We start from the raw sequence: 51406 nt of genomic DNA on the forward strand, positions 1-51406 counted from the left end.
GGACGACCAAGCCGGGAATAACCCCGCGGCCGCCTGCGGTGCGAACGGGTGGCTCGTCGACGAGATCTATCAGCAGAACCTCCAGGACCCGAATTCGGTAGACCGCGCCTGGTGGGACTGCTGCGCCGATGACAAGCCCGGCGCGGTCTACCGAATTCGGGTCCTGGAGGTACTGCTGATAGATCTCGTCGACGAGCCACTCGTTCGCACCGAAGGCGGCCGCGGGGTTCTTCCCGGCTTGGTCGTCGGTGGTGGTGGAGCTCGGGTTACTGGGGGACTGTGGCGACACGGCGGCAACCGCCCTCTTCCGCTTCACAAGGTGATGGACAGCGGGAATAAAGGCTACGCCTTGGAGACGGGGAAGGTCAGGTCGGGCAGGTTCATCGTCGTGTAAGTCACATCGAAAATCTTGTTTCAGGGCTTGAAATGGCGGGAAACAAGCGTGGTTCCGGGTATGCCGGGGTGCGCGGGGCCGGCCCTGCGCCCCGGGGTTTCCACGGCCGGCGCGGGCTGGTGCCGATCACACGTGTCCAGCTGCGCGAAGACGGCGCGGACGGTCGTGGATCTTGTGCCTTCGCTGGAACTTTACGTCAACTTGAAGGGGAGTTCAGTCCCGGAAGGGTGACGATGATCCGGCAGCCTCGCTCGGATTCGGCCACACCGATCCGGCCGCCGTGCAGATCCACGGCCCAGCGGGCGATCGCCAGGCCGAGCCCCGTGCCGCCGTCGCTGCCGGGGCCGTGCGGCCGGGTGACGGCGCCCCGGTTGAACCGCTCGAAGACGCGGTGCCACTCCGAGCGGGGGATGCCCGGACCCTCGTCCAGCACCTCCAGCTCCAGCGAGTCCGGCTGGGGCCCGCGGCGGGCCTTCACGGTGACCCTGCCGTGCGGTGGGCTGTGCTTGACCGCGTTGTCGATCAGGTTGGCGACGACCTGGTGGATGCGCTCGGGGTCGGCGTGCGCGGTCAGTTCCGGCGGGGAGACGTCCAGGTGCAGATGGACGTCGGTGCGGGTGTGGCTGCCGGAGCCGGAGGCGATGCCAGCGCGCGCCGAGGCGACCATGTTGGCCTCCTTCAGCACGCCCGACAGATACGGCCACACCTCGAAGCGCCGCAGCTTGAGCGGTACGACGCCGTTGTCGAGCCGGGACAGGTCCAGCAGCGTCTCCACCAGCCGGCCGAGGCGCTCGGTCTGTTTCAGGGCCGTCCGCATGGTCTCCGGATCGGCCTCGGTGACCCCGTCGACGATGTTCTCCAGGACGGCCCGCAGCCCGGCGATGGGGGTGCGCAGCTCATGGGAGACGTTGGCGACCAGTTCCTTGCGCTGGAGGTCCTGGGCCTCCAGCTCGTCGGCCATGACGTTGATCGTCTGGGCCAGGTCGCCCAGCTCGTCCCGGCGGGACTCGCGCACCCGGCGGGTGTAGTCGCCCTGGGAGATGGAGCGGGCCACCGCGTTCATCTCGTCCAGCGGCATGGTGAGCGAGTGCGCCACGAACTGGGTGATCAGCAGGGTGGCGATCATCGAGAACACCATGATGAAGCGGAGCTCCGTCTTGGTGTGCACCGCGACGATCGACAGACCGGTGGTGATCAGGACCGCGATGACGACCAGCGCGCCCAGCTTGGTCTTGATCGAGAACGGGCGCACGCCGCCCCAGGGATCCTCGGCGCGGGGCCGGGGGTTCCCGCCTGTGGCCTGGCGCCCGTTTCCGCTCACGGGGTGGGCGTCTCCAGGGCGTAGCCGACACCGTGCACGGTGCGGATCCGCTCGGCGCCGATCTTCCGGCGCAGCGCCTTGATGTGGCTGTCGACGGTGCGGGTGCCGGAGGCGTCCGCCCAGTCCCACACCTCGGCCAGCAGCTGCTCGCGGGAGAGCACCGCGCGCGGGGTGTTGGCCAGGCACACCAGCAGGTCGAACTCGGTGGGGGTGAGGTGGACGTCCTCGGACTTCACCCGCACCCGGCGCTGCGCGTGGTCGATCTCCAGCTCGCCGAGGCGCAGGATGCCGGAGCGGGGCGTGGAGGCGGCGATGGCGGCCCGCTCCACCCGGCGCAGCAGCACGTGCACCCGCGCGGCCAGCTCGCGCATGGAGAACGGCTTGGTCATGTAGTCGTCGGCGCCGACGCCGAGCCCGACCAGCATGTCCGTCTCGTCGTCCCGCGCGGTGAGCATCAGCACCGGCACCGGGCGCTGGGCCTGCACGCGCCGGCAGACCTCCAGGCCGTCGAAGCCGGGCAGCATGATGTCGAGGATCAGCAGATCGGGCTGCCAGGCCTCGGCCGTGTCGACGGCGGCCGGTCCGTCGGCCGCGGTCTGCACCAGGAAGCCCTCGGCGCGGAGCCGGGCCGCGATGGCGTCGACGATCGTGGGGTCGTCCTCGACGACCAGCACCCGGCGCTGGGCGCCGGGAGTGGTAGTCGCCGCCGCGCCGCTCTGGGAGGTGTGTGTCTGCTCCATCGCCCGCCCCTGTTTGTTGCTTTCCGGAATCCGTGGGGTGATCCCATGACTGCGATCGACGCGCGAAAGATCGGCGTCAGGGCAGCACATTACGGGGATCGGCCGTGCCGTCGCTATCCAGGGCGGACGGCGAGGTGCACGGCGTCCGGAACTCCCCGGGCAACGGGCACCTCTTCGGTACGCACCTGTCGGAACCCGGCATTCCGCAAGGTTCCTTCAAATTCCGGAGACGGCTTCGCCGACCATACGGCGAGCACCCCGCCGGGCCTCAACACCCTTGCGCAGGAAGCCAGTCCGGCGGGCGAGTACAGGCTTTCGTTGTCCTCGGTGACGGTCCAGCCGGGGCCGTTGTCGATGTCGAGGCACAGCGCGTCGAACGTGTCCGATGTCTCATTGACGTAACGGACGAGGTCGGCTTCCACGATCTCGGTGCGCGGGTCGGCGAGCGCGGCCGAGGTCAGTGCGGACAGGGGGCCCGCGCGGTGCCAGTCGACGACCGCGCGCTCCCGCTCCACGACCACGATCCGTCCCCAGCGGGGATCTTCGGACGCGTGTGCGAGTGAGAACCCGACGCCCAGGCCGCCGACCAGCACCGACGGCGCCGGCCGCCCGTCGAGGGCGTCGTACGCGCGGTCGACCAGCAGCCGCTCCGAGCGGCCGTCGGAAGTGTCCATCAGGAAGCAGCCGTTGGCGATGATCTGGAGCAGCGCGCCGTGTCTGCGCAGCACCACTTCGCCGTACGGGCCGTCACGCCGGTCCAGGACCACGGGGGAGTCGTCGGTGGCAGCCATGGGGACCATCCTGCTCGAACGGCACGTTTCTTTCACGGTAATTGCGGATGCCGGGCCGGGAGCGCGGCGCGGCCGGAACGTAGGAGGTTGCCGTGAATCCGCCCTCCCGTGGCGTCGGTCATAGACAGCGGCTTGCCGCGGCGCCGAAGGTGGGCCGCGACGGAAGGAGCGCCCCACCGTGGAACGGACCGCGCCGGACCCCGTGGGCACGGACCTGCTGGACGGCGTGCCGCATCAGCGGGCCGCCGCGCCCTGGGTGCCGCCGGCCCGCCGTCGGCCGCTGCCGCCGCGCGCACGGCCCTGGCGGCTGCTGCCGACGCCCGCCGGGACGCCGTTCACCTTTGGGTTCGCGGCGGTCCTCGCCGCCACCTCGCTGTTCGCGGCCCTGGCGCCGCCCTCCCTGGTGTACGCGCTCCACCAGGGCTCCAGCACCGACGTGGCCCATCTGGTGCGCTCGCCCGCGGTGGCGCTGCTGGCCAGCGCGCTGTGGATCGCGGGCGGGATCGTCTCGCCGTTCTCGGCCGCGTTCGTCCTGGTGCTGACCGCGCTGGAACGGCGCGTCGGCGGGGCGCGGACGGCCTGCGTCTTCCTCGCCGGGCACGTGCTGGCCACGCTGGCGACGGAGGTCCCGGTGGGCCTCGCGGTGCTGGCCGGTCACCTGCCGGCGACCTCCCTGCACCGTCTCGACTACGGCATCAGCTTCGGCGTCGCCGCGTGCACCGGCGCCCTGGCGGGCCTGCTGCGCCCCTGGCTCGGCCGCCCACTCCTCGGCTGCACGGCGGCCGTCCTGCTGGCCGACCTGTTCGCCTACACGGACCCCCTGACCGACTGGGGCCATCTGGCCGCCCTGGCGATCGGCGCGGCGGCCTGGCCGTTCGTGCGCCGCTGGGCGAAGTCCGCCGACAGGGGCGGGTCGTCGCGCGACCAGCCGTGAACGCGCCTCCCACCTGCGGCGATCCGTGATCGCTCACAGCGAACACCCCGTTGGGAACATTCTCTGCGCGGCAAACATTGAGTCGGCATAGCTCAAGTTGACTGCCTAAGGGGAGATCATGGCTGCTGAGTCACCGGCGTTCACGCTCGTCCTGCCCGTGCTGCCGCTCGACGACGAGGTCGTGCTGCCCGGCATGGTGGTTCCGCTGGACCTGAGCGACGCCGAGGTACGGGCCGCGGTGGAGGCCGCGCAGGCCGCCGCCCGCTCGGAACCCGGCAAGCCCAGGGTGCTGCTGGTGCCGCGGATCGACGGCACCTACGCGCGGACCGGCGTGCTGGGCACGGTCGAGCAGGTCGGCCGGCTGGCCGACGGCGACCCCGGTGCTCTGGTCCGCGGCCGCAGCCGCGTGCGCATCGGCGCCGGCACCACCGGTCCCGGCGCCGCGCTGTGGGTCGAGGGCGCCCAGGTGGCGGAGACCGTGCCGGACCCGCTGCCCGGCCAGGTCGCCGAACTCGTGAAGGAGTACAAGGCGCTGGCCACCAGCTGGCTGCGCAAGCGCGGCGCCTGGCAGGTCGTGGACCGCGTCCAGGCCATCGACGGCGTCTCCGCGCTCGCCGACAACTCCGGGTACTCGCCCTTCCTGACCACCGAGCAGAAGGTCGAACTCCTGGAGACCGCCGACCCGGTGGCCCGGCTGCGGCTCGCCACCCAGCAGCTGCGCGACCACCTCGCCGAGCAGGACGTGGCCGAGACCATCGCCAAGGACGTCCAGGAGGGCGTGGACAAGCAGCAGCGCGAGTTCCTGCTGCGCCGTCAGCTGGAGGCCGTCCGCAAGGAACTGCGCGAGCTGAACGGCGAGAAGGAGGGCGAGGAGTCCGACGACTACCGCGCCCGCGTGGAGGCCGCCGATCTGCCGGAGAACGTGCGCGAGGCCGCGCTGAAGGAGGTCGACAAGCTGGAGCGGTCCTCCGACCAGTCGCCCGAGGGCTCCTGGATCCGCACCTGGCTGGACACCGTCCTGGAGATGCCCTGGAACGAGCGGACCGAGGACGCCTACGACATCCGCGGCGCGAAGGAGATCCTCGACGCGGAACACGCGGGCCTGGAGGACGTCAAGGAACGCATCACCGAGTACCTGGCCGTGCGCAAGCGGCGCGGCGACCGCGGCCTCGGCGTGATCGGCGGGCGGCGCGGGGGCGCCGTGCTCGCGCTCGTCGGACCGCCCGGCGTCGGCAAGACCAGCCTCGGCGAGTCCGTCGCGCACGCCATGGGCCGCAAGTTCGTCCGCGTCGCGCTCGGCGGCGTCCGCGACGAGGCCGAGATCCGCGGTCACCGCCGTACGTACGTCGGCGCGCTGCCCGGCCGGATCGTGCGGGCCGTCAAGGAGGCCGGGTCCATGAACCCGGTGGTGCTCCTGGACGAGATCGACAAGGTGGGCTCGGACTTCCGGGGCGACCCGGCCGCCGCCCTCCTGGAGGTGCTCGACCCGGCGCAGAACCACACCTTCCGGGACCACTACCTGGAGGTGGAACTGGACCTGTCCGACGTCGTCTTCCTCGCCACGGCCAACGTCCTGGAGGCGATCCCGGAGGCGCTGGCCGACCGCATGGAGATCGTGCGCCTGGACGGCTACACCGAGGACGAGAAGGTCGTCATCGCCCGGGACCACCTGCTCCCGCGCCAGCTGGAGCGGGCGGGCCTGGACCGGAGCGAGGTCATCCTGGAGGAGAGCGCGCTGCGCAGGCTCGCCGGGGAGTACACGCGGGAGGCGGGTGTGCGCACGCTGGAGCGGTCGATCGCCCGGCTGCTGCGCAAGATCGCGGCCCAGCACGAGCTGGGTGAGCGGGAGCTGCCGTGCACCGTCGCGGACGGCGATCTGCGCGCCCTGCTCGGCCGGCCGCGGCACGTGCCCGAGTCGGCGCAGGACCCGGCCGAGCGCCGTACGGCCGTGCCCGGGGTGGCGACCGGGCTCGCGGTCACCGGCGCGGGCGGCGACGTGCTCTTCGTGGAGGCGTCCCTCGCCGACCCGGAGACGGGCGCGGCGGGCCTGACCCTCACCGGTCAGCTGGGCGACGTGATGAAGGAGTCGGCGCAGATCGCGCTGAGCTTCCTGCGCAGCCACGGTGCCGAACTGGGGCTGCCGGTGACCGACCTGAAGGACCGGGGCGTGCACATCCACTTCCCGGCGGGCGCCGTCCCCAAGGACGGCCCGAGCGCGGGCATCACGCTGACCACCGCGCTGGCCTCGCTGCTCTCCGGCCGTCTGGTCCGCACGGACGTGGCGATGACCGGCGAGGTCTCGCTGACCGGCCGGGTGCTGCCGATCGGCGGTGTGAAGCAGAAGCTGCTCGCCGCCCAGCGCGCCGGGGTGACCACCGTGATCATCCCCAAGCGCAACGAGGCCGACCTGGACGACGTCCCGGCCGAGGTGCTGGACAAGCTGGAGGTGCACACCGTCGCCGACGTCCGCCAGGTCCTGGAGCTGGCGCTGGCGCCCGCCGTCGAGGGCGTGGCGCCGGAGGTTCCCGTGGCGGCGTGACGGACGCCGTGGGAAGGCGAGGCCCGGGTCCCGTGAGGGAGGCCCGGGCCTCTGCCGTGCCGGGGGCCGTCAGCCGTTGGCGAGGGCCTGGACGCGGTCGAGCGCGCCGTTGAACTTGTCGTGGTCGCCGACGGTCGGGCCGGAGGAGGTGTACTGCCACATCGTGTAGTACGACCAGCCGGCCGGCAGCGTCCCCGGGTCCGTGGCGTAGCGGGCGATCCACAGCGGGTTGTTGGCCGCGAAGCCGGCGTAGTTGCCGGTGCACTCGGTCCACCAGCTGGTGGCGGTGTAGATCACGGCGTCCCGGCCGGTGAGGGACTTGTACGTGTTCAGGAAGTCCGCGATCCAGCTGACCATCTGGCTCGCGGTCTTGCCGTAGCAGTCGGCGCCGTACGGGTTCCACTCGATGTCGAGCGCGCCGGGCAGTGTCTTGCCGTCCTTGGACCAGCCGCCGCCGTGTGCCACGAAGTAGCTCGCCTGGGTGGCGCCGCTGGTGGTGTCCGGGGTCGCGAAGTGGTACGAGCCGCGGATCATGCCCACGTTGTACGAGCCGTTGTACTGCTGGGTGAACGACGGGTTCGTGTAGTACGTGCCCTCCGTCGCCTTCGTGTACGCCCAGCGCACACCGCTGCCGTAGAGGGTGGACCAGGCCACGTTGCCCTGGTAGTTGGAGACGTCCACGCCCTCGGTCTGGGTGGCGTCGCCACTGGTGGGGGTGCCGTGCGTGCCGTCGTGGGCCGCGACGCCCATGCCCATGTGGGCGGTGCCGCGGGTGGGCGTGGACGCGGCCTGGGCGGAGCCGGCGGGGAGGGCGCAGGCCGCCGCCGCGAGCAGGGCCGTGACCAGGACGGCCAGCGGGCGCGGGCGGCCACCGCGGGGTCCGCCGCGGCCGTGAAGAACCCGCCCTCCTTGTTGCGCAGGGTGGCGTCCACCACCGCGTCGCTCGCGAGCGCGGAGCGGGGCAGCCGGGCGAGCCGGTCGTCCAGCACCGCGGTGACCTCGCCCCGGGGCGAGCGCAGCAGCAGCACCGAGTCGCAGAGCACCAGGTACTCGACCTCCTCCGCACCCCAGCGGGCCAGGACGACCGTCGCCTGAGGGGTGCGCGGGTGAGAAAGCTCACAGGTTCGCGCGTGTGCGTGCGCGGTGCGTTCGATCGCGCGGGAAAGGATCTCCGTCAGCGTCAGATCTCGTCCCCAAACGGTCAGTTCGGTCAACGCACCGCCGAGCCGCGCCGTGAACCAGGGGACGGAATGCAGACAACCCGTCTCGGCGGCGGGCGGTGTCACTCCATCCAGCAAGATCACGCAACCGCCCTGTCCGGAGGCGGGTAGTCCGACACCGGCGAAGTCCTCGTTGGGTCGGGTGGTGTCACCGGGTTCCGAAACGAGATCAGTTCGCATCCGGCCAGTCTGCACGAGCCCTTCACGAGTTCCGCCAAAGGCTGGCAATCACCCACGGTTTGACATGACCGCGGGGGCAAGCCGCCTGGTTTGGGAGGGAATGGCCCACTCCGGAAAAGCGCGGTGGCGAATATTGCCAAACCCTGCCCCGTGCGTCCAACCGGCCCGCCGTGCGGCGGCCCGGCACACGCCAGAGGAACTTGCCCGCCAACTCCCCTCCGGGGTTCACTCCTTCGGGTGGCGGGTCAGGTGATGCGCGACCACTGCCCACCGGCGCTGGGAGGGTCGGGAACCGTACGAACCGGGTGCACGCACCACTTGGCACCGAGCTGACGGGGCGCCACCCGGGCCCTTGGGTAGACGAGTTCAGGAATGCGAGCACCGGTGCAGATGAAGCGGCCTCGGCGCACAGGCAGGCAGACGGCCCCCCAGGGGACCGTCCCCGAGACTCCCGTGGGCACCGGCCGGCCCACGCATGTGCGCAACCGGCTGATCGTCGCCGTCGCCGTGGTGGCCGCGGCCGTCGCGGGGGCCGGGGCTCCCGCCCTGCTCACCGCGTCCGGCGACGTCGGCGACTCCCAGGAACTGGTGACCCTGGCCGCCCGTACCCAGGACGCCCTCGCGCTCGCCAACGCCCTGGCCGACGAGCGCGACGAGGTCACCTCCTACGTGGCGGCCGGGCGCCCGCGGTCCAAGGCGCCCTCCGAGGACCGCAGCACCCGCGTCGACCGCCTGGTGGAGGACCTGCGCGCCGACAGCGGCACCCCGGCGAGCCTGCGCGGCGACCTCGACGCCGTCTCCGCCGTCCGCCGCTCCGCCCTCACCGGCAAGAGCACGGCGCTGGAGACCCACCAGGCCTACTCGGCCGCCATCACCGAACTGCACCGGCTCGCCGAGCAGCTCGCCGACAGGACGCCCCCGCGGGCGGGCTCCGGCGCGCACGCGCTCGCCGAGCTGGACACCGCCGTCCAGCAGTCCGCCGCCGCCCGCGGCCTGCTGCTCGCCGCGCTGAACGTGCCCGCCACCACCCAGACGGTGATCAGCCCGGTCACCGGCCTGCCCACCACCACGACGGTCCCCGGCGAGGCGGACCGCAAGCAGCGCGACGCGCTCGTCGCCGCCGCCCAGCAGGCCCGGCTGCGCTCCGACGCGGCCCTCGCCGACTTCCGCGAGACCGCCCCCAAGCCGGCCGTCGACGCCTACGCCTCCACGGTCACCGGCTCCGACGTCAACTCGGCCGAGAAGTACCTGGACACCTTCACCGCCCGGCCCTCCCTCCCCGACAGCGCGTTCGCCACCAGCACCAAGAAGCTGGACGCGGCCCTGTCCGGCCGCATCGACCTGATGCGCGGCGCGGAGTCGGCCTTTTACGACCACCGCACCAAGGACCTGGAGCGGCTGCGGGACGACGACGTCACCGCCCTGGAGATCCGGGTCGCCGCCCTCGGTGTGCTGATGCTGGTCGCCGTCGGCATCGCCACGGCGATGGCCCGCACCCTCACCCGGCCCCTGTCCGTGCTGCGCCGCGGCTCCGCCCGGCTCGCCGAGCAGGGCGACCCGGCGAGCCGCGAGCCCATCGCGTTCACCGGCCGCAACGACGAGTTCGCGCAGGTCGTCCGCTCCGTCAACGCCCTGCACGCGCACGCCGTCGCCCTGCACGAACGCGTCGCCACCCTGGAGACCGACCGCAAGCACCTGGTCCGGCAGCGGCAGAAGATGGCGGACGCCCGCGAGGAACTGCGCGCCGAACTCGCCGACGTCACCGCCGAGCTGCGGCGGGTGCGCGCCGGCATCGGCGGCACCTTCGTCAACCTGGCGCTGCGCACCCTCGGCCTGGTCGAGCGCCAGCTCGCCGTGATCGAGGGCCTGGAGGAGCGGGAGCAGGACCCCGAGCGGCTGGCCACCCTGTTCAAGCTGGACCACTTCGCCACGGTGATGCGCCGGCACAGCGAGAACCTGCTGGTCCTCGCCGGCACCGAGCACGTCCAGCAGCACCACGCGCCGGTCCCGCTGGTCGACGTGGTCCGCGCGGCGGTCAGCGAGATCGAACGCTACGAGCGGGTCCGCATCGCCGCGCTGCCGCCGCACGCCCACCTCGTGGGCTTCGCCGCCGACGACCTCTCCCACCTGCTGGCGGAACTGATGGAGAACGCCACCACGTTCTCCCCGCCGGACGTGCCGGTCGAGGTCTCCGGCTGGCTGCTGGAGTCCGGCGAGGTCATGCTCTCCGTCCAGGACGAGGGCATCGGCATGGCGGAGGACCGCCTCACCCGCCTCAACGCCCGGCTCGCCGACTTCGACCCCGACTCGGCCTACGACCAGGAGGGCGACGACGGCCTCGGGCTCGGCCTGTACGTCGTGGCCCGCCTCGCCCACCGGCACGGGGTGCGGGTGCAGCTGCGCGAGCAGAAGCAGGGCGGTGTCGCGGCGGTCGTGGTGCTGCCGGCCACCCTCCTCGCCGACGCCCCCGCCACCGCCGTACCCGCGCAGACGGCCACCTCCACCACCGGCACCTTCTCCCTGCCGGGCGCCGCCGCCGAGGTCAACTCCAACGTCCTGCCGACCCGCCCGAAGGACGGCGCCGACCAGGCCGGGCAGAGCGAGCAGCCGGACGCGACCGATCCGCTGGTCGCGCTGGCGGAGAAGGCGGTGCGGGACGCCGGGGTGGAGTCCCAGCCGCAGCCCAAGTCCCGGCCTGAGCCTCACTCCGCGTCCGAGCCGGAGCCGCAGCCCGAGTCCGAGCCGGAGACCGAGTCCGAGCCGCGGCCCGAACCGGAATCCGAGTCCGAGCCGGAGAAGGCGGCCGGACCGGCCGGTGACGAGGCCGTGCACGAGCAGGCCGGCCCCGGCGCGGAGGAGACCGAGGCCCGGCCGAAGGCGCCGCTGGAGACCTTCGCCGAGACCACGATGGAGCTGCTGCTCCCGGTCACGGACCCGGCGACCGACGAGCCCGCACCCACCGAGCCCGCGCCTGCCGGGCCCGCGCCCGGAGCACCCGGAGTTCGACGCGGTCCGCTGCAACCTGGTGCCGGGCGTCGGCGAGCTGTTCGTCATGCCGACGTTCACCGTCTCCGGGCGCGCCGACATCCTGTTCTGGGAGGGCATACCCGGCGGCCCGCTCGACGTCTTCAACGGCGTCAAGGACCCGGCCGAGCACCTCTCCCTGACCCTGGAACTCATGGAGCGGTTCACGCCCTGGGAGTACGCGCGGGCGACGAAGGTCGAACTGACCGACGCGGGCGGCACGCTGGCCGGCCGGTACGCGCCGACCGTGCGCAACCCGATCGGGCGGCTGCCCTCGGGCGGTCTGGTGCTCGGCGTGGCCGACGTGGTCGTGGCCAACGACCCGATCACCGGCCAGGGCTCCAACTCCGCGTCCAAGTGCGCGGCCGCGTACCTCGCGTCGATCCTGGAGCGCGGGGACCAGCCGTTCGACGAGGCGTGGATGCGCGAGACGTTCGACCGGTACTGGGCGACGGCGCAGCACGTCACCAAGTGGACGAACGCGATGCTGGCGCCGCCGCCGGAGCACGTCCTGAACCTCATCGGCGCGGCCGGGCAGCTGCAGCCGGTGGCGGACCGGTTCGCCAACGGGTTCGACAACCCGGCGGACTTCGAGAACTTCTTCTACGAGCCGGACAAGACGCAGGCCTACCTGGCGTCCGTCGCCGGGGCCTGACCACCGCGGGGGCGCGGGCGGCTCCCCGCGCCCCCGAGGGGCGCTATCCCGGGCGTACGGCGCCGAGGACCGGATTGGACGCCAGGGGTGAGATCTTGACCGAGGCTCCCGGCCGCGGGGCCTGTACGACCTTCCCGTCGCCCACGTAGATGGCCACGTGGGTCGCCTCCGGGAAGTAGATCACCAGGTCGCCGGGGCGCAGTCGGCGCAGCGGCACCCGGCGCAGCCGTCTCCACTGCTCCTGGCTGGTGCGGGGGATCGGGGTGCCCGCGTGCTGCCAGGCCTGGGAGGTCAGGCCGGAGCAGTCGTAGGCCGACGGGCCCTGGGCGCCCCAGACGTAGGGCTTGCCGAGCTGCTTCATGGCGAAGCGGACGGCGCTTTCGCCCCGTGGGGAGGCCGGGCGGTCGTCGGGGAGCGAACCCGCGGCGGTGAGGGCCTTCTGGGCCGCGTCGACGCCCTGCTGTTCCAGGCGGGTGACGGCGTCCAGCTGGTCCGGGGAGAGGGCCGCCAGCAGGCGTTCCACGTCGTGGAGCTTGGTCTGCACGGCGTCGCGTTGTTTCTTCTGCCGGCCGGCCAGCGACTGCTGGGTGTCGAGGGCCTTGCGGGCGGCGCGGGCCACGGCGTCCTTGCGCCGCTCGGCGCCGGTCAACCGGTCGACCGTACGGGCGCGTTGGCGCGCGAGTTCCTCGATGACATGGCTCTCGTCCAGCACCTGCTGCGGGTCGGGGGCGAGCAGGAGGCTGATGTAGGGACCGAGGCCGGACGCGCTCTGGTACTGCTGGCGGGCCAGCCGGCCGGCGTCGGCGCGGCTGTCCTGGAGCGCGATCCGGGCCCGGGCCAGTTCGCCGTCGAGCCGCGTCACCTCGGCCTTCTGCCGCTGGAGCCGGTCGGCGGTGGCGTCGTAGGTCTCGGTGGCCTGCTCGGTCTGCCGGTAGAGCGTCTGCAGGTCCGTCAGCAGCTGGGAGACGGACCGCTGCGGCTGCGGTGCGGCGCCGGCGGGCACCGGCGCGAGGGCGGCCTGGGCCGCGACGGCGGCCGTACAGGCCAGGCGCAGCAGCTTTCCTGACACGTCATCACCTCGGGTGCGGAAGGGGTGGGCGCATTGCCGGGCCCTATCGCACCGCGATAATCAGACGTATCCGGGTGGGGCGCGCGCCGCGTGTGGGCGGTTCGGCGCATCCTTGTCACCCGTGCGTGTCACCCGGCTTGCCGGGCCGTGTGGCACGGGGCCCGGACCAGGGCCAGCGGAGCCGGCCGCCGGAGGTGTCGTCGGGGTCGTACGCGTACTTCCAGCCCTGGATCAGCCCGAGTCGCTTGCTGTGGCCGCGCGGCACCCGCCGGTACACGTACACGGTGGGCGGGCCGCCGTCCGGGGCGGGGACGGGGATGCGGTACGTCTTCGGGGGGTGCCCGGTCGGGCCGACCAGGACGGGCAGCACCCGTCCGTCCATGGGGCCGCCCTCGAACGGGGTGTCCTGGCTCTTCACGGTCTCAGTCTCGGCCATCGCGCGCGAAGGTGCCGACGAGGGCGGCGGTCTGCTCGTCGCGGGCCGCGGTGACCGAGAGGACGGCGACGAACTGGTCCACCAGCCAGTCGCGCAGCTCGTCGGCGGGCGGCTGCTTGTCCTCGTCCAGCCAGATCAGGGAGGCCGCCTCCACGGCCGTGATCCACATCCGCACGGTCATCCGCAGCCGGGGGCCGGCGTCGGCGGCGCCGAGGTGGCTGAGGATGTGCTCGGCGGCGGCCCGGCGCACCCCGTCCACGATGGCCGTGGTGCGCGAGGTCTCCGCCACGCTGCCGCCCCGCAGCAGCGCCGCGAACCCGGTGTCGTGCTCGTCCACGAAGGCCAGATAGCGCTCCAGGGCGCGGGTCAGCCGGGCCAGCATCGGCCCCTGGCGGGGCTCGTCGAAGCACTGCCGCAGCGCGTCGGCGGCCGACCCCAGCGCGGCCTCGTACAACTGCTGCTTGCCGCCCGGGAAGTACCGGTACACCAGCGGCCGAGACACCCCGGCCGCCTCCGCCACGTCGTCCAGCGACACGTCCTCGGGCGCCCGGTGCGCGAACAGGGACAGCGCGGCGTCGAGCAGCTGGCGCCGGCGCTCCTCGACGCTGAGCCGGCGGTAGGCGGGGGTGGCGGCCTGCGGGGTCATGCCACGCAGCGTAACGTGCGGGCCCGGGGGAGCGCCGGGCCCGCGGCGGGCGCTCGACATCCGGGAGACCACCGGATACACACAGGGGGCCGGGCCGGCGGCAGCGACGGCGGACGAGAGGGAGTGCGCGATGACGGTGCGGGTGTTGAGGGCGGACGGACGCCCGGCGGCGCCGTGGAAGAACGGGGGCGGGCTGACCCGTGAGATCGCCGCGGCGCCGGTCGGCGCGGGGACGTCGGACTTCGCGTGGCGCGTCAGCCTCGCCGACGTGGACCGGGGCGGCCCGTTCTCCCGCTTCGAGGGGGTCGAGCGGATCATCACGCTGGTCGACGGCCCCGGCATGGTGCTGACCGTCGACGGGACCCCGCACACCGTGGCCGAGCGCTACGTCCCCTTCGCCTTCCCCGGTGACGCGGCCACCGACTGCCGGCTGCTCGGGGGTCCGCTCGTCGACTTCAACGTGATGACCCGGCGCGGCCGGGCCGCCGCACGGGTGGAGATCGTCCGCGGGCGGAGGGCGTTCTCGGCCCCCGCCGGGGGCACGCTGCTCGCCGTGGTGCTGGAGGGGTCCGCCGTCCTCGAAACGGCGGGCGGAGCCCTCGGCCGCCTCGACGCGGCCCTGACCGACGACCCCGGCGACGAGGCCCTCGCCGTCTCGGGCGTCGCCGCGCTGGTCACCCTCACCCGCACGGCCGCGACATAGGATCGGCGTCGTGAACGCGGGTGGGGGAGGCGTCGGAGCGACGCCGTTCGGCGGACTGCTGCGAGCGTTGCGGCTGGCCCGCCGCTGGACGATCGAGGAGCTCGCCGAGGCGTCCGGCGTCTCGGTGCGCGCGATCGGTGACATGGAACGGGGCCGGAGTCTTCGTCCGCAGCGCGGCACGGTCACCGCGCTGGCCCAGGGTCTGGAACTGGACGGGGCGGCGCACTCCGAACTGCTGGCGGCCCTGCGCGCCGGACGTCCCGCGGCGCAGCCTTCCGTCCCGCCGGCGTCGCCCTACACGCTGCCCAGAGGCGTGCGGGACTTCGTGGGCCGGCACGCGGAGCTGGCCGCGTTGCGGGCCCTCGTGCAGCGGTTCGTCACGGAGTCCCGGGCGGAGGGCGCGGGACGCTCACCGGCTCCGGTGGCGGTGCTGTCCGGGCCGCCCGGCAGCGGCAAGACCACCTTGGCGGTCAGACTGGCCGAGGAGTCCGCTCCGTCCTTTCCGGACGGAGCGTTCCTGATCGACATGCGGGGCCTCGACGCACAGCCGCTCTCGGCGGATCAGGCCGTGCTGCGCCTGCTGGGCGCCTGGGGCGTGGCCGACGCCGAGCTGGGCCGGCGCAGTGCCGAGGAGCGTCTCGCCCGGTTCCAGGCGACCGCGGCCGCTCTCCGCGCGGTCGTCGTCCTCGACAACGTCGGCAGCGAGGCACAGGTCAGACCGTTGCTGCCGCGCGGGGGAGGGCTCCTTCTCGTGGTGAGCAGCCGACGCACGCTCGCCGGTCTGGAGGGAGTGCACCGTGTGGAGCTCGGCACCCTGACCCGGGAGGACTCCGCCTCGCTGCTCCGGGCCGTGGTCGGCGCCGACCGCACCGACGCGGAGCCCGCGGCCGTCCGCGCCGTGACCGAGTTGTGCGGGCACCTTCCCCTGGCCCTGCGGGTGGCCGCGAACTGGGCGGCCGCCCGCACCAACTGGAGCCTGCAACGGCTCGCCGACCGGCTCGCCGACGAGGAGCGCAGGCTGGAGGCTCTCAGCGCCGGAGACCTCCGTGTCAACACCGCCTTCGCCCTCTCCTATTCGCGTCTGGCCTCCGGCACCGCCCGCATGTTCCGGTTGCTGTCGCTGCTGCCCGGGGCGGATTTCAGCGGTCCGTCGGCGGCCGTGCTCGCGGACACGTCCCTGCCGGCGGCCGAAGACCTGTTGGAGGAGCTGCTCGACGCGGGTCTGCTGACGGCCTCGCGCGGGGACCGCTATCGCATTCACGATCTTCTGCGGCTGTACGCGGGGGCTCGCCGCCGTGCCGAGGACGGCGACGAGGCGTCGGTCGCCGCAAGAGCCCGCCTGCGGGCCTGGCTGCTGGACACGGCCGTCCTCGCGGGCCGCTGGTACGAGCCGGACCACGGTGCGCCGCCGCCGGCCCCCGGCAGGCTGGTCGCCCTCGACGACCGCGAGCAGGCGACGCGGTGGATGAAGACGGAGAGCGACAACTGGCTCGCCGCCTTCCGCGAGGCCGCGGAGGCCGGTGAACACGCCAAGGTCGTCGAGGTCGCGGACGCGACGATCTGGTTCTCCGACCACTGGGTGTCCTGGGGGCACTGGATCGAGGTGTACAAACGCTCCGCCGAGGCCGCGGCAGCCCTCGGCGACCCGGTACGGGAGGCCAGTCACCGCAACAACCTGGCCGGGGCCTACTGGATCGGCGAACGCCGCCACGACAAGGCGGTCGGCGAAGCCCGGCACGCGCTCGCCATCGCCGAGAAGTGCGGGGACGTGACTCAGCAGGCCTGGGCCCACCACCATCTCGGCGGACTGCACGCCCTGGTCGACGACCTGCCGCCCGCCGCCGACCACTATCAGCGCGCCAAGGAGCTGTTCGCGCGGGCCGACGAGGTCAACGGGTACCTGGCGGCGTCGAACATGACCATCAGGGTGGCGGAGAAGGCCGGTCGCCCGCGGCAGGCCGTCGCGGCCTACGACGAGGTGATGGACCTCCTCGACGCCTCCGAACACCGCGACCGCATTCCGCCCAACGTGCGGGACACCACGGTCACGTTCGCCACGTTCTACGTGTCGTTCGCGCACCTCAACCAGGGGCGCTGGCAGGAGGCCGTCGACGCCCTGCGTCTCGCCCGGGGGCGGCTCACGGCCCACGGCTGGCACGAACGGGCGGGCACGGCCCACCTGCACATGGCTCACGCACTCGTCCACCTCGGCCGGCTCGCCGAGGCGGAGGCGGAGTACCGCTCCGTGCTCACGATGGCGGACCTTGTCCCCTCGGCCATGCTGGACGACGCCCGTGCGGCCCTCGACGCCCTCGCCGCCGGTACGCCGTCCCCGCCCACCCGCTTCGTCTGACCCAGGTCGGCGGCCACGGAGCCGGGGCCACGACCGGGAGACGGTCTCGGACGCCTCCTGGCCGCGGCCCCGGCGGCCGGTGGTCACGCCAGCAGGCCCGAGGACCGCCACAGCCGCCGCCCGACGCCCCGCAGCACCCCGATGTCGTCCAGGAAGTCGGTCAGCCGCTTGGCACCGGTCTGCATGACCTCCCGGCGGTGGGCGCTGGCCTTGACCTGGGCCATGGCCTCGCGCTTGTCGAGGCCGACGTTGGTGTAGACGTCGGGGTTGACGAACGCGACGGAGAAGACGCGGGCGAACTCGCCGGAGGTGACCCGGGTGAACTCCTGGGACCAGCGCGGGGCGGTCACCATCTGGCGGCGCAGCTCCTCGCGGGCGTAGCGGACATGGCGGGCCTCCTCCACCACGTGGATGCGGGTGACGCCCCGGATCAGCGGCTGCACCCGCTCGTCCGGGAAGGTCAGCCGCTGCATCCAGTCCAGGATCTCCTCGCCCAGCAGGGTCGCCGTGAAGGAGCCGGGGGCCGTGGAGATGGTCTTGAAGAGGCGGCCCAGGTTCAGGTGGACCTTGCTGACCGGGTACCAGGGGGTGCCGCCGTGCGAGATCAGCCGTGCGAACATCTTGGAGTGGCGGCACTCGTCCTCGATCTCGGTGAGGGCGTAGCGGACGTGCGCGCTCGTGGCCGCCTTGTCGTAGATGTGCCGGACCAGCAGCTGCATCAGGATGATCTCGAACCAGATGCCGAGCGAGGCCAGCGCCGCCGCCTCGTGCTGGGAGAGGAGGATGCGCTGCTCCTCGCTCATCCGCCGCCACATCGGGGTGTCGTACAGCGACACCAGCTCCGGCGGCCAGAACCACTTGCCCTCCTCGAAGGGCGCCTCCCAGTCCAGCTCCTTGTCCGGGTCGAAGGAGTGCTTGGCGGAGGAGACGAGCAGTCGTTCGGCCACCTGTTCCCGGTCCTTGAGCAGGCCGAGCGCATCGCGCAGGCCGTCCAGCGCGTCCGCTTCCGTCAGGGTCGTCATGGCTCCGTCACCTCGTTACCCGGGGGTATGTCGTCCAGTCACTTATGAGACTGCTTGTCAGCAAGGCCGTCAATCCCCTGCGCAGGACTTGTTGACCGCGCCCGCGCGTGTGAGCCTGCGAGGTATGCCCACCCATGACCTGTACGCCAACGAGCCCGGAGACCCCGCCTGGCACGTGCCCGCGTCCGGTGCGGCCAGGTTCAGCTGGGAGTACGACGACGGACGCGACCGCCTGCTGGCCCTGTACCAGAAGGGCAAGGACAAGCAGTGGGACGCGACCAGGCGCATCGACTGGGACCTGGAGGTCGATCCCTTCGACGCGCTCGGCACCCCCGACGAGGCGATGGTCCTGTACGGGACGCCGTACTGGGACCGGATGACCGGCAAGGACAAGGGCGAGCTGCGGCGGCACTTCGCCTCCTGGCAGTTCAGCCAGTTCCTGCACGGCGAGCAGGGGGCGATGATCTGCGCGGCCCGGATCGTGGAGTCGGTGCCCGACCTGGACGCCAAGTTCTACTCCGCGACCCAGACCATGGACGAGGCCCGGCACGCCGAGATTTACGGCCGGTTCCTGCACGAGAAGATCGGGCTCCTCTACCCGATCAACGACAACCTCCGGTCGCTGCTGGACGACACCCTGCGCGACAGCCGCTGGGACATGCCGTACCTCGGCATGCAGGTGCTCATCGAGGGCCTCGCGCTGGCCGCGTTCGGGATGATCCGGGACACCACCACCAAGCCGCTGCCCCGGCAGATCCTGACCTACGTCATGCAGGACGAGGCCCGGCACGTGGCCTTCGGACGGATGGCGCTGCGCGACTACTACCGCCGGCTCACCGACGCCGAACTGCGCGAGCGCGAGGAGTTCGTCATCGAGGGCTGCCATCTGATGCGCGACCGGCTGCGCGGGGTGGAGGTGCTGGAGAACTTCGGCATCGCGCGCGCCGAGGCCGAACGGCTCAGCGAGCGCTCGGAGTTCCTCCAGCTCTTCCGCAAGCTGCTGTTCAGCCGCATCGTGCCCTGCGTCAAGGACATCGGCCTGTGGGGCGAGCGGCTCCAGCGGGCCTACGTCGACATGGGCGTGCTGGAGATGGGGGACGCGAACCTGGACCAGCTGATGGCGCAGGACGAGGAGCTGGCCGACCGGCTGGACGCCGAGCGGTTCGCGGCGGAGGAGCGGGAGCGGGTGGCCGAGGTGACGGAGGCGATCCGGGAGGGGGAGGGCCGGGAAGACGGCTGATTCCGGCCTCGATGGCCCTTTGTCCACCCTCGTGCAGTAGCGTGCTGGCGTGTCCATGCCTCCGCAGCCGCCGCCGTACCCCGATCAGCCGCAGCCCCCGTACGGCGGGCAGCCCCCGTACGGCCGGCAGCCTCCGCAGAATCCCGGCCCGTACGGCCGGCAGCCTCCGCAGAATCCCGGCCCCTACGGCCAGCAGCCTCCGCAGAATCCCGGCCCCTACGGCCAGCAGCCTCCGCAGAACCCCGGCCCGTACGGCTCGCCGTACCCGCAGCAGCCCTACCCGCAGCAGCCCCAGCAGCCGCAGCCCCCGTACCAGGGCTGGAACGGCATGCCGCCCGTGGTGCCGCCGCCCCCGAAGAAGAGCCGGGTCGGTCTGGTCCTCGGGATCGTCGGCGGTGTCGTCGTCCTGATCGTGGGCGGTCTGGTCGCGCTCGGCGCGATCGGGTACAAGGCGGCGACCAGCTTCCCCGACGGGAAACGGAAGCTGACGCTGCCCCAGACGCTGCTCGACGGGAAGTACGAGCTGGCCAAGGACCTCTCCGACACCGAGGGCAAGCAGATCGGGCAGGAGGCGGACGGCGCCTGGGACGCCAAGGACACCCACGGCGTCGTCGGCAGCTACAACCTCGGCGGCGACGAGACCAAGGGCACCCTGGTGGTGTCGGGCATGTACGGCCGGTTCAAGAACACCGACACGGCCCGGCGCAACATGATGAAGGGCGCCGCCCAGTCCGACGGCGCCAAGGTGGCCGTGCCGCCGAAGGACTTCGCCCTGGAGGTCACGGTCAGCTGCGAGGTGCTGACGCAGGACCAGCTCGGCACCACGGTCACGCTGCCCATGTGCGCCTGGGCCGACGACAACACCGGCGCCACCGTGGCCATCGTGGACACGGAGACCGTCTCGAAGGACCCGTCGAGCGTCGACCTGGCGGCGCTCGCCAGGCAGACCATGCAGGTCCGCTCCGAGGCGGTCAAGCCGATTCTCTGACCGCCGGCTCCGCGCCCGGCTCGAACGGCGACCGCAGGGTGAACGCGTACGCCGTCGGGCCGTGCGCCCGCAGGTGCAGCAGCCGGTCCTCCGCCTCGGCGACCGTCGGGCGGTGGCCGGCCGGCACCCACCACAGCGCGGTCATCGCCTCCTCGACGTGCTCGAAGAACTCCCGCCGCCGGGCCAGCAGTTCCCGGTGCCGGCCCCGGTACATGAACGCGGTCAGGGCCTTGGTGTCCCGCCACACCGACATGTTGACGATCAGCCACGGGTCGCCGAGGACCGGCACGTCGGTCGCGTTGCCGGAAGTGCTCTGCAACCGCCAGCGGAAGCCGTCCGAGGCGTCCGCCACCGCGTTCACCGGGTCGAGCCCGTCCACGAAGTCCTTCAACTGCGGTGCGTCCAGCGGGTGTTTGAGTCGGGCGATGTTGACCTGGGCCAGTTCGTGCGCGGCTGCCGTATCCGTCATGGGCGAACCGTAGATCGGGCCGGTCGCCGTCGGTAGCCCCGTCTCAGCGGCCGAGCACCGCGCGCATCACGTCCCGCGCGATCGGGGCCGCGTCGCCGCCGCCGCTGATCTCGCCGCGGTCCGCCGAGGCGTCCTCCACCACCACGGCGACCGCCACCCCCGGCTCCACCGCGTCGTCGGCCTGCGCCCACGAGACGAACCAGGCGTACGGCACCCCGGTGTTGCCCACCCCGTGCTGGGCGGTGCCGGTCTTGCCGCCGACGATCGCGCCCCGGATGGCCGCCCGGGTGCCGGTGCCCTCGCGGACCACGCCGGTCATCAGATCCTTCAGCCGCCGCGCCGTGGACGGCCGCATCACCTGGCGGACCGGGTGCGTCCCACCGCCGGAGACCGTCTCGCCCCCGCGCCGGGTGGTCCGCTCCACCAGGTACGGCGTGTGCAGCCGGCCGTCGTCGGCGACGGCCGCCGCGACCATCGCCATCTGCAACGGGGTGGCCCGCGTGTTGTACTGCCCGATCGACGACAGCGCCAGCTGGGCCTGGTCCACGTGGGAGTCGAAGGTGCTGGGCGCCACCGAGAACGGGATGCGCACAGCGGTGTCGTTGAACCCGAACGCCTCCGCCGTCTTCTTCATGTCCCGCACCCCGACGTCCACGCCGAGTTTGGCGAAGACCGTGTTGCAGGACCACTCGAAGGCGTCCCGCAGCGAGGTGTCCGCGCAGCCGTCGGCCTCGTTGGTCAGCCGGGTCCGGGTGCCGGGCAGCCGGTAGGGGTCGGGGGAGTCGGTGCGCGCGTCCGGGTCGCTGACCACCCCCGCGTCCAGCGCCGCCGCCGCGGTGACCACCTTGAACGTCGAACCCGGCGGATAGGTCTGGCGCACCGCCCGGTTGAGCATCGGCTTCTCCGGATCGCTGTTGAGCCGTGCCCACGCCGAGGCCGTCGACTCGCCGTTGCCGGACAGCTGCGCCGGGTCGTAGGAGGGGCTGGTCACCAGGGCCAGGACGCGGCCGGTGGCCGGTTCGATCGCGGCCACCGCGCCCTTGCGGCCGGCGAGCCCCCGGTACGCCGCCTCCTGCGCCGCCCGGTGGAGCGTCGTCACCACGTTCCCGCCCGGACTGCGCCCGCGCGTCATGTCGTTCCACAGCGGCAGCGGCTGGAGCAGCGGATCGGTGCCGGAGAGCACCCCGTCCTCGGTGTGCTCCAGGAACGTGGTGCCGTACGACTGGGAGGCGAACCCGGTCACCGGGGCGTACAACGGGCCGTTGCGGTAGGTGCGTTCGTAGCGCAGCTGCTCATGGGTGTCCACGGAGCCGGTGACCGGTTCGCCGCCGACCAGGATGTCGCCGCGCGGGTGCTGGTAACGGGCGATGGCGGCCCGGCGGTTGGCCGGGTTGCCGGTGTAGGTGCCGGCCTGCACCAGCTGCACCCGGGCCGCGTTGACCAGCAGGGCCGCCAGCAGCAGGGTGCAGAAGGCGCAGGCGTGCCGGATGCAGCGGGCCATCGGCCGCCCGCCCTCGCCGCCGCCCATGCCCGCGTACTCGCTCACGGCGCCTCCGTGCCGTCGTACCGGCTGCGGGCCGAGTCGCTCACCCGGATCAGCAGGGCCACGATCGCCCAGTTGGTGACCACCGAGGAGCCGCCCTGGGCGAGGAACGGCATCGCCATGCCGGTCAGCGGGATCAGCCCGGTGACGCCGCCCGCGATCACGAACACCTGGAGCGCCAGGATCGAGGCCAGCCCGACCGCGAGCAGCCGCCCGAACGGCTCGCGCAGCGCGAGGGCGGCCCGGTAGCCGCGCTCCACCAGCAGCGCGTACAGCAGGATGATCGCGGCGAGCCCCGCGAGGCCCAGTTCCTCGCCCGCCGTGGCCAGGATGAAGTCCGACTTGGTGGCGAAGCCGATGAGCACCGAGTGCCCGAGGCCGAGCCCGGTGCCCAGCAGCCCGCCCGCGGCGAACGCGAACAGCGACTGGGACAGCTGGTTGGGGCCCCGTCCGGCCTCGATGGTGGCGAACGGGTGCAGCCAGTCCGCGATCCGGCCGCCCACGTGCGGCTCCACCCGGCCGACGGCGACGGCGCCCAGCACCGCCAGCAGCAGCCCCACCGCGATCCAGCCGGTGCGGCCGGTGGCGACGTACAGCAGCACCACGAACAGCCCGAAGAACAGCAGCGAGGTGCCGAGGTCCCGCTCCAGGACCAGCACCCCCACGCTGAGCAGCCAGATCGTCACGATCGGGCCGAGCACCCGCCCGGTCGGGAACTGCATCCGCCACACCCGGCGGCCGGTGTACGCCAGCGCGTTGCGGTTGGCGGCCAGATAGGCGGCGAAGAACACCGCGAGCAGCACCTTCGCGAACTCGCCCGGCTGGATGGAGAACCCGGCGACGCGGATCCAGATCCGGGCGCCGTTGACCGCGGGGAAGAGGATCGGCACCAGCAGCAGGACGAGCGCGGCGACCACGCACACGTACGCGTAGCGCTGGAGCACCCGGTGGTCGCGCAGCAGCAGCACGACGACGATGAACAGGGCCACCCCGAGCGTGGACCAGACCAGCTGGGCGGGGGCCGCGCGGTCGCCCGGCGTCTCCAGGTCCAGCCGGTAGATCAGCACCAGTCCGAGCCCGTTGAGCAGCACCCCGATCGGCAGCGGCAGCGGGTCCGCGTACGGCGCCCGCAGCCGTACGGCGAGATGGGCGACGAGGGCGAGCACCCCGAGCCCGGCCCCGTACGCGAGCGCCCCGGGCGGCACCCGCCCCGCCCGGGCCAGGCCCACGGCGCAGTAGCCGTACACCGACAGCGTGACCGCCAGCACGATCAGCGAGAGTTCGACGCCGCGGCGCCGGGAGAGGCGTACGACGGGCACGGGCGCCCGGGCCGTGGGCGCGGCGGTTCCGGCGTTGCTCATGCCGGGAACCTATCCAAAAGAGCCGGTGAGGTGATCAAACGCCACATCGGACACCGAAAGGAACCATTTCGGGCCCGATGAGCGGGCGCTAACGCGCGGCCACCGGCAGGATCAGCGTCGCCACCGCGCCCCCGTCCGGCGCGTTGCGGAACGACAGCCGCGCGCCCAGCACCTCCGCCTGCCCCACCGCGATCGTCAGCCCGAGCCCGTGCCCCCGTGCCCCGCCCTCCGTGCGGAACCGCTGGGGCCCGTGGGCCACGAGGTACCCGGGGTAGCCGCTCCCGTGGTCCCGCACCGTCACCACCGGCCCGTTGACCGACAGCACCACCGGGGGCGCCCCGTGCTTGTGCGCGTTGGCCACCAGGTTCCCCAGCACCCGCTCCAGGCGGCGCCGGTCGGTCTCCACCAGGACGTCGCGGACGACACGGATCTCGGTGTCCGTGCCCGAGGCCCGCACCACCCGCTTGGCCAGCGCCCCCAGCTCCTCCGCGTCCGCCTCCAGCCGCTCCCGGCCGGCGTCGAGACGGGAGATCTCCAGCAGGTCCTCGGTGAGCGTGCGCAGCGCGGCCACCCGGTCGCGCACCAGCTCCGTCGGCCGGCCCGGCGGCAGCAGCTCCGCCGCCGCGTGCAGCCCGGTGAGCGGGGTGCGCAGCTCGTGCGCCACGTCCGCGGTGAACCGCTGCTCGCTGAGCAGCTTGCCCTGGAGCGAGGCGGCCATCGAGTCCAGCGCGGCGGCGACCGCGGCCACCTCGTCCTGGGGCCGGGTCGGATCCTTGGTGCGCGGGTCGTCGACGCGCGCGTCCAGGTCGCCCGCGGTGATCCGGCGGGCCACCCGCGCGGTGCCGTGCAGCCGCCGGGTGACCCGGGACACGGCGAACACGCCGACCAGCACCGTCGCGCCGATGGCGAGCACGGAGGACCACAGGATCGAGGTGTCGAGCCCGGCGATGGTGCGGGACTGCTGCGAGTAGTCGATCTCCACGGCGAGCGCCCGGTGCCCGGAGACCGGCCCGGCCGCCCACATCGTCGGCCGCCCCCGGTGCGTGGAGACCATCGTGCCGCGCTGCCCGGAGACCGCGAGGGACCGCAGCGAGCCGGGCAGCCCCTGCGGGTCCACCCCGGCGTTCGGCAGCAGCGCGTCCCCGGCCTCGTAGGCGCGGGTGGCGTCCGCGAGCCGGGACAGGGCGAGCTCGCGCGCCTGCCCGACGGTCTGGTTGGTCACCGAGACGTGCACCAGCACACCGAGCAGCGCGGCCAGCGCACAGCACATCACGGTGATGAACACGGCCGCCTTCACGGCGAGGGGCCCGGCCCAGCGGGGCAGCAGCAGCCTCATGACGCGCTCGCGGAGGGCGTGAGGGAGGGCGACGGTGTCCGGTGGCGGGCCCGGCCGCCGCCGATGTGCAGGTACTCGTCGCGGGAGAACACCATCGCGCGCTGGCCCGGGTCCCACTCCCAGGTGGTGCGGTACTCGTAGCCGGAGATGTCGGCCGGGGAGCGCTCGATCAGCGCGCGGCCGGCCAGCTCCACGCCGGTGATCGCGTCGTTGTCGGCGAGCACCTGCACCAGGTGGTGCCCCTCGACGGTGTAGACCCGCACCGCCGTCTGGTTGGTCGGGTACAGCCGGAAGCCGAGCGTCAGATCGGGCCGGCCGTCCCCCGTGAGGTCCCGGTAGTACGGCTTCAGCAGCGGGCACCGCGCCCGGTCGCCGCCCGGCCGGCACTCCTTCATCCGGTCCGCCGTCGCGTGGTACGCCCCCTTCGACCCGTAGTCCGCCGTGTGCGCCCGCAGCTCCGCCTCGACGACGTCCACCGGATCGACCGCGCGTATGTCGTCGCCGGGGACGGTGAGCCCCTTGACGGTCTCCCGGGTGGACACGGCGTACGGATAGGCCGGGCTGGACGCCGGCCGCAGGTCGGGCCAGAGCCTCGCGGGGCTGTCGGCGGTCTGCGTCGGCCCGGCGCTCTTCAGCTCGCCGGCGTCCCCGCAGGCCGTCGCCGTCGCCGCCAGCAGGGCGACGGCGGCCACGGTGAGGGCGGTGCGCACAGGGCGGCGGACGGGCACGGTGCTCCTGGGACGATGGTTTCTCAGGTCAGTAGGCCAGTATGCACATAGATTCCAAGGAAGCCCCTTTTCGTCCGTTCTGTACGGCCGGGCCGAGGTGCGCGGGAGAGAGAGGCTACTCGGCCAGCTCCTCCAGCAGTCGCACGGTGTGCAGACCGGCGCGCAGATACGCCACGAACAGCTCGTTGTGCAGCGCCCACGCCGAGCGGCGGGCCCGGATCAGCCGGATGGCCTCGTCCACCGCCGCGCCCCGCTGGACCAGGGCGTGCGCCACGACCAGCCCCGAGCGGTTGTAGCCGTGGTAGCAGCGCACCAGCACCAGGCGGCCGGCGTCCAGCGACTCGTTCGCCGCCCGCGCCAGCCGGATCACCCCGGCGAGCTGGGTGCCGTCCAGCGGGCCGTCCGGTATCGGCCACACATGGTGCTCCACGCCCGGGTCGGGGCCGTACCCCGGAAGCCGCAGCAGCGTCTGCACCACATCGAACTCGTCCCGTACGACGGCCGTCTCCAGCCGCCCCGTACACGCCCGGTACTCGTGCCCGCCCATCCACAGGCCGGGCACGATCTCGTTCCACGGGCTCCGTGGAGCCGGCACGTCGGGCTGCATTCCGCGGGTCCGCAACGGCGCCTCCCCAACTCCCCTGCGCAGGGCCGGTCTCCACGGTAACCGGTCTTGCCCCGCACGTACCCGGCCTGTTCCCATGGTCGAGGGGTGATGCGCATGAGCGGACTGCGCGTGGTGCCGGCCCGCCGCGGCGGCCGGGAACGGCTGTACGTCTGCCGCCCGGACGGCGGCAACGTGGCCTGGTACGACCGGGACACCGGCCGGGTGAACCTGCTCGGCGAGGACGAGCGGGACCGCGTCCTCGAAGCCCTCGGACCCTTCCTCGCCGGCCCGGTGACCGTGGGCCCGCCCCCGGTTCCCACGCCCGCCGAACTCGCCCGGCTCAGCCTGCACCCGGACGACGACCTCGCGCCCAACCGCCCCGGCGAGGCCCTGCTGATCGCCCTCGACCGCGACCCCGGCCCCGCGCACCGGCTGCGCCCCGACCCGCGCCGCCGTGCCCTGCTGGCCGAGCAGACCGTCGGCGACGTCCTGGACGGCATGGAGGGCGCCGGCTGGCACACCCTGCACTCGCTGCCCCTGCCCGGCGGCGACCGCGTCCACCATCTGCTGATCGGCCCCGGCGGCCTGTTCGCCGTGCACGCCCTGTACGCCCGCGGGGCGCGGGTGCGCGTCGCCGACCCCATGGTCGCCGTGGGCCGGCGCCCGGCCGAGCCGCTGCTGCGCCTGCTGCGCGCCCAGGCCGACCGGGCCTCCTACGCCCTGACCGCCGAGGTCCGCCCGGTCCTCGTCCCGACCGCCCCGGCCGGGGTGACCCTGACCGCCGTGCCCCGGGGCGTGCGCGTCCTGCCCGACGAGGAGCTGGCGGGCCTGACCCGGCTGGGCGGCGTGCTGAAACCGGCGGACGTGGAGGCGCTGCACGCGATGGCGCGCGACCGGCGCACCTGGGAGAGGGTCTAGGGGTATCGGGGAAAGCCCGGTATCGGGGGAAGCCCCAGCGGTATCGGGGGAAGCCTCAGCGGTATCGGGGAAGGCCCTAGGGGAGGGGCGCGGCCCGGCTCCGGTCCAGCAGTGGGGCCAGCAGGTCGCCGTGGTCCGCCAGGCGCGGGGCGATGTCCCCGGCCCGGAACTCCAGCCGGGCCGGCGAGCGGCACTCGGCGACCTCGTCCCAGGTCACCGGCGTGGAGACCAGCGGGGCGTGGCGGGCGCGCACGGTGTAGGGGGTGGCCGTGGTCTTGCGGGCCGCGTTCTGGCTCCAGTCCACGAACACCTTCCCCGGCCGCAGGCTCCTGGTCATCCGGTGCACCACCAGCCGGGGCAGTGCCCGCTCCGCCTCCACCGCGAGCGCCTTGGCGTACTCGCTGGTGCGCTCCGAGGAGGCGCCGCGCACCGCCGCCAGCAGGTGCAGCCCCTTGGACCCGGCCGTCTTGGGGTGCGCCTCGATGCCGTCCGCCGCGAGCCGCTCGCGCAGCCACAGGGCGACCTCGCAGCACTGCACGACCGTCGCGGGCGTCCCCGGATCGAGGTCGAAGACCAGCCGGTCGGCCTCGTCCGGGGACTGCACCAGCCACTGGTGCGTGTGGAACTCGGTGACCAGGTTCGCCGCCCACACCAGGCTCGGCAGGTCCTGCACGACGACCATCCGGGCCGGAGCGTCCGCCGACGAGCGCGGCACCTCGGCGGTCATGACCCACTCGGGTGTGCCCGGCGGCACGTTCTTGGTGAAGAACACCTGGCCGTCGGGCCCGTCCGGGTAGCGCAGGAAGGACACCGCGCGGTCGCGCAGGTGCGGCAGCAGCGCGTCGGCGGTGGTCGCGTAGTAGTGCACCAGCTCGGCCTTGGTGAAGCCGGTCTCCGGATACAGCACCTTCTCCAGATTGCTCAGTGCCACCCGTCGCCCCGCCACCTCTGTGATAGGCGTCATACGATGACAATCCCAGACAAACCGCGATGCGTGGGAAAGGACGGGTGCGGCACGTGCGATCGATATGGAACGGCGCCATCTCCTTCGGGCTGGTCAGCATCCCGATCAAGCTGGTCAACGCGACCGAGAGCCACGCGATCTCCTTCCGCCAGATCCACACCGAGGACAACGGCCGCATCCGCTACCGCAAGGTGTGCGAGGTGGAGGACCGCGAGGTCAGCCAGTCCGAGATCGGCAAGGGGTACGAGGACGCGGACGGCACGATCATCCCGATCACCGACGAGGACCTGGCCCACCTGCCCATCCCCACCACCCGCACCATCGAGATCGTCGCGTTCCTGCCGGCCGACAGGATCGACCCGATCCAGATGGGCACCGCCTACTACCTGGCCGCCGCCGGAGCCCCCGCCGCCAAGCCGTACACCCTGCTGCGCGAGGCCCTGAAGCGCGGCGACAAGGTGGCCGTCGCCAAGTTCGCGCTGCGCGGCCGCGAGCGCCTGGGCATGCTCCGGATCGCCGACGAGGCGCTCGTCCTGCACGCCCTGCTCTGGCCGGACGAGGTACGGGCTCCCGAGGGCGTCGCCCCCGACGCGAACGTCACCATCCGCGACAAGGAGCTCGATCTCGCGGACGCCCTGATGGACACCCTCGGGGAGGTCGATCTGGAGGACCTGCGCGACGAGTACCGGGAGGCGCTGGAGGAGGTCATCGCCGCCAAGGCCGCCGGCGAGGCCCCGCCCGAAGCCCCCGCCCCCGCGGCCGGCGGGAAGGTCCTCGACCTGATGGCCGCCCTGGAGAACAGCGTCCGCGCCGCCCGCGCGTCCCGCGCGCCGGGGTCCGCGGGCGACGCCGAGGTCAGGTCCCTGCGGCGCGGTGGCGGCACTCCGAAGGAGACGGGCGCCAGGAAGTCCACGGCCGCGGCGAAGAAGACCGCCGCCAAGAAGACGGCCGCGGCGCGGAAGACGGCCGCCGAGCCGGCCCGCGCGTCGAAGAAGAGCACGGCGAAGTCGGCCACGGCGAAATCGGGCACGGCGAAATCGGGCAGGGCGAAGTCGGGCACGGGCAAGAAGGCCCAGGCGAAGAAGACGGCGTCCGGGAAGCGGCCGGCGTGAACACGGCCGGACGGCCGACGGCGGGGCGCGGACGCTCCGTCAGCGCTCCCCGGCCACCGGCACCCGCGCGCCCAGCACCCCTCGGCGCGCGGCCCCGCCCACAGCGCGGCCGGCAGCGGTTCGCGGAACCGGGCCGTCCCGTCGGCCACTTCGGCGGCCGAGCGGGCGCCGAGCGGCACCCCGGCGACGGCCGGGTGGCCGAGCGGGAACCGCGACGCGGCGCGGCGCGGCGGCACCCCGTGCCGGGCGCACACCTCCCGCACCCGCACCGCCCGCGCCACCGACTCCGGTGGCGCGGCGGCGTGGTCGTACATCGCGCCCGGCCCCGGTCCGGCCTGCAGACCGGAGTGGAACACCCCGCCCACGAGCACGCTGCGACCGCGCGCGGCGGCCTCGAACAGGCGGGCGGTGAGCGCGGAGGTGTCCGGCACGGGGCAGCGGCCCGCGCAGCACCACGTGGACATCGGTGTCCCGGAGGAACCCCGCTCGCCGGCCGGGGGAGCGCGCGTGCTCAGCCGGTGGAGCGCGCCCCCGGCGCCCGCAGCCTGCGGACGAGCAGGCCGAGCAGCGTGGCGTTGACCAGGCCGCACAGCGCCACGCCGGCGGAGAAGACCAGCGGGCTCAGCCAGGAGGGCAGGAAGTCCGGGAACGCCGGTGCGAAGAGGACGAAGCTGAGCGGGGCGGTGGCCATGAGCGGCCAGATCCCCGCGAACCCCGGGTCCGGCGACAGGTACACGGCGTACAGGAAGAACCCCAGCGCCACCGCGACCACGGCCAGGTACCCGCGGGCGAGCCAGTTGTCCACGGCGGGCGCCGGCAGGGCCTTCAGCGGCCCGCGCGGGGCGCGGGATCGGGGGGACACGTTCGGCATCGTGGTTCCTTCTGGTCGGTCGGGACTGCCGGTTCCCACGATGGATCGCACGGCACGCTCGGACATGAGTACGCGTACTCACCGGGACGGCGGCGCTGCCTATCCGGAGCCGGACGGGCACACGGACCCGTCACCGCTGCGCGGTGGGCCGTACCACGATCTCGTCGACGTCGACGTCGACGTCGACCTCGTCCGGCTGGGCGACGGCGTAGGCGAGGACGTCCGCGATCGCCGCGGGGTCCGGCGCCATGGCGTTCTGGCGGGCCGGCAGCGCGGCCCGCGCGTCGGGGTTCCCGCGCCTGCTCCGGCCGCGCCCGGCCTACATCATCGCGGGCGACCACGATGTGCTCAGCCGCAACGAGGCGGCCGGCGAACCGTTCCCGAACCTCGCCGCGACCCAGGAGCGGCCCGCCAACCTCGCCCGCCGGACCTTCCTCGAACCCGCGGCCCGGGAGATCGCCGTCGACCGGGAGCGGGAGGCACTCGCCCGGCTGCGGACCCTGGCCGCACGCCACCCGGGCGACCCCCACCACACACGGCTGATCGACGACCTGCACGCGGGCAGCGAGCAGGTGCGCGCCGGGTGGCCGCGGTACGACGTGCGGGTGCGCCAGGGCGGCCGCAAACCGCTGCGTCCCCCGGGACGCGAGCCGGCCGAGTTCGTCTACACCGCGTTCCACCTGGCCGAACAGCCGGAACTGACGCTGGTCGCCTACACCTGACACACCCGGGGCGGTCCGGCGCCCCGGTGTCACACGGACGGGCCGGGGCGGTCCGGCACCCCGGGCGTCACACGGACGGGCCAGGGCGGTCCGGCGCCCGTCCGTCGCGCAGCGCGCCGGGCAGACCGGGCAGCGCGCGCCAGTCGAGCCGCACCGGACGGCCGCCCCCGCCGTCGGCCGTGGCGCGCACGTCGGCCGCCAGCCAGTGGGTGCCCGGCGCAAGCGCGCCGCGCAGCATCGGCAGCGCGGTACGGGGCCACAGCAGATGGCCGTTCGGGTCGGGCCGCAGGACCTCGCCGACCCGCACGCCCGGCAAGTCCCCGATGGAGCCAGTGAGTTCACCGCAGGCGGCCCGCGCGCCGGAACCCTCGGCGTCCGTGCCGGCGCCGTCCGGAGGGACCGCGAAGCCGCCCTCGACGGCGTGCAGCGGACCGGGGGTGACCAGACGGTGGACGCGGACGTGCCGGCCGGCCCCCGCGGGCAGCAGCCGGGTGTCGACGGTGACATCGGGCCAGGGCAGCCAGCGGGCGTGCACTCTCTACGCGGTCACCGAGCGGGACACGCCGGCCACCCGGGACCGCCAGTGCAGGCCGTCGTCGCTGAGCAGCAGCGTGCTGTCCGGGCCCGCGGTCTCGGCGCCGAGCGGACCGGTGGCGACGGAGCACCCGAAGGCCGTCGAATACGCGAACTTGCCGTACTTCGCCGGTGCGTTGCGCACCCAGGTGTCGGCGGTGCAGGCGGGCGGCGCGGTGGTGTGCCCGCCGCCGTGCTGGACCAGCAGGCCCGCCCGGGGCTGCGGGTGCACGGCGTCCGCGGCGGGCAGCGGCTCCTCCTCGCCGGCCCAGAACGGGTACCCGGCGGGCAGCGCGAGCGGCAGAAACGCAGGTACGCCCAACGGGCGCTGTCGACACCGGACTTGTGTTCGGCCGCGTGCGGGGAGACGTCTCGGCTTAGTTAGTGTGATGAGCTGATCAATTGGTTACGATCGCTGCGTGTGTGCGGCTGACCTCACCCAGGGCATGGCGGATTCCGTGCCGGATACCGGTGTCCCGGCGAGGGTGCTCGTGTGCCCGGCGTACGGGAGCGCGGAATCACGAAGGCATTGGCGTGACACGCTCGAACAGGAAGTGGCCTTTGTCGACGCGCCGTTGACGAGATACCTGTCGCCTCGGCAACGCGACCAGCTCAGCCGCCTCCATCCAGCGGGGACGGCCCGCTTCTGGGGCGCCACCGCGACTCACGACAAGGCGATGTCCAAGGTGCGCACGGGTGACGTGGCGCTGTTCACCGGGGCGAAGAAGGTACGTGCCGTGGGCGAGGTCGGCGCCGTCTTCGTCAACGGCGAGGTCGCCGACGTGCTCTGGCCTCCGTCACCCGGCGGGAAGAGCTGGCACACGGTGTACAGCCTGCGCGACTTCGTACGGGCCGAGGTTCCGTACGAGGAACTGGCCGAACTGATCGGGTATGCCAAGAACTACGCATTTCCGGGCCAACTGGTACTGGAAGGCGACAAGGCCCGGGCCGTCATCGAAGGGCTGGGCATCACGACCAGGACCGAACTCGAGCGACTCGGGGCCGAGAGGCCACCTGCCCGCGACCCGCTTCCGTCCCAGCGCACCCGCCTGGAACAGCAGCACACCCCGATCGTCACCTTCGAGCGTGCGGCGTCGACGACCCTTTACCGGCGCGACGAACAGCCGTTGGTCACGGAGTACTGCGCCACCCTCGCCACCACTCCCGAACGCTTCCGCTCTCCCGTGGGCCTCTGTGACATCTATGTGCAGGACCCTGCCGGTGTGGAGGTGATCGAAGCGAAGAGCCGCACCGAGCACGCGTACGTCCGCGAGGCACTCTCCCAACTGCTGGACTACGCCCCCCACAGCCCCCGCCCCGTGGACCGACTCGCCGTACTGGTCCCTGCCCCCCTCGACGAGCGGGAGCTGCAACTGCTGCACCGGTACGGCGTCGACTGCATTCACCGGGTGTCCCCGGGGGTCTTCAGGCGCGTTCCGGCCCCGGACGACAGACGGCGCCTGATGAAGAGGGCGTGGACGGACAACTGAGTCCGTCCGCCGTCCTGTCTCCTCCGGAACGCGTCCGCGGCCGCCCCGCGATGCCGTGTCTTGTGCGCCGGCCGCCGGTGGACCGACGGCCGGCGCATGCTCTCCGACGGGCCGGCCACACCCGACCGGCGTCCCGGATCGCTGTACGCGGGACGGATCACCGAGCGACGCGCCAACCGCGGAAACGCCCAGGCCGACCGGCAATGCGCCATCGCCCCGCCAAACCCACCCCGCCTCGGCGCCTGGCCGTCGATCGGGCATGCCCGACACGCCCGCAGCCAAAGGCGCCGCAGACACGGCCCCCTCCGCGGTCACTATGAGACGAAGCCGATATTGTCCTTACCAGGGCAAAAGGTTAGCCTTCCCTAAGTTGATGAGGGTGATCCCGGTGTGAGGATGGCGATGGTCTCAGTGCAGTTGGGTACGCGCCGCAAGAGCGGTCCGTCCGGGCCGGTGGACTCCGCGCCGGTGGACTCCGGCCCGGACGCACGGCTTTCGGACCTGCGCCCCGGAACGAGCGGACGGATCACCGGCATCGAGGAGTCCGTCGAGCCGAGCACCGCACGGCGCCTGTTCGACCTGGGGTTCGCCCCCGGCGCCGAGGTCACCGTGCTGCGCCGGGCCCCGCTCGGCGACCCCGTCGTCTACCAGGTCGTGGAGTACGAGATCGCCCTGCGCAAGGAGCAGGCCGCCGGCATCCGGGTACGGCGCACCGCATGAGCGCGCACTGCGGCCCGACCGGGGCGGGGACCGGGACGATCACCGGCGGTACCCGGCTGGCCCTCGTCGGCAGCCCGAACTCGGGCAAGAGCACCCTGTTCAACGCCCTGACCGGCCTGCGCACCAAGACCGGCAACTACCCCGGCGTCACCGTCGCGCGCTACGAGGGAACCGCGCGCGTCGGCAAGCAGGAGGTGGTCATCGAGGACCTGCCCGGCACCTACAGCCTCGACCCGATCAGCCCGGACGAGCAGGTCGTCGCCGACGTCCTCGACCCGGACAATCCGGACCTCGGCACACCCGACGGCATCCTCGTCACCCTCGACGCGACCACCCTGCGCCGCTCCCTCGGCCTGCTCGCCCAGGTCATGCGGACCGGGCTGCCGATCTGCGTGGTCCTCACCTTCCGCGACGAACTGGCCCGCCGCGGCGGCACCCTCGACGTCGCCGCCCTCCGCCGCGCCCTGGGCGTACCGGTCGTCGCGGTGACGGGCGGTTCGCGCACCGACCTCGCCGAGCTGCAAGCAGCCCTGCCCGAGTCGGCCTCCTGGGAACGGCCGGTCCTCCCGCCGCCCACCGACCCGGCGCAGCGGCGGTCCTGGGTGGAGTCCGTGCTGCTGAGCGCCGGCTACGAGGTGCCGGAGGCCGACCAGCGCACCCGGCGCATCGACGCCGTACTGCTGCACCCGCTGTGGGGCACGCTGATCTTCTTCGCGACCATGTTCGCGTTCTTCCAGATCATCTTCACCGTGGCGACACCGCTCCAGGACGCGGTGCAGAGCGTCTTCGACCGGCTCGGCACCCTGGTCACCGAATACGTCTCGAACCCCCTGCTCGCCGGCTTCCTCGGCAACGCGCTGATCGGCGGCCTGGGCAGCGTCGTGGTCTTCCTGCCGCAGATCGCCCTGCTGTTCCTCATGATCTCGCTGCTCGAAGGCAGCGGCTATCTCTCCCGCGCGGCCTTCCTCATGGACCGGCTCATGGCCAGGGCCGGGCTGGAGGGCCGGGCGTTCGTCGCCCTGCTCTCCTCCCTCGCCTGTGCCATCCCCGGCATCATGGCCACCCGTTCCCTGCCGTCCGCCAAGGACCGGTTCGCGACCATGATGGGCGCGCCGCTGATGACCTGCTCGGCGCGGCTGACGGTCTACGTGCTGCTCACCGGCCTGCTGGTGAGCCCCGGTGCCAGGGTCGGCCCGTTCGGCGCCCAGGGCGTCGTCATGTTCGCCCTGTACCTGGTCGGCGCGCTCTCGGCCATGGCCACGGCCTGGGTCTTCAAACGGTTCAGCAGCCGGGGCGGCCCGGTGCTGCCGTTCTACATGGAGATGCCGTCCTACCGCCTGCCCCGGCGGCGCTCGGTGGCCGACGCCATCTGGAGCGCGTGCAAGGGCTTCCTCGCCAAGGTCGGCCGCATCATCCTCGTCGTCACCGTCGGCCTGTGGCTCCTCCTCAGCCTGCCCCTGCACAGCGACGCGCAGCTGCGCTCCGCCGGCGTCGACCCGGCCGACCGGACCGCGGTCTCGGCCTACGAGGTCGACCACAGCTACGCCGCGGACATCGGCCATGCCATCGAACCCGTCTTCGAGCCCCTCGGCTTCGACTGGCGCATCAACGTCGGCGTGCTGGGCTCGCTGTCCGCCCGCGAGGTCTTCGTCGCCACCCTCGGCCAGGTCGCCGCGGCCCAGAACCCCGACCAGCCGACCGAGGCCCTGACCCAGATGACCTACACGGACGGCCCCCACCAGGGACAGAAGCTGTTCACCCCGGCCACGACGGCCGCGCTGCTGGTCTTCTTCCTCTACGCGCTCCAGTGCATGTCGACCATCGGCGTCATGCGCCGCGAGACCGGCTCCTGGAAATGGCCGGCGGTCGCCTTCGGCTACATGTTCGTCCTGGCCTGGACGATGGCCTTCCTGACCCACACCGTCGTGGGCGCCCTGACATGACCACCATCCCCATGCACCCCGAACCCACGACCGACCCCCGGACGGTCCGCTGGGTCATCCCCGCCGGGACCCTCCCCCTCGTCGGCCCGATCACCGACGCCCCGGCCGACCTCGGCACGATGCTGCGCTCCGGCCCCGTCGCCGCCATCGAGGTGGAGACCCAGGCCGTCCTGATCCGTCTCGCCGCCGACCACACCTGGCCCACCGCCGGTCCCCGAGTCCGCGACGCCCTCGCCACCGCACTGGAACACCCCCACGAGTGGCGACCGGCCACCGCCCTCACCGAGGATGACCTCCTCCACGCCGCCCTCCAGGACGTCCTGAACGGCCCGGCCGGCGACTACATCCGCTCCCACGGCGGCGAGGCCACCATCGTCTCCGCCCGCGACCGCCGGGCCGAGGTACGCCTCTCGGGCACCTGCACCCACTGCCCGGCCGCGGACTTCACCCTGCACTCCCGCCTGGAAACGGAACTGCGAAAGCGCTTCCCCGCCCTCCTCGAACTCCACGCCACGGAACAACCGGGACGACGGCGGCCCGGACCTACGTGGTTGCCGCTGCGACGGCGGGGGGCGTGAGCGGGCACCCCGTTTGCCGTGTGGATTGTCGTACTGTCCGACTAGCCTTCCGCGCATGGGGCTTGGGGACATCGAGTACGACAACATCATCGCGGCGACCGAGGAGTTCCGCCGCCGGGGCCGGGACAACTTCCTCCAGACGTACGGCTTCGGACGAGCCAGGTCGTACGAGCTGGTCCTGGACGGCATGCGCTACGACTCGAAGGCCATCGCCGGAGTCGCCCACGGGCACGCCACCGGCCACTTCCTGACCGCGGGAGACTTCAGCGGCGGCGCGGCCACGGTGGCGCGACGCCTGCGCGAACTCGGCTTCGTGGTCGAGTCGGGGGAGACACCCCGTCACCGTGCGACCCTCCTGGAGCGCCTCCGGAAACTGAAGGTCTCACGCGGCCCGGGAAACCCGGCACCCAGCCGCCACCAGCCGTTGAGCCTCCTGTGGGCCATATCCCGCGCGGCCGACGAGCGACCCCGCCTGACCCCGTGGCCCCAGTTCCGCGACGAAGTAGGCCCAGTCCTGGTCGAGTTCGGTCTCCCCAATGCGAAGGCCGGTCCAGGGCATACCGGCCGAGCTGACCGAGGCCATGCCGAAGCTCGGCATCCTCGACGCGCACCACCCCCGGGCCGGATTCAAGGAAGAGTTCGCCGGCCTCCTCCACGACCCGGTGACCCGCCTCGACGCCATCGCCACGCTCTGCGAGACGTATCTCCGGGACGTCGACCGCCAGACCCTCCTGGCGCGCCTGGGCCTGGCCGGATACACCACGGCCGGCGGCCTGGCGAGCCTGCCGGAGGACGAGAACACCGGTACCGGCACGGCCGACCACACCCGGGCGACCGGCCCCGCCCCCCGCCGTGACACCACCCGTTCCGTCATCGTCCGCGACGCCGCCCTGGTCAGGAAGGTCAAGGAACTGGAGGGCGACCGGTGCCAGATCTGCGGCACGGCCCTGCGCCACCTGAACCGCCCGTACAGCCAGGCGGCCCACATCAGAGGCCTCGGCAGCCCCCACCACGGCCCCGACGAACTGCAGAACCTCCTGTGCCTCTGCGCCAACTGCCATGTCCTCTTCGACGGCTTGGAGATCCACGTCGACCCCGACGGCCTGGTCAGGGGAACAAGAGACACCAGAATCCCCCACCCGCTCCGCCGCGCCCCCAGCCATCCGATCGACGAGGCGCACCTCGCGTACCACCGCAACCTGTGCCGCCTCAACGCCGGCGAGCCTGCCGCCGACCGACTTGACTTCCCGCAGCAGACGCCCGGGGGGCTCACGTGAGGTTCCGCCAAGAACTGGCAGACGAACTGGACGAGGCGCTCCTCGCACAGCCGCTGCCCGCGGACGCCGTGGCCTCACTGGCCCGCTGGCTGGCCGACCCCGACAGAGGCAGGCGGTACGCGCAGGGCACCGGGGCCCACGGCATCGACTACCTCCCGTCGAGCTGGACGGCCGTCGAGCCCTGGCCGGCCTCACTCGCCGACCGGTCGGTGCCCGGGCCGCGCACGGTGACCCGGGGCGACGTGACGGCCGTGGCGCAGGCCGCGTCGCGGTCGGGAAACTGGGCCGAGGCCTTCGTCGCGAGCCAGGTGTGGGGCTACGGACGCAGGGGCTACGGCCCGGGCCGCACGAGAACGGTGCTCGACCACTCCTCGGACGGACAGGTCTTCACGTGCGCGGTGTCCCTGCTACGCCGCGAAGGCGCAGTCGTGGCGTACGAGAAGCTGAACAGGGTGCACCGGCTCGGCCCCGCCTTCCTCACCAAGTTCCTCTACTTCGCGGGCCTGGTCCTGCCGGAGGCCAAGGGACTGCCCCCGCTGATCCTCGACGTGCGGCTAGCCCGAGTCCTCCGCCGCCACGCCACGCATGTCGGCCACGACGCGGGCCACGACTGGGCCGCCCCGATCGCCGCACGGATCTGGCGCGACGGCGGCTGGACCTCCCACCGGTACGACGTCTACCTGCAGTGGATGCACGCGATCAACGGCCAACTCACCGCCGCGGTGAACGGCTGGCCGGCATCCTCGGACATCCTGGAACTGGCCCTCTTCGACGGCGCCTGGACCCCGACGGACCGGCCGCCAGGCGCTGCACGGTGAGCAGGACACCTCCCGGCCCCTGCGTAAGAGCCGGGCGGAGGCGAAGCGAGTACTCACAGTGCTCAAGCGCTACTTACCGCACGTCGAGTGCCCGCCATCGATTCTTCAAGCCGTCGCTGTTACTGCATGCCTTCTGGGTACCCGCCGGGCGAACCGCACGAAAGCAGACATTCCGGAGGTGATTGGCATGGCGACCGCTCCCCGGTCCGACATGGCAACCCATCCTGACATCATCGAAATGCGCGAACGTCACGAGATGGCCGAGCGCAGCGCGAGCACCCCGAAGGCCCAGGGCATGGAGACCATGGCCCTCCTCGCCGGGCTGTACCTCGCGGCCTCGCCATGGATCACGGGCTTCAACGGCCTGTCCACCCTGGCGGTCAACAACCTGATCGTCGGCATCGCTTACGCACTGCTCATGAGCGGTGGCTTCGGCCGGGCCTACGAGCGCGTGCACAGCATGGCGTGGGCCGCCTGCGCGCTGAGTGTGTGGACGATCATCGCCCCGTGGGTCGTCGCCGGTAACGTCGCCACGACGAAGACCATCATCAACAACGTCGTCATCGGCGCCATAGGCCTGCTGGTAGCCCTGATGGCCGCCTCCATCGGCCGCCCGACCGACCGGCGCCGGGGAACCTCCGGCCGCATGTCCGCACCCTATGAGGGAGGCCGCAGCTGACCGGACGCGTCGCGCCCCGCCCTTGAGGAAAGCCGGGCGGGGCCGGCGTCGCCGTTCCGCCGGAGAATCCGATCGGCGCCTGGCGGCAGCGATTCCGAGTCCCGCTCAAGGTGCCCCAGGATCGCATCGACAGCCACACGGCCACTCCGAGCGGTGTGGCGGATCGATGGAAGGCAGAAAACTGCCAACCGTAATTTCACTGAGTGGGGAAGACGAGCCGCAGAACGATCTCGCCGTCGTCGATCTCCCCTGTGGGTTCGAACCCGAACTTCTGGTAGAAGGGCCACGGTTCGCCGTCGCCGGGATCGTAGCTGGTCAGCAGCTCGCCGGCCCCGTCCGCGCGGACCAGGGCGGCGATCTGCGTGAGCGTCTCCCGGCCGATCCCTCGCCTCTGATAGTGCTTGTCGACGAGGAGGCGCCAGATGAAATGCCGCCCGTTGTATGGACCAGCCGGCGGCTTCCACGACAACATCACGAAGCCGACTGGCTCGTCACCGAGGTACACCGCGCGGTACCAGGGATTGGCCTCCGGGCTCTGTTCCGCCTGCTTGAGCGACTTGGACACGGACGCGACGAACTGCTTCTGATCGCGTCGGACACGAAGGGCACGAACGGCATCCCGGTTGGCGTCGGTGATCTCCCGCAGGTGCACACCCGGAGCCCTCATGGCCACACCCCTTCCAGCATGCGCCGGCCACGCCGTCGGGGCCGACGCGAAGAACCGCCGCCGCGCGGCAGAACGCTTCGCAGCGTATTCGGCACCGGGGGGTCGGCACGGGACCGGCACGCCGGGCTACGCTCGCTCCGAAACGGCTGCCGTGACCTGGGCGGAAGCGCTCAGAGTCGGTCAATAGTCCCCAGCCCCGGCATACGCCCACTCCGCGCGACACAGCCTGCACACAACCGAAGATCCCGCCCCAGCGGGAGCGCTGGGGCCGGGATCTCCGGGCAGGATTCGAAGCTGCGCACGCGGCTCCGGAGGCCCCTTCACTCAAGGTCATCGCAGCAGGTCACCCGCGTATCTAGCTTCAGCGCACGTCGATCCGTCCACAGCTAGTCCACGGACGCCACCCCTCACATCGTGAGCCGGGTCACCTCGGCGTGTATCCACCCGACGTCCCAGTCCGTGGCTGAATGATCAGCCTGGTCTCGCCAGCCACTGACCCAGTCGTGGATCCCGGAAGCAGGGCTCATAGATCGTCGGTGTCATCCGCGACGTCGAGGCTGATCCCCGGGCCATGGGCAGTCGGTTCGTCGTCCAGGATGGCTTTGCCCATTGCAGCCGAAATACTGCGGAGCAGCGCAGTCCTGCGAGCGGCGAAGAACCCATCGAAGTCGTCGGTAGCCATGAGTTCCGGTTGGGCTAGGTGGGAGCGAATACGCTCGGCCACACCTTCGTGGGGCGTTTCAGCGGTCTTAACCAATCGAAGGAGGTAGTCGGAGGGAGCCGCACCACCGATGATTCGATTAGTGCGGGCAGTCAACGGCGTCTTGTTGATGATCGAGTTGTAGTCAGTGGGCGGGTATCCGGCCTTGTCGCACCAAGCCTTGGGGAAGATGTGGTGGATATCGATGGACTCGTCAAAGTAACCCGTGACCTCGGCTTTTTCCCCTGTGCGCCAATCCACGGCCCCCGCTTTGAGGAGCAGGGCGTAAATTCCCTTGTAAGCGGCGCTGTTACGGGTGCGAAGGGTCAGCAGGCGACCGGGGGCGAACTGGGCCGCCGTGACGGTCCGGGGCTCGACCGTACCCCCGCGGATCCAGTCCACGACGTCCGGCAGGTCTTGACTGAACCGGGTTTCGGTCGAACCGCCATAGAGCTCCCCGAACACACCGCACCAGTACCAGCGCGCGAGCTTATGCTGGGCTCCGGCGCTCTGCGCGGCGTCCCCGGACAGAGCCAGGATCGCGGCGAGCGGTATCAACTGGGTCCCGTAAGGCAGGAATTTCGTATCGAAGAGGTACTGCTGGTGCAGAAACTTTGCTGCTGCCTTGAATCCAGCGATGACGGCTGGCGCGAAGCGTACGTAGTCCTCTAGCGAGAGGGCGAGCATGTCCTTGCGTTTGCAGCCGATGCGCGGCAGACGCTCTTCCTCCACCCCCCTTTCGGCCTCGTGCCGGCGCCGCTCAGCCGTGGCCAGCAGGGTGACCGCCTGGAGGAAGTCAGTGTTGGAGACCTCGCGAAGGATGCGGTACTCAGGTGCCTTCCAGGCAGAGCGGCACTCTCGCTCCCAGTGGCTGCGTAGATCGAACTCATCTGCCGCGTAGGTGGCTGTCAGCAGCTCGAAGACGGTCAGGGTGACCCCGCCGGTGTTGACCTTCTCGAACACTTGGCACACAGCTTGGCGCGGGGTGGCCTGCCCCAGTTCGATGACCGGCACATGGTAGCGATCGAAAGGTCGGACAAATGCCTCGTTGAACTCGCGCCAAAGTCGCCTTTTTTCCTTGTCGCCGTCCCAATAGTCGGTGAACTCGTAACCCCAGTCGCCGCCGTCGAAAACCGCCTGAAGCGGGAAGAGATGTGCTTCGTACTCGCGCTCGGGAGTCGAGTAGTCCTCGACGACTTGACCCCGGAAGTTGAGCACCTGGCGCGATTCGGGCACAAAACGGATGGCGTCTTCGCGGTCGCCGTTCTCGTCGAGTGCCTGAACCATGTCGACGTAGAACCAGCCAGATACCTGTTGCTTGCGCAAGTCCTGTGTGACCACCGGTCCTTTCAACTTCAGGGCCTGGAAAAGCGACGTCAGTCGCTGCTGTCCGTCGAGCACGAGCGTGTCAGGCTCCGGATCACCGACTGGGGCAGCCCCTTCGATCGGCCGATACTTGAACCGAACGTCGCCACCCGCCCTGAGCAACATAACGGTGCCGACGGGATAGCTCAGCGAGATCGATGCCAGAAGGCTGGCAATGTTCGGGTATGGCCACACCCAGCCCCGTTGGAACTCGGGCAGTTGGGCCTTGCCGACCTCAACCTGCTGCAGTAGATCGCGCAGCGGGCGCTTGTCGATGCTGAACGCTTCGTCGGCCACATCGGCTCCTTAGGGCAGCCGGTCACCCTGGTGGGCACCTGAGCTGGCTATCTGTTGGCATGCCCAAATTACTAGATGACACAGCGACAAGTGCTAGAGATCTCCCAGAATCTGACCAGCAGCCACAGAAGGGCACGGCCCTCACGGGGACTGAAGGAAGCTCGGCCCGTCCACAGACGGTCCATGCCCTGCCGATGCCGCGAGTGGAGTTGACGAGCGTCTTTTCAGGTTCGCGCGGCTCGCCGGCGCCGACCAATCGGCTCGGCTTTCACGAGGTGCCCGACCAAGGCCTCGTAGGCTGGAAACAGAATGTTCATGCGGTCGGTGACGGAGGATGGGCGGCTTCGGGGCGCGAAGATGCGGTCCATCACGCGATCGAGGGTTTGGTGGGCGGTCTGAATGTTGGGTGGTGTGGACAAAGGATCGTAGAGGTCCGCGAGAGGCACGTCTAGGTGGCTCTCGCGCGCTGCGATTACTTCCCTACCGGCCGCGATGATGTCACCCCTTTGGCGATCGGTCAGTTCCGGCAGTGGAAAGGTGTTGTAGACAACCGCACCTGAGAAACGGAAATCACTTTTGATTCGCCCGCCGACGGATCCCAGCCAGGCAGTGAACATCCCGGAAGAAAGAACGGCGAACAGCAGACCATCAGGGTCACTTGCGGTGAAGAGGGCGTCCGACGCGATGACTTGGGGTTCTTCGAAAGCCACCGTGAACCAGCGACGAGTGTGCGACACGTGACGCGGGATGGCGATATAGGGAGTTTGCGGTTGCGGGGTACGGAAAAAGCGCCAAGGCGTCGCGGCTTGTTTGCGGGTGTCGGCTGCCGAGCTATCTTGCCTAAACTTTTGAACCGCAGCTAGCCGGTTCCTAAGCCACGGCGACCGTCGAACGGTGTCCGCATCGGGGGCTTCCATCCAGATGCACCATCGCTGTTCCCCGTGGAGCAGCTCCCGGGCCCCTAGATAAGGTCGCAGGTACTTGGTGGCCGGGTCGTCGTTGGCCGGTTTGTCTGTTTCTTCAACGATGAGGTAACCGCCGTCGCTGGGCTTGTTGCCGTATTGAACGGGGGGCAGAGACGGGGACAACGGGGAGTTGGCAGCCTCGACCAGGATGTCCGGTGCGGCGAGCAAGTAAGGGTTGATGTGCGGGACCTGCTCAACGACCGGCTCCTCGGAGGACCTGGGATAGTCGTAGATGACGGTTCGAGTCTGTCGTTCCCTAGAAGAGAACCCAACGATTACCACATGCACGATGGCCTTGCCGCGAGCTTCGGAAATCCATTTGAACGTGCGATGAGCAAAATCAATTTTCATGCCCTTGTTGAGCATGAACCGCCATACTCGCGCGATCTGTTCGCCTTGAGTGATTGAGTTAGTCGAGACAAACGCGGCCCGGGCGTGGGTGTCAGCGATGTAATCCGCTGCCAGCCTGTACCAGCCAGTCACGTAATCTAGCCACCGCGAGTAAGAGTTTCCCCAGACATGCTTCAAGTCTGCTGTCTGGTCGGCCGCTCGGGTCTTCTGTCCTGCGAACGGCGGATTTCCGAACACATAGTCGCATTCACTGGAAGGCAGGACTGAGTGCCAGTCCTCGCGTAGGGCATTTCCAATGCTGATGTTAACAGTTGCAGGGATCGGGAAGCGCATAAAGTGCTCACCGAACTCGATACTGACCCGTCGATTCTCCAGGTGGTCCATGAGGTATAGAGCCGTCCGCGCGATGCGAGCCGGAAACTCCTCAAGCTCAATGCCGTAGAAGTGGTCCACCGTGACCTTACACAAGAGGGATAGATCTGCAGCCCTCTGTCCCGCAAGAGTGCGGCGTTCCTTCTCGGCGATCTTGCGGAGACAAATGGTCTCCAGTCTGCGGATCTCCCGGTAGGAGATGACCAAAAAGTTCCCGCATCCGCATGCCGGGTCGAAAAACTTCAAATTCGCGAGCTTACTGTGAAACGCGCGCAGTTTTGGCAGTGTGGAGGTCGATTCCAGCTCGGCCTCTAGTTCGTCGAGGAATAGCGGCCGAATTGTGCGGAGGATGTCACGCTCTGTTGTGTAATGGGCTCCCAGCTGTCGACGTTCTTTTGGTGACATGACATTCTGGAAGAGGCTGCCAAAGATAGCGGGGGAAATGATTGACCAGTCGAACGAACAAGCTTCCAAGATTGCACGCCGCACCTCGGCATTGCCGGTCACTGGCCACAAATCGCGAGCGAAGAGATCGCCGTTGATGTAGGTAAACTGCCGGAGGTCTTCATCGAGGTTACCCGGGCGGTCGTCCGGCGCAGTATTCAAGACCCTGTAAATGCGGCCTATCACATCGCCGAGATCGTGCCCATCGGGAGCCGTATGAAGGGCAAGATAGGATTGAAAGGCTCGACGGTCCCACACTCCGGCATCGTCGGCGAACAGGCAAAACAGGAGTCGGGTTATCCATTCTCGGCTGTCACCCGTGGGGTATCCAGACGAGACTAGAGCGTCATAAACGTCAGCGAGGAGCTGAGTGGCTGTCAGGTTGGCGGCCACTTCATCGCCGTAGTCACGATGCGGAACCTGATACCCGGCGAGCCACCAGAATAGTTCTAGATGATCAGGCAGGTCTTGCAGAGCGAACGTTCCCGAGGCGCCACTCTCCAAGTTGTGCCACTTAAAGTGGCTAAAGTCAGAAACGATCAGTAGCCACGGATGTTCAGCCTGTGGAAGTGACGGCAAGTAGTCGATCAGTTGGTCCATGGCCGTGTCGAGGGACTTGCCGGCAGATTTCTGTTCGACACCCATCTCGCCTGGGACGAGGAGATCGAGCCAGCCTTTGCGTCCTGTGGACGCTCGCTGGGCAATCCGCTCGTAGATGGCGACCTGTCGGCGCTCGATGCCGAACACCTGAAAGAACGCATCCCAAAAGGGCTGTTTGTCCGCATGTTCGGAAGTCGTGCCAGCCCAGGCTGCCGCGAAGCGCCTAGCGCGCTGCCGGATCTCCGACTTGTCCAACGTCACGACGGCGTTTCCCGTCGAGCTAGCAGCCCCGAGCGTCATGTCGGCACTTTAGCTGGCGGGTCAACTCGGAGCGAGCCTACGTCGCGCTTTCCCGTGGCTGTCGTTGCTGGGCCGTGGTGAGTTGCGGCAACGATGACCCGGCTCTCCGCTGTTGTATGGGCGAGGCCTTGTGCTAGGGCCAGGGGCGGTGGTCCAGCGTCCGGTTCTCCCACTGCGCCGCTCGCTTGGTAGTCCTGCTGAAGGCGTCTCAGGGGCCGCGCCGGGCCGCGCGGTCGGGAAGGCGCTTGTTAGGCTCCAGGGGTAGGGGCGCGCGCTGGTCTCCCCAGTCGTGCAGCCTGAGTTTGGGTTGGAAGCGCGGCCACCGTTGCCGACCAGGCACGTCGTATGTCCTCAGGCGCCGGATCACCCACATCGTCCGGCCACGTGTACTCGGTCATGGAGTGCATCCCGTCAGCCGTTCTACGTCGCGAATCCGCTGCTGTGCGGTCGAGTTGGGCGGAGATCACAGGTCTGGATGAGCTTGAGCAACTTCAGGAAGGACACGAGGCGGTTTGGCTACGATTGCCCTCATGACCGAGGAGACGATCACCGCCCTGCGCAATTACGACTACCTGGTCCGCAACAACAAGCTGGAAGACGTCGAGCTCGATTGGGAGTCGGACACGCTGGTTCGTGGAGATGGCGGCTACGACATTGGTCTCTTGACCGAGCGCGGTTTCACTCCGGCTACTCGTTGACCACTGCTTCACCCACCACCCACCCAGCTCCCATCCCGTCCGCCGTCGACCCACACACCGTGGAGCGGGCGTGGTTCCTGGCGTCCAGGTGGAGCGCGCCACTGTACGAACGACCTGGACGCCAGGGGCCGCGTCTGCTCGGCTCTGCCTGGGTCGATGGCGGACGGGATGGGAGCACCCCGCGCACGCCACCTACGGACCCGCAGTCGGGAACGGCGCCTCCTCCATCCCGGTGCCGGCCGATCCCCCGCCGGAGGCATCGCTCTGACCTTGGCCGCTCCTCTGCGGCAGTCGACTCGTGGACTTCGGCTCGCTGCTATGCGCGCGGCACGGAGCCGGCCGGGCTGGAGCGGGGCGGAGACAGGAGCGCAGGCCCGGCCGGGGGCCGGGCCGCGCGCGGGGAGCGGAGCGAGCCGCCTTGAACCCGTAGAGAAAGTTGTAACTCACTCTGTCGAGCGGGGCTTGAACTCGTTCGCGCATGCGGGAAGTTCGGCGCCTTCGCGGTGAGCCAGAGGAAGGAAGAACACTGGTCGGATCGTCCACGTGATCTGTGTGTTGGCGTGGGTCACTGACACCGTGCACGGTTCCGCCCGTAACAGGGCTCGTCGGGTCTCGATGCGGTCCTCGTACAGCCACTCCCACGCTTCGTCCGAGGCGTCCGCGTCCAGCGCCGGGGAGATCGTCCGGAGGGCGACGGATACCCAACGGTCTGCCTGCGGTGCCGAGTAGGCGTCGAACGATGCCAGGAGTGCCGGCCGCTGCTGCTCGGCCAGGTCCTCGGTCCAGCACTCACACCAGAAGCCTCGTTTCAGCACGAGTGTCCTCCCAGTCGAGGGTCCGCGTACAGCTCCGCGGTGACCGTGTAGCCCTGGTCGCTGCTGTGGACGACCACCCGGTGAGCGATGAGGCTGACCATGTCCAGGCCCCGGCCATGTTCCGCGTCGTGGTCCTGGTGCTCGACCTTCGGGGCCGTGCCTGTACCGCCGTCGTCCGTGACCGAGACCGCGATGACCTGGGCTGAGACCGCGACGGCCAGGTGGAAGATGCCGGAGTCCAAGCCGCTCGCCGTGTGGCGGATCGCGTTGGTGCTCAGCTCGCTCACGATCAGTGCGGCGTCATCCGCCAAAGGTGATCCGCGCAGGATGTCACGGGTCCAGCGGCGGGCTCGGCTCACTTCTTCCGGGAATCCTGGGCAACTCAGCCCCCAGACCCGGGGCGTACTCGTATACTCGTGCATACAAGTTCCTTCGTGCTGGTAGGCCGCCATGTGCAGCGGGTTCGGGCTAGACGAGTTTCACGCCGTCGTGGGCGCGAACGGCCGGCGGGGACGCCGCGTCGAGTGCGTCAAGGACGCGGATCGCGTACGCCTCGTCGGCAAGCTCGGTGACCTCTTCACGAGTGGCCCAGCGCAGCGCGCGGGTCTCGTCACCGGTGGTGGGCGTGCCGTCAGCGGTCTCGCAGCGGAAGACCAGAGAGACGATCAAGCCCTTCATGTTCTTGTAGACGCCGGTCAGGGTCGCCGGAAGCGCGATCTTGATGCCGGTCTCTTCGAGGACTTCGCGCTGGAGGGCTTCCGGGATGGTCTCCTCCTTTTCGAGGACACCGCCCGGCGGCTCCCAGTGACCGTTGTCCTGGCGCTGGATCAGGAGGGCCCGGCCTTGGTCGTCCACGACGACCCCGGCGACGCTCACGGAGTGCGGGCGTTCTGTACTCACGTTCCTCGGCCCTCTCGGCTGGCTAGGCTCTCCACCGTAGCAACACCACTCGCCCACTCGTCTAGATACCTAAAGGAGTACTCGTGAGCCCTCTCTCTTCGGGCCTGCTCGGTGATCTCGACCCCACGAGCGATCGTGCGGTCTTCCGGCAGATCGCCGACCAGCTGCGCGAGGCAATCGACCGTGGGCGATTCCGTGAGGGCGAGAAGCTGCCCTCCGAAGCCGACCTTGTCGAGCACTTCGGCGTGTCCCGGATGACGGTCCGCAACGCCTTCTCCATCCTCCAGGGCGAGGGCCTGGTGCACGCCGAGCACGGCAGGGGAGTCTTCGTACGACCACGACCGCCTGTGCGACGGCTGGCCTCGGACCGCTTCGCCCGGCGACACCGGGAGCAGGGCAAGTCCGCGTTCATCGTGGAAGCCGACGCGGCCGGCAGTCACCCCCAGGTGGACAGCCTGGAGGTCAAGGAGGAGAAGGCCAGCCACGACATCTCCACCCGGCTCGGGTCCGTCCGGCGGGTTCTCGCGCGTCGGCGCCGCTACCTGCTCGACGGGAAGCCGGTCGAATTCGCCACCTCCTATCTCCCGCTCGACATCGCCCGCGGGACCCCCATCGCCGAACCCAACCCAGGCCCCGGCGGCATCTACGCCCGCCTCGAAGAACTGGGCCACCACCTCGACCACTTCGAGGAGGAGATCCGTGCACGGATGCCCTCCCCGGCCGAGGTGAAGACGCTTCGGCTGGCGGCCGGCGTGCCGGTCATCCATCTCGTCCGGACTGCCTTCGACACGGAGGGACGGGCGGTCGAGGTCTGCGACACGGTGATGGCGGCGGACGCGTACGTGCTGTCGTACCAGCTCCCGGCGACCTGATCGTCATGGTTTGCGGTGGTGCGCGGGGACGCTCTCCCGAACTCGTACACCCCAACACGCCAACTCGTATAGACGAGTGGTCGAGTTGTGTGGCAAGGTAATCCCGCGATCCCGACCAAGGGACTCGCAGGACCCACCTTGTATAGACGAGTAGATAGGAGTGTGCCTTGCGCACCATCCGCGTGGAGACCTCGGCCGCGACGATCCTCCTCACCGAGGCCCCTGAGCCGAAGGTCCGCGACCGGCAGACCGGCGAGATCGCCAAGGACGCCAACAGCGGCGAGGCGCTGATGACCATCGGCGTCGTCTACATCGAGGACGGCGAGTCGTCGCTCATCAAGGTCACCGTTCCGGAAGGCGGCATCTCCGAGGGGCTGACCCTCGGGGCGCCGGTCTCGCTGCCCGGCCTCGTCGCCCGGCCGTGGGAGTCCGTCTTCAACGGCCAGCAGCGCCACGGCATCGCCTACCGCGCCGCCGCCGTCACCCCGGCCGCCTTCCCGGCCGCCACCGGGGTCGCTGCCTGATGTCCGACCTGACGACGCTTCTCGAAGTGGGTGGTCCTGTTGCCGTACTCGGCGGCGGGGCCGCCTACGCCCGGGCCAAGCACCCGGCGGCGTACTGGTCCACGATCGGCCTCCCGGTGTCCACGGTCCGGCTGCTCGGCTCGTACGGCTCGGTCATGGAAGCGTGCGGCCTGACCGTGGCGCCCTCCCGACTGCGAGTCCTCGCCATGAAGGCCATGACGCAGCGCGAGGTGCGGCCCGTACCGCCGCGCCGGGGCATTATCCGCCCCACCCTGACCGGGTTGAAGCTTCGCCTCCGCCTGGCGCCCGGCCAGGAACCCGCCGACATCGCCGCGTCCGCCGAACGGCTGCGGCACGCCTGGGGCGTTCATTCCGCGTACGTCACCACCGTCAAGCCGGGGGTCGTCGAGCTGAGGCTCGTGGGCTACGACGTCTTACGGCGGGTGCGTATGCCGCGAAAGGCCGTGGGCGGCTTCCTCAAGGTGCCGGTCGCGCTGCGAGAGGACGCGACGCCGTTCATACGCGACTACCGCACCATCCCGCACCAACTCACCCTCGGCGCCACCCTGGCCGGCAAGTCCATGTACCTGCGCCACCTGATCGCCGGACTCGCCCGACAGCCGGTCGCCCTGGTCGGCATCGACTGCAAGCGCGGTGTCGAACTGGCTCCCTTCGCACCCCGGCTTTCGGCGCTCGCCACGGACCCGGACCAGGCGGCCGAGCTGCTGCCCACGCTGGTCAAGGAGATGGAGGGCCGATACGACCTCATCAGGGCCCGGCAAGGCATAGCCCCGGACACCCCGGACGAGGAGATCACCTCCGACATCTGGGGACTGCCCGAGGACGAACGCCCGGTGCCCGTCGTGCTGTTCGTGGACGAGGTGGCAGAGCTGTTCCTCGTGGCCACCAAGAAGGACGAGGAACGCCGGGACGAGATGGTCACTCAGCTCATCCGGCTCGCCCAGCTCGGCCGCGCTGCCGGCATCTACCTGGAAGTCTGCGGACAGCGCTTCGGTGCCGAACTCGGCAAGGGCGCCACCATGCTCCGCGCCCAGCTCACCGGCCGCGTGTGCCACCGCGTCAACGACGAAGCCTCCGCCAAGATGGCGCTCGGCGACATCGCACCCGAAGCGGTGCATGCGGCCTGCTCCATCGCCCCCGAACGCCCCGGCCTGGCCGTGGCGGGCGACACCTCCGGCGGCTGGTCCCGCATCCGCACGCCGTACCTCTCCCTCGGCGACGCCGCCGAGATCTGCCAGGCATCGGCGCACATGGTGCCCGACCTGGCCGCGCTGAAGCCCTTCCGGCCGGACGTGCCCGTACGCCCGGTCGAGGCCGCGGCACCCGTCGTCCTGCCCCACCCGGTTACCGACTGACCTTCCCCGCCCGACTCCGGAAGGAGCCGCATCATGCGCGCCCGCCTGGCCCGCGTCGACGCGGTACTCGTCCAAGCACTCATCGCCGCCGCGCTGTCCTTCGCCCACCTCCACGACCTCGCCATGGCGGCCGGACAGGACGGATGGAAAGCCTGGGCCTACCCCGTCTCCGTCGATCTCCTGCTGGTCGCCGCCTGGCGCCGCCTGCGCTCCGGTACGACCAAAGCGGCGGCCTGGTGCTGGTTTGTCACCGCACTCGCCGCATCCCTCGGCGCCAACGTCGCCACCGCCGGCCTTCTTGACCTCGGCAATGTCCCGGCCTGGCTGCGCATCCTCGTCGCGGGCTGGCCTGCCGTCGCCTTCCTCGGCGGAACCCTCCTCGCCCACACCGCGCCCGAGACAGACCCCGGCACCGGGGTCATCGAGGACCAAGAGGACGAGCCCGAAACCACGCCCGAACCGCCTGCCCAACCGGCCATCGAGGCACCGGCACAGGCCCCACCCGTACCGGTCCCATCCGCCCTGGTCGAACACGCCCGCAAGGTCGCCGCCGAGCATCACGCCCGCACCGGTGCCCCCATCGACACCCCGACCCTCCGCGCCCGCCTCGGCGTCCCGGCCCCCATGGCCGAAGCCATCGCCACACACATCTGAGAGGGAGACCCCGTGACCGCCAACCGGAACTTCCGCAACGTCACCCGCATCGGTCCCGTCCAGGTCGGTACCGCCTACGACAACCGGGGCCGCGAGAAGCACACCGCCGCCTGCACCGCCCCGCGCTGCGGCTTCTCCGCCGACTACGACAGCCGCGCCGCCGCCGAACTGGCCGCCCGCACCCACCGCTGCCCCATCCGCTGAAAGGACCCGGACCACCGTGACCGTCAGCCTGCCGCTCGTCGTCGTCCTCGGCTTCTTCGCCTGGGGGGCGATCAAGTTCCTCGGCGTCCGCCCCTGGATCGTAGCCCTCATCGCCTTGTTCGGCTTCTGGCTCTCGCACAGCTTCCTGGCCCCCGCCATCGAGTCCGGCACGCGGACCGGCGTGGGTGTCGTAAACGGCTCACATGACTAGACGAGTAGATAAGGAGAAGGTGACTGTGTTCCAGCCCAAGTACCCGGACAACCCCACCCCGCCGCCCGTCCACACCCACGCCCCGACCGACCCGGCACCCGTCCGGCGCGGCCTCCCGTCCCTCTCC

The 51406-nt window shown here is 71.0% G+C and carries 45 protein-coding genes and 6 pseudogenes; 26 read left to right on the top strand and 25 right to left on the bottom strand.

Annotation, left to right across the window (positions count from 1 at the left end; all coding sequences use genetic code 11):
* Positions 1-103: 103 nt before the first annotated feature.
* From FRZ03_RS41470 to FRZ03_RS28800, 4 genes and pseudogenes are all read right to left on the bottom strand, one after another.
* Positions 104-289: pseudogene (locus tag FRZ03_RS41470) on the bottom strand (2-oxoglutarate dehydrogenase E1 subunit family protein); the annotation flags it as partial.
* Positions 290-590: 301 nt separating this feature from the next.
* Complete coding sequence (locus FRZ03_RS28790) at positions 591-1715, bottom strand: HAMP domain-containing sensor histidine kinase (RefSeq protein WP_146468034.1); 1125 nt, start codon at positions 1713-1715, stop codon at positions 591-593.
* On the bottom strand, positions 1712-2455 hold the full coding sequence (locus FRZ03_RS28795) for a response regulator transcription factor (protein WP_070026761.1): 744 nt from the start codon (positions 2453-2455) through the stop codon (positions 1712-1714). Before FRZ03_RS28795 ends, FRZ03_RS28790 begins: the two co-directional genes overlap by 4 nt.
* 113 nt (positions 2456-2568) lie before the next feature.
* Positions 2569-3246 (bottom strand): spermidine synthase family protein, encoded by a 678-nt coding sequence (locus FRZ03_RS28800; RefSeq protein ID WP_146468035.1) that lies wholly within the window; start codon positions 3244-3246, stop codon positions 2569-2571.
* A gap of 178 nt (positions 3247-3424) precedes the next feature.
* Between FRZ03_RS28800 and FRZ03_RS28805 the strand changes: the two genes are divergently transcribed.
* The gene (locus FRZ03_RS28805) at positions 3425-4180 is read left to right on the top strand and encodes a rhomboid-like protein (protein WP_261399388.1); all 756 of its coding nucleotides are present in this window, start codon (positions 3425-3427) and stop codon (positions 4178-4180) included.
* Between the two features lie 118 nt (positions 4181-4298).
* Entirely contained in the window at positions 4299-6719 is a 2421-nt protein-coding gene (lon, locus tag FRZ03_RS28810) for an endopeptidase La (RefSeq protein WP_146468036.1), read from the top strand.
* Positions 6720-6788: 69 nt separating this feature from the next.
* On the opposite strand, the gene FRZ03_RS28815 is transcribed toward lon, so the two are convergent.
* Both FRZ03_RS28815 and FRZ03_RS40640 read right to left on the bottom strand, forming a co-directional pair.
* Positions 6789-7574 carry a lysozyme gene (locus tag FRZ03_RS28815; RefSeq protein ID WP_398661284.1) on the bottom strand — a complete coding sequence of 262 codons (786 nt, stop codon included), beginning with the start codon at positions 7572-7574 and terminating at the stop codon, positions 6789-6791.
* 2 nt (positions 7575-7576) lie between these two features.
* Positions 7577-8119, bottom strand: a pseudogene (locus FRZ03_RS40640) (hypothetical protein); the annotation flags it as partial.
* A gap of 384 nt (positions 8120-8503) precedes the next feature.
* Between FRZ03_RS40640 and FRZ03_RS28825 the strand changes: the two are divergent.
* Positions 8504-11119 (top strand): annotated as a pseudogene (locus FRZ03_RS28825) (sensor histidine kinase); the annotation flags it as partial.
* Positions 11097-11798, top strand: a pseudogene (locus tag FRZ03_RS28830) (styrene monooxygenase/indole monooxygenase family protein); the annotation flags it as partial. The pseudogenes FRZ03_RS28825 and FRZ03_RS28830, both read left to right, overlap by 23 nt.
* Before the next feature lie 43 nt (positions 11799-11841).
* Here the strand turns inward: FRZ03_RS28830 and FRZ03_RS28835 are convergent.
* From FRZ03_RS28835 to FRZ03_RS28845, 3 genes are all read right to left on the bottom strand, one after another.
* On the bottom strand, positions 11842-12867 hold the full coding sequence (locus FRZ03_RS28835) for a C40 family peptidase (protein ID WP_146468038.1): 1026 nt from the start codon (positions 12865-12867) through the stop codon (positions 11842-11844).
* A gap of 115 nt (positions 12868-12982) precedes the next feature.
* Positions 12983-13303, bottom strand: coding sequence for a hypothetical protein (locus tag FRZ03_RS28840; protein ID WP_186785674.1), 321 nt, complete (start codon positions 13301-13303; stop codon positions 12983-12985).
* Positions 13290-13949, bottom strand: coding sequence for a TetR/AcrR family transcriptional regulator (locus tag FRZ03_RS28845; RefSeq protein ID WP_146468039.1), 660 nt, complete (start codon positions 13947-13949; stop codon positions 13290-13292). The genes FRZ03_RS28840 and FRZ03_RS28845 overlap by 14 nt, the downstream gene beginning before the upstream one ends.
* Before the next feature lie 130 nt (positions 13950-14079).
* Here FRZ03_RS28845 and FRZ03_RS28850 point away from each other — a divergent pair, with 130 nt between their 5' ends.
* Both FRZ03_RS28850 and FRZ03_RS28855 read left to right on the top strand, forming a co-directional pair.
* Entirely contained in the window at positions 14080-14652 is a 573-nt protein-coding gene (locus FRZ03_RS28850; RefSeq protein WP_146468040.1) for a HutD/Ves family protein, read from the top strand.
* Positions 14653-14662: 10 nt separating this feature from the next.
* Positions 14663-17005 (top strand): helix-turn-helix domain-containing protein, encoded by a 2343-nt coding sequence (locus tag FRZ03_RS28855; protein ID WP_146468041.1) that lies wholly within the window; start codon positions 14663-14665, stop codon positions 17003-17005.
* A gap of 83 nt (positions 17006-17088) precedes the next feature.
* On the opposite strand, the gene FRZ03_RS28860 is transcribed toward FRZ03_RS28855, so the two are convergent.
* Positions 17089-18027 carry an AurF N-oxygenase family protein gene (locus FRZ03_RS28860; RefSeq protein ID WP_146468042.1) on the bottom strand — a complete coding sequence of 313 codons (939 nt, stop codon included), beginning with the start codon at positions 18025-18027 and terminating at the stop codon, positions 17089-17091.
* Between the two features lie 124 nt (positions 18028-18151).
* Between FRZ03_RS28860 and FRZ03_RS28865 the strand changes: the two genes are divergently transcribed.
* Together FRZ03_RS28865 and FRZ03_RS28870 are read left to right on the top strand one after the other, a co-directional pair.
* Positions 18152-19267 (top strand): ferritin-like domain-containing protein, encoded by a 1116-nt coding sequence (locus FRZ03_RS28865; RefSeq protein WP_146468043.1) that lies wholly within the window; start codon positions 18152-18154, stop codon positions 19265-19267.
* Between the two features lie 55 nt (positions 19268-19322).
* Positions 19323-20255, top strand: coding sequence for a hypothetical protein (locus tag FRZ03_RS28870; RefSeq protein WP_146468075.1), 933 nt, complete (start codon positions 19323-19325; stop codon positions 20253-20255).
* Here FRZ03_RS28870 and FRZ03_RS28875 read toward each other — a convergent pair.
* From FRZ03_RS28875 to FRZ03_RS28900, 6 genes are all read right to left on the bottom strand, one after another.
* Positions 20239-20724, bottom strand: a complete 486-nt coding sequence (locus FRZ03_RS28875; protein WP_146468044.1) for a DUF3291 domain-containing protein — start codon at positions 20722-20724, stop codon at positions 20239-20241. The two genes, FRZ03_RS28870 and FRZ03_RS28875, sit on opposite strands and share 17 nt — an antisense overlap.
* A gap of 43 nt (positions 20725-20767) precedes the next feature.
* Complete coding sequence (locus tag FRZ03_RS28880) at positions 20768-22225, bottom strand: penicillin-binding transpeptidase domain-containing protein (protein ID WP_186785678.1); 1458 nt, start codon at positions 22223-22225, stop codon at positions 20768-20770.
* A 41-nt stretch (positions 22226-22266) separates the two neighbouring features.
* Positions 22267-23628: an FtsW/RodA/SpoVE family cell cycle protein gene (locus FRZ03_RS28885; RefSeq protein WP_146468046.1), complete on the bottom strand. Its 1362-nt coding sequence runs from the start codon at positions 23626-23628 to the stop codon at positions 22267-22269.
* Between the two features lie 88 nt (positions 23629-23716).
* Positions 23717-24964 (bottom strand): sensor histidine kinase, encoded by a 1248-nt coding sequence (locus tag FRZ03_RS28890; RefSeq protein WP_146468047.1) that lies wholly within the window; start codon positions 24962-24964, stop codon positions 23717-23719.
* Entirely contained in the window at positions 24961-25692 is a 732-nt protein-coding gene (locus FRZ03_RS28895) for a hypothetical protein (protein WP_146468048.1), read from the bottom strand. Before FRZ03_RS28895 ends, FRZ03_RS28890 begins: the two co-directional genes overlap by 4 nt.
* Positions 25693-25807: 115 nt before the next feature.
* The gene (locus tag FRZ03_RS28900; RefSeq protein ID WP_186785675.1) at positions 25808-26314 is read right to left on the bottom strand and encodes a protein-tyrosine phosphatase family protein; all 507 of its coding nucleotides are present in this window, start codon (positions 26312-26314) and stop codon (positions 25808-25810) included.
* Positions 26315-26413: 99 nt separating this feature from the next.
* Between FRZ03_RS28900 and FRZ03_RS28905 the strand changes: the two genes are divergently transcribed.
* Complete coding sequence (locus FRZ03_RS28905) at positions 26414-27217, top strand: nuclease-related domain-containing protein (protein ID WP_146468049.1); 804 nt, start codon at positions 26414-26416, stop codon at positions 27215-27217.
* A 76-nt stretch (positions 27218-27293) separates the two neighbouring features.
* On the opposite strand, the gene ligD is transcribed toward FRZ03_RS28905, so the two are convergent.
* On the bottom strand, positions 27294-28181 hold the full coding sequence (ligD, locus tag FRZ03_RS28910) for a non-homologous end-joining DNA ligase (RefSeq protein ID WP_146468050.1): 888 nt from the start codon (positions 28179-28181) through the stop codon (positions 27294-27296).
* A gap of 53 nt (positions 28182-28234) precedes the next feature.
* Between ligD and ku the strand changes: the two genes are divergently transcribed.
* The gene (gene ku / locus FRZ03_RS28915) at positions 28235-29293 is read left to right on the top strand and encodes a non-homologous end joining protein Ku (RefSeq protein ID WP_146468051.1); all 1059 of its coding nucleotides are present in this window, start codon (positions 28235-28237) and stop codon (positions 29291-29293) included.
* A gap of 511 nt (positions 29294-29804) precedes the next feature.
* Here ku and FRZ03_RS28925 read toward each other — a convergent pair.
* Positions 29805-30155, bottom strand: a complete 351-nt coding sequence (locus tag FRZ03_RS28925) for an SCO4225 family membrane protein (RefSeq protein ID WP_261399389.1) — start codon at positions 30153-30155, stop codon at positions 29805-29807.
* A 257-nt stretch (positions 30156-30412) separates the two neighbouring features.
* Between FRZ03_RS28925 and FRZ03_RS28935 the strand changes: the two genes are divergently transcribed.
* Complete coding sequence (locus FRZ03_RS28935) at positions 30413-30886, top strand: MmyB family transcriptional regulator (protein ID WP_146468052.1); 474 nt, start codon at positions 30413-30415, stop codon at positions 30884-30886.
* A 67-nt stretch (positions 30887-30953) separates the two neighbouring features.
* On the opposite strand, the pseudogene FRZ03_RS41330 reads toward FRZ03_RS28935, so the two are convergent.
* Positions 30954-31691: pseudogene (locus FRZ03_RS41330) on the bottom strand (DUF2264 C-terminal domain-containing protein).
* A 445-nt stretch (positions 31692-32136) separates the two neighbouring features.
* Between FRZ03_RS41330 and FRZ03_RS28950 the strand changes: the two are divergent.
* The 8 genes and pseudogenes from FRZ03_RS28950 to FRZ03_RS28980 all read left to right on the top strand — a co-directional run bounded on the left by FRZ03_RS28950 (position 32137) and on the right by FRZ03_RS28980 (position 38964).
* Positions 32137-32949 (top strand): hypothetical protein, encoded by an 813-nt coding sequence (locus FRZ03_RS28950; RefSeq protein ID WP_146468055.1) that lies wholly within the window; start codon positions 32137-32139, stop codon positions 32947-32949.
* 396 nt (positions 32950-33345) lie between these two features.
* Entirely contained in the window at positions 33346-33669 is a 324-nt protein-coding gene (locus FRZ03_RS28955; RefSeq protein WP_146468056.1) for a FeoA family protein, read from the top strand.
* Complete coding sequence (gene feoB, locus FRZ03_RS28960) at positions 33666-35612, top strand: ferrous iron transporter B (RefSeq protein ID WP_146468057.1); 1947 nt, start codon at positions 33666-33668, stop codon at positions 35610-35612. Before FRZ03_RS28955 ends, feoB begins: the two co-directional genes overlap by 4 nt.
* Positions 35609-36190, top strand: coding sequence for a NifU family protein (locus FRZ03_RS28965; RefSeq protein WP_146468058.1), 582 nt, complete (start codon positions 35609-35611; stop codon positions 36188-36190). The genes feoB and FRZ03_RS28965 overlap by 4 nt, the downstream gene beginning before the upstream one ends.
* A gap of 55 nt (positions 36191-36245) precedes the next feature.
* A pseudogene (locus FRZ03_RS41475) lies at positions 36246-36683 on the top strand (hypothetical protein); the annotation flags it as partial.
* Positions 36684-36726: 43 nt separating this feature from the next.
* Positions 36727-37467: an HNH endonuclease gene (locus FRZ03_RS28970; RefSeq protein ID WP_261399390.1), complete on the top strand. Its 741-nt coding sequence runs from the start codon at positions 36727-36729 to the stop codon at positions 37465-37467.
* Positions 37464-38285: an 8-oxoguanine DNA glycosylase OGG fold protein gene (locus FRZ03_RS28975; RefSeq protein WP_146468059.1), complete on the top strand. Its 822-nt coding sequence runs from the start codon at positions 37464-37466 to the stop codon at positions 38283-38285. The genes FRZ03_RS28970 and FRZ03_RS28975 overlap by 4 nt, the downstream gene beginning before the upstream one ends.
* Positions 38286-38472: 187 nt before the next feature.
* On the top strand, positions 38473-38964 hold the full coding sequence (locus FRZ03_RS28980) for an SPW repeat protein (protein ID WP_261399391.1): 492 nt from the start codon (positions 38473-38475) through the stop codon (positions 38962-38964).
* Between the two features lie 196 nt (positions 38965-39160).
* Here the strand turns inward: FRZ03_RS28980 and FRZ03_RS28985 are convergent, their stop codons facing one another.
* The 3 genes from FRZ03_RS28985 to FRZ03_RS28995 all read right to left on the bottom strand — a co-directional run bounded on the left by FRZ03_RS28985 (position 39161) and on the right by FRZ03_RS28995 (position 45025).
* Entirely contained in the window at positions 39161-39616 is a 456-nt protein-coding gene (locus FRZ03_RS28985) for a GNAT family N-acetyltransferase (protein WP_146468060.1), read from the bottom strand.
* Positions 39617-40154: 538 nt separating this feature from the next.
* Positions 40155-41993: a DUF262 domain-containing protein gene (locus FRZ03_RS28990; protein ID WP_146468061.1), complete on the bottom strand. Its 1839-nt coding sequence runs from the start codon at positions 41991-41993 to the stop codon at positions 40155-40157.
* Positions 41994-42217: 224 nt separating this feature from the next.
* Entirely contained in the window at positions 42218-45025 is a 2808-nt protein-coding gene (locus tag FRZ03_RS28995) for a DNA methyltransferase (RefSeq protein ID WP_146468062.1), read from the bottom strand.
* Positions 45026-45555: 530 nt separating this feature from the next.
* On the opposite strand from FRZ03_RS28995, the gene FRZ03_RS39475 reads away from it, so the two are divergent.
* Positions 45556-45723: a hypothetical protein gene (locus FRZ03_RS39475; RefSeq protein ID WP_186785677.1), complete on the top strand. Its 168-nt coding sequence runs from the start codon at positions 45556-45558 to the stop codon at positions 45721-45723.
* A 443-nt stretch (positions 45724-46166) separates the two neighbouring features.
* On the opposite strand, the gene FRZ03_RS29000 is transcribed toward FRZ03_RS39475, so the two are convergent.
* Genes FRZ03_RS29000 through FRZ03_RS29010 form a run of 3 tightly spaced genes read right to left on the bottom strand, consistent with a single transcriptional unit; the run spans position 46167 to position 47414 of the window.
* On the bottom strand, positions 46167-46538 hold the full coding sequence (locus FRZ03_RS29000) for a hypothetical protein (protein WP_146468063.1): 372 nt from the start codon (positions 46536-46538) through the stop codon (positions 46167-46169).
* Complete coding sequence (locus FRZ03_RS29005) at positions 46532-46960, bottom strand: ATP-binding protein (protein ID WP_146468064.1); 429 nt, start codon at positions 46958-46960, stop codon at positions 46532-46534. The genes FRZ03_RS29000 and FRZ03_RS29005 overlap by 7 nt, the downstream gene beginning before the upstream one ends.
* A gap of 46 nt (positions 46961-47006) precedes the next feature.
* Complete coding sequence (locus FRZ03_RS29010; protein ID WP_146468078.1) at positions 47007-47414, bottom strand: NUDIX hydrolase; 408 nt, start codon at positions 47412-47414, stop codon at positions 47007-47009.
* Between the two features lie 107 nt (positions 47415-47521).
* Here FRZ03_RS29010 and FRZ03_RS29015 point away from each other — a divergent pair, with 107 nt between their 5' ends.
* The 6 genes from FRZ03_RS29015 (at position 47522) to FRZ03_RS29040 (ending at position 51279) form a co-directional block, all read left to right on the top strand.
* Positions 47522-48310, top strand: a complete 789-nt coding sequence (locus FRZ03_RS29015; RefSeq protein ID WP_146468065.1) for a GntR family transcriptional regulator — start codon at positions 47522-47524, stop codon at positions 48308-48310.
* Positions 48311-48477: 167 nt separating this feature from the next.
* Positions 48478-48834: an SCO3933 family regulatory protein gene (locus FRZ03_RS29020; RefSeq protein WP_014673667.1), complete on the top strand. Its 357-nt coding sequence runs from the start codon at positions 48478-48480 to the stop codon at positions 48832-48834.
* On the top strand, positions 48834-50210 hold the full coding sequence (locus tag FRZ03_RS29025; protein ID WP_146468066.1) for an FtsK/SpoIIIE domain-containing protein: 1377 nt from the start codon (positions 48834-48836) through the stop codon (positions 50208-50210). The genes FRZ03_RS29020 and FRZ03_RS29025 overlap by 1 nt, the downstream gene beginning before the upstream one ends.
* Positions 50211-50243: 33 nt before the next feature.
* Positions 50244-50864, top strand: a complete 621-nt coding sequence (locus tag FRZ03_RS29030; RefSeq protein ID WP_146468067.1) for a DUF2637 domain-containing protein — start codon at positions 50244-50246, stop codon at positions 50862-50864.
* Between the two features lie 12 nt (positions 50865-50876).
* Positions 50877-51068: a mobile element transfer protein gene (locus FRZ03_RS29035; RefSeq protein ID WP_089514224.1), complete on the top strand. Its 192-nt coding sequence runs from the start codon at positions 50877-50879 to the stop codon at positions 51066-51068.
* Between the two features lie 16 nt (positions 51069-51084).
* On the top strand, positions 51085-51279 hold the full coding sequence (locus FRZ03_RS29040) for a hypothetical protein (protein WP_146468068.1): 195 nt from the start codon (positions 51085-51087) through the stop codon (positions 51277-51279).
* Positions 51280-51406 lie beyond the last annotated feature (127 nt).

This window comes from Streptomyces misionensis, from assembly GCF_007896895.1.
In the GTDB taxonomy this organism is placed as follows: Bacteria; Actinomycetota; Actinomycetes; order Streptomycetales; family Streptomycetaceae; genus Streptomyces; species Streptomyces misionensis_A.

What these genes read in the sequence shown, in the direction of transcription:
- FRZ03_RS28795 (WP_070026761.1), bottom strand. Translation starts at nt 2,455, where the DNA reads ATGGAGCAGACACACACCTCCCAGAGCGGCGCGGCGGCGACTACCACT.
- FRZ03_RS28800 (WP_146468035.1), bottom strand. Translation starts at nt 3,246, where the DNA reads ATGGCTGCCACCGACGACTCCCCCGTGGTCCTGGACCGGCGTGACGGC.
- lon (WP_146468036.1), top strand. Translation starts at nt 4,299, where the DNA reads ATGGCTGCTGAGTCACCGGCGTTCACGCTCGTCCTGCCCGTGCTGCCG.
- FRZ03_RS28840 (WP_186785674.1), bottom strand. Translation starts at nt 13,303, where the DNA reads ATGGCCGAGACTGAGACCGTGAAGAGCCAGGACACCCCGTTCGAGGGC.
- FRZ03_RS28845 (WP_146468039.1), bottom strand. Translation starts at nt 13,949, where the DNA reads ATGACCCCGCAGGCCGCCACCCCCGCCTACCGCCGGCTCAGCGTCGAG.
- FRZ03_RS28850 (WP_146468040.1), top strand. Translation starts at nt 14,080, where the DNA reads ATGACGGTGCGGGTGTTGAGGGCGGACGGACGCCCGGCGGCGCCGTGG.
- FRZ03_RS28860 (WP_146468042.1), bottom strand. Translation starts at nt 18,027, where the DNA reads ATGACGACCCTGACGGAAGCGGACGCGCTGGACGGCCTGCGCGATGCG.
- FRZ03_RS28865 (WP_146468043.1), top strand. Translation starts at nt 18,152, where the DNA reads ATGCCCACCCATGACCTGTACGCCAACGAGCCCGGAGACCCCGCCTGG.
- FRZ03_RS28870 (WP_146468075.1), top strand. Translation starts at nt 19,323, where the DNA reads ATGCCTCCGCAGCCGCCGCCGTACCCCGATCAGCCGCAGCCCCCGTAC.
- FRZ03_RS28875 (WP_146468044.1), bottom strand. Translation starts at nt 20,724, where the DNA reads ATGACGGATACGGCAGCCGCGCACGAACTGGCCCAGGTCAACATCGCC.
- FRZ03_RS28880 (WP_186785678.1), bottom strand. Translation starts at nt 22,225, where the DNA reads ATGGCCCGCTGCATCCGGCACGCCTGCGCCTTCTGCACCCTGCTGCTG.
- FRZ03_RS28885 (WP_146468046.1), bottom strand. Translation starts at nt 23,628, where the DNA reads ATGAGCAACGCCGGAACCGCCGCGCCCACGGCCCGGGCGCCCGTGCCC.
- FRZ03_RS28890 (WP_146468047.1), bottom strand. Translation starts at nt 24,964, where the DNA reads ATGAGGCTGCTGCTGCCCCGCTGGGCCGGGCCCCTCGCCGTGAAGGCG.
- FRZ03_RS28905 (WP_146468049.1), top strand. Translation starts at nt 26,414, where the DNA reads ATGAGCGGACTGCGCGTGGTGCCGGCCCGCCGCGGCGGCCGGGAACGG.
- ligD (WP_146468050.1), bottom strand. Translation starts at nt 28,181, where the DNA reads ATGACGCCTATCACAGAGGTGGCGGGGCGACGGGTGGCACTGAGCAAT.
- FRZ03_RS28935 (WP_146468052.1), top strand. Translation starts at nt 30,413, where the DNA reads ATGGCGTTCTGGCGGGCCGGCAGCGCGGCCCGCGCGTCGGGGTTCCCG.
- FRZ03_RS28950 (WP_146468055.1), top strand. Translation starts at nt 32,137, where the DNA reads ATGTCCAAGGTGCGCACGGGTGACGTGGCGCTGTTCACCGGGGCGAAG.
- FRZ03_RS28955 (WP_146468056.1), top strand. Translation starts at nt 33,346, where the DNA reads ATGGCGATGGTCTCAGTGCAGTTGGGTACGCGCCGCAAGAGCGGTCCG.
- feoB (WP_146468057.1), top strand. Translation starts at nt 33,666, where the DNA reads ATGAGCGCGCACTGCGGCCCGACCGGGGCGGGGACCGGGACGATCACC.
- FRZ03_RS28965 (WP_146468058.1), top strand. Translation starts at nt 35,609, where the DNA reads ATGACCACCATCCCCATGCACCCCGAACCCACGACCGACCCCCGGACG.
- FRZ03_RS28970 (WP_261399390.1), top strand. Translation starts at nt 36,727, where the DNA reads ATGCGAAGGCCGGTCCAGGGCATACCGGCCGAGCTGACCGAGGCCATG.
- FRZ03_RS28980 (WP_261399391.1), top strand. Translation starts at nt 38,473, where the DNA reads ATGGCGACCGCTCCCCGGTCCGACATGGCAACCCATCCTGACATCATC.
- FRZ03_RS28995 (WP_146468062.1), bottom strand. Translation starts at nt 45,025, where the DNA reads ATGACGCTCGGGGCTGCTAGCTCGACGGGAAACGCCGTCGTGACGTTG.
- FRZ03_RS39475 (WP_186785677.1), top strand. Translation starts at nt 45,556, where the DNA reads ATGACCGAGGAGACGATCACCGCCCTGCGCAATTACGACTACCTGGTC.
- FRZ03_RS29005 (WP_146468064.1), bottom strand. Translation starts at nt 46,960, where the DNA reads ATGCACGAGTATACGAGTACGCCCCGGGTCTGGGGGCTGAGTTGCCCA.
- FRZ03_RS29025 (WP_146468066.1), top strand. Translation starts at nt 48,834, where the DNA reads ATGTCCGACCTGACGACGCTTCTCGAAGTGGGTGGTCCTGTTGCCGTA.
- FRZ03_RS29030 (WP_146468067.1), top strand. Translation starts at nt 50,244, where the DNA reads ATGCGCGCCCGCCTGGCCCGCGTCGACGCGGTACTCGTCCAAGCACTC.